Source organism: Ramlibacter sp. 2FC (assembly GCF_005503345.1).
GTDB lineage: Bacteria > Pseudomonadota > Gammaproteobacteria > Burkholderiales > Burkholderiaceae_C > SCMQ01.
The window spans coordinates 1-52,985 of the sequence record NZ_SCMM01000035.1; the positions used below are offsets into that span (position 1 = coordinate 1).

General features: G+C 69.3%; 49 protein-coding genes and 1 tRNA gene. 35 read left to right on the plus strand and 15 right to left on the minus strand.

The genetic code is table 11. From position 1 onward, the window contains the following. Positions 1–12 precede the first annotated feature (12 nt). A tRNA-Ser gene (locus FFS10_RS15185) sits at positions 13–100 on the minus strand. A 75-nt stretch (positions 101–175) separates the two neighbouring features. Here FFS10_RS15185 and FFS10_RS15190 point away from each other — a divergent pair. The 3 genes from FFS10_RS15190 (at position 176) to FFS10_RS15200 (ending at position 3,778) form a co-directional block, all read left to right on the plus strand. Continuing rightward, the gene (locus FFS10_RS15190; RefSeq protein WP_137895318.1) at positions 176–1,114 is read left to right on the plus strand and encodes a metallophosphoesterase family protein; all 939 of its coding nucleotides are present in this window, start codon (positions 176–178) and stop codon (positions 1,112–1,114) included. Between the two features lie 112 nt (positions 1,115–1,226). Then, positions 1,227–2,207 (plus strand): Bug family tripartite tricarboxylate transporter substrate binding protein, encoded by a 981-nt coding sequence (locus FFS10_RS15195; RefSeq protein WP_171016109.1) that lies wholly within the window; start codon positions 1,227–1,229, stop codon positions 2,205–2,207. Beyond that, on the plus strand, positions 2,207–3,778 hold the full coding sequence (locus FFS10_RS15200) for a sulfatase family protein (protein ID WP_137895320.1): 1,572 nt from the start codon (positions 2,207–2,209) through the stop codon (positions 3,776–3,778). The genes FFS10_RS15195 and FFS10_RS15200 overlap by 1 nt, the downstream gene beginning before the upstream one ends. Positions 3,779–3,808: 30 nt before the next feature. Here the strand turns inward: FFS10_RS15200 and FFS10_RS15205 are convergent, their stop codons facing one another. Then, a complete protein-coding gene (locus FFS10_RS15205; RefSeq protein WP_137895321.1) occupies positions 3,809–4,774 on the minus strand; it encodes an AraC family transcriptional regulator in 966 nt (321 codons plus the stop codon). Positions 4,775–4,900: 126 nt separating this feature from the next. Here FFS10_RS15205 and FFS10_RS15210 point away from each other — a divergent pair, with 126 nt between their 5' ends. Together FFS10_RS15210 and FFS10_RS15215 are read left to right on the plus strand one after the other, a co-directional pair. Continuing rightward, positions 4,901–6,046 carry an FAD-dependent monooxygenase gene (locus FFS10_RS15210; RefSeq protein ID WP_137895322.1) on the plus strand — a complete coding sequence of 382 codons (1,146 nt, stop codon included), beginning with the start codon at positions 4,901–4,903 and terminating at the stop codon, positions 6,044–6,046. A gap of 297 nt (positions 6,047–6,343) precedes the next feature. Further along, the gene (locus FFS10_RS15215; protein WP_137895323.1) at positions 6,344–7,135 is read left to right on the plus strand and encodes a hypothetical protein; all 792 of its coding nucleotides are present in this window, start codon (positions 6,344–6,346) and stop codon (positions 7,133–7,135) included. 21 nt (positions 7,136–7,156) lie between these two features. On the opposite strand, the gene FFS10_RS15220 is transcribed toward FFS10_RS15215, so the two are convergent. The 8 genes from FFS10_RS15220 to FFS10_RS15250 form a co-directional block, all read right to left on the minus strand. After that, the gene (locus FFS10_RS15220; RefSeq protein ID WP_249931313.1) at positions 7,157–10,090 is read right to left on the minus strand and encodes an EAL domain-containing protein; all 2,934 of its coding nucleotides are present in this window, start codon (positions 10,088–10,090) and stop codon (positions 7,157–7,159) included. Between the two features lie 167 nt (positions 10,091–10,257). Continuing rightward, positions 10,258–10,902: an urease accessory protein UreG gene (gene ureG / locus FFS10_RS15225; RefSeq protein WP_137895325.1), complete on the minus strand. Its 645-nt coding sequence runs from the start codon at positions 10,900–10,902 to the stop codon at positions 10,258–10,260. Further along, positions 10,899–11,606: an urease accessory protein UreF gene (locus FFS10_RS15230; protein WP_171016110.1), complete on the minus strand. Its 708-nt coding sequence runs from the start codon at positions 11,604–11,606 to the stop codon at positions 10,899–10,901. The genes ureG and FFS10_RS15230 overlap by 4 nt, the downstream gene beginning before the upstream one ends. Further along, entirely contained in the window at positions 11,606–12,136 is a 531-nt protein-coding gene (gene ureE, locus FFS10_RS15235; protein WP_137895327.1) for an urease accessory protein UreE, read from the minus strand. The genes FFS10_RS15230 and ureE overlap by 1 nt, the downstream gene beginning before the upstream one ends. Continuing rightward, a complete protein-coding gene (gene ureC / locus FFS10_RS15240; protein ID WP_137895328.1) occupies positions 12,136–13,878 on the minus strand; it encodes an urease subunit alpha in 1,743 nt (580 codons plus the stop codon). Before ureC ends, ureE begins: the two co-directional genes overlap by 1 nt. A 1-nt stretch (position 13,879) precedes the next feature. Further along, on the minus strand, positions 13,880–14,185 hold the full coding sequence (locus tag FFS10_RS15245) for an urease subunit beta (RefSeq protein WP_137895329.1): 306 nt from the start codon (positions 14,183–14,185) through the stop codon (positions 13,880–13,882). A gap of 17 nt (positions 14,186–14,202) precedes the next feature. Further along, positions 14,203–14,376 carry a hypothetical protein gene (locus tag FFS10_RS23005; protein WP_171016111.1) on the minus strand — a complete coding sequence of 58 codons (174 nt, stop codon included), beginning with the start codon at positions 14,374–14,376 and terminating at the stop codon, positions 14,203–14,205. Positions 14,377–14,389: 13 nt separating this feature from the next. Next, positions 14,390–14,692 carry an urease subunit gamma gene (locus tag FFS10_RS15250; protein ID WP_137895330.1) on the minus strand — a complete coding sequence of 101 codons (303 nt, stop codon included), beginning with the start codon at positions 14,690–14,692 and terminating at the stop codon, positions 14,390–14,392. A gap of 125 nt (positions 14,693–14,817) precedes the next feature. Here FFS10_RS15250 and FFS10_RS15255 point away from each other — a divergent pair, with 125 nt between their 5' ends. The 9 genes from FFS10_RS15255 (at position 14,818) to urtE (ending at position 26,312) form a co-directional block, all read left to right on the plus strand. Beyond that, positions 14,818–18,351, plus strand: coding sequence for a hybrid sensor histidine kinase/response regulator (locus tag FFS10_RS15255; protein ID WP_137895331.1), 3,534 nt, complete (start codon positions 14,818–14,820; stop codon positions 18,349–18,351). After that, positions 18,332–19,348 (plus strand): response regulator transcription factor, encoded by a 1,017-nt coding sequence (locus tag FFS10_RS15260; protein ID WP_137895332.1) that lies wholly within the window; start codon positions 18,332–18,334, stop codon positions 19,346–19,348. The genes FFS10_RS15255 and FFS10_RS15260 overlap by 20 nt, the downstream gene beginning before the upstream one ends. Before the next feature lie 241 nt (positions 19,349–19,589). Beyond that, entirely contained in the window at positions 19,590–19,994 is a 405-nt protein-coding gene (locus FFS10_RS15265; protein ID WP_137895333.1) for a nucleotidyltransferase substrate binding protein, read from the plus strand. Further along, on the plus strand, positions 19,991–20,329 hold the full coding sequence (locus FFS10_RS15270; RefSeq protein ID WP_137895334.1) for a nucleotidyltransferase family protein: 339 nt from the start codon (positions 19,991–19,993) through the stop codon (positions 20,327–20,329). Before FFS10_RS15265 ends, FFS10_RS15270 begins: the two co-directional genes overlap by 4 nt. 178 nt (positions 20,330–20,507) lie before the next feature. Beyond that, positions 20,508–21,788, plus strand: coding sequence for an urea ABC transporter substrate-binding protein (gene urtA / locus FFS10_RS15275; RefSeq protein ID WP_137895335.1), 1,281 nt, complete (start codon positions 20,508–20,510; stop codon positions 21,786–21,788). A gap of 110 nt (positions 21,789–21,898) precedes the next feature. Then, positions 21,899–23,470: an urea ABC transporter permease subunit UrtB gene (urtB, locus tag FFS10_RS15280; RefSeq protein WP_137895336.1), complete on the plus strand. Its 1,572-nt coding sequence runs from the start codon at positions 21,899–21,901 to the stop codon at positions 23,468–23,470. Between the two features lie 65 nt (positions 23,471–23,535). After that, positions 23,536–24,645 (plus strand): urea ABC transporter permease subunit UrtC, encoded by a 1,110-nt coding sequence (urtC, locus tag FFS10_RS15285; protein WP_137895359.1) that lies wholly within the window; start codon positions 23,536–23,538, stop codon positions 24,643–24,645. Continuing rightward, positions 24,642–25,517 carry an urea ABC transporter ATP-binding protein UrtD gene (gene urtD / locus FFS10_RS15290; RefSeq protein WP_137895337.1) on the plus strand — a complete coding sequence of 292 codons (876 nt, stop codon included), beginning with the start codon at positions 24,642–24,644 and terminating at the stop codon, positions 25,515–25,517. Before urtC ends, urtD begins: the two co-directional genes overlap by 4 nt. 102 nt (positions 25,518–25,619) lie before the next feature. After that, a complete protein-coding gene (gene urtE, locus FFS10_RS15295; RefSeq protein WP_137895338.1) occupies positions 25,620–26,312 on the plus strand; it encodes an urea ABC transporter ATP-binding subunit UrtE in 693 nt (230 codons plus the stop codon). Here urtE and FFS10_RS15300 read toward each other — a convergent pair whose 3' ends face one another. Continuing rightward, positions 26,313–28,271: a heavy metal translocating P-type ATPase gene (locus tag FFS10_RS15300; protein ID WP_249931314.1), complete on the minus strand. Its 1,959-nt coding sequence runs from the start codon at positions 28,269–28,271 to the stop codon at positions 26,313–26,315. 70 nt (positions 28,272–28,341) lie between these two features. On the opposite strand from FFS10_RS15300, the gene cadR reads away from it, so the two are divergent. The 19 genes from cadR to ftsH all read left to right on the plus strand — a co-directional run bounded on the left by cadR (position 28,342) and on the right by ftsH (position 48,830). Next, positions 28,342–28,821 (plus strand): Cd(II)/Pb(II)-responsive transcriptional regulator, encoded by a 480-nt coding sequence (gene cadR / locus FFS10_RS15305; protein WP_137895340.1) that lies wholly within the window; start codon positions 28,342–28,344, stop codon positions 28,819–28,821. Positions 28,822–28,926: 105 nt separating this feature from the next. Then, positions 28,927–29,325, plus strand: a complete 399-nt coding sequence (locus FFS10_RS15310; protein ID WP_137895341.1) for a hypothetical protein — start codon at positions 28,927–28,929, stop codon at positions 29,323–29,325. A 130-nt stretch (positions 29,326–29,455) separates the two neighbouring features. After that, positions 29,456–30,685, plus strand: coding sequence for a TolC family protein (locus FFS10_RS15315; RefSeq protein ID WP_249931315.1), 1,230 nt, complete (start codon positions 29,456–29,458; stop codon positions 30,683–30,685). Further along, positions 30,682–32,310 carry an efflux RND transporter periplasmic adaptor subunit gene (locus FFS10_RS15320; protein WP_137895342.1) on the plus strand — a complete coding sequence of 543 codons (1,629 nt, stop codon included), beginning with the start codon at positions 30,682–30,684 and terminating at the stop codon, positions 32,308–32,310. The genes FFS10_RS15315 and FFS10_RS15320 overlap by 4 nt, the downstream gene beginning before the upstream one ends. Further along, positions 32,307–35,465, plus strand: coding sequence for an efflux RND transporter permease subunit (locus FFS10_RS15325; RefSeq protein WP_137895343.1), 3,159 nt, complete (start codon positions 32,307–32,309; stop codon positions 35,463–35,465). Before FFS10_RS15320 ends, FFS10_RS15325 begins: the two co-directional genes overlap by 4 nt. A gap of 70 nt (positions 35,466–35,535) precedes the next feature. Beyond that, positions 35,536–36,432 (plus strand): F510_1955 family glycosylhydrolase, encoded by an 897-nt coding sequence (locus FFS10_RS15330; RefSeq protein ID WP_137895361.1) that lies wholly within the window; start codon positions 35,536–35,538, stop codon positions 36,430–36,432. Positions 36,433–36,503: 71 nt separating this feature from the next. Beyond that, on the plus strand, positions 36,504–36,947 hold the full coding sequence (locus tag FFS10_RS15335) for a hypothetical protein (RefSeq protein WP_137895344.1): 444 nt from the start codon (positions 36,504–36,506) through the stop codon (positions 36,945–36,947). A gap of 109 nt (positions 36,948–37,056) precedes the next feature. Then, positions 37,057–37,437, plus strand: a complete 381-nt coding sequence (locus FFS10_RS15340; protein ID WP_137895345.1) for a hypothetical protein — start codon at positions 37,057–37,059, stop codon at positions 37,435–37,437. Continuing rightward, positions 37,434–38,870, plus strand: coding sequence for a TolC family protein (locus tag FFS10_RS15345; RefSeq protein WP_137895346.1), 1,437 nt, complete (start codon positions 37,434–37,436; stop codon positions 38,868–38,870). Before FFS10_RS15340 ends, FFS10_RS15345 begins: the two co-directional genes overlap by 4 nt. A gap of 39 nt (positions 38,871–38,909) precedes the next feature. Beyond that, positions 38,910–40,313 (plus strand): multicopper oxidase family protein, encoded by a 1,404-nt coding sequence (locus FFS10_RS15350; RefSeq protein ID WP_137895347.1) that lies wholly within the window; start codon positions 38,910–38,912, stop codon positions 40,311–40,313. A 136-nt stretch (positions 40,314–40,449) separates the two neighbouring features. Next, positions 40,450–40,932, plus strand: a complete 483-nt coding sequence (locus tag FFS10_RS15355) for a cupredoxin domain-containing protein (RefSeq protein ID WP_137895348.1) — start codon at positions 40,450–40,452, stop codon at positions 40,930–40,932. Between the two features lie 36 nt (positions 40,933–40,968). Then, positions 40,969–41,316 (plus strand): copper-binding protein, encoded by a 348-nt coding sequence (locus tag FFS10_RS15360; protein WP_137895349.1) that lies wholly within the window; start codon positions 40,969–40,971, stop codon positions 41,314–41,316. A gap of 99 nt (positions 41,317–41,415) precedes the next feature. Beyond that, positions 41,416–41,865, plus strand: coding sequence for a hypothetical protein (locus FFS10_RS15365; protein ID WP_137895350.1), 450 nt, complete (start codon positions 41,416–41,418; stop codon positions 41,863–41,865). A gap of 136 nt (positions 41,866–42,001) precedes the next feature. After that, the gene (locus tag FFS10_RS15370) at positions 42,002–42,457 is read left to right on the plus strand and encodes a hypothetical protein (RefSeq protein ID WP_137895351.1); all 456 of its coding nucleotides are present in this window, start codon (positions 42,002–42,004) and stop codon (positions 42,455–42,457) included. A gap of 12 nt (positions 42,458–42,469) precedes the next feature. Next, positions 42,470–42,751, plus strand: coding sequence for a DUF2933 domain-containing protein (locus FFS10_RS15375; RefSeq protein WP_137895352.1), 282 nt, complete (start codon positions 42,470–42,472; stop codon positions 42,749–42,751). After that, positions 42,748–43,398 carry a methyltransferase family protein gene (locus FFS10_RS15380; protein ID WP_137895353.1) on the plus strand — a complete coding sequence of 217 codons (651 nt, stop codon included), beginning with the start codon at positions 42,748–42,750 and terminating at the stop codon, positions 43,396–43,398. Before FFS10_RS15375 ends, FFS10_RS15380 begins: the two co-directional genes overlap by 4 nt. Before the next feature lie 10 nt (positions 43,399–43,408). Continuing rightward, positions 43,409–44,770 (plus strand): MBL fold metallo-hydrolase, encoded by a 1,362-nt coding sequence (locus tag FFS10_RS15385; protein WP_137895354.1) that lies wholly within the window; start codon positions 43,409–43,411, stop codon positions 44,768–44,770. After that, complete coding sequence (locus FFS10_RS15390) at positions 44,767–46,908, plus strand: copper-transporting P-type ATPase (protein WP_137895355.1); 2,142 nt, start codon at positions 44,767–44,769, stop codon at positions 46,906–46,908. The genes FFS10_RS15385 and FFS10_RS15390 overlap by 4 nt, the downstream gene beginning before the upstream one ends. 29 nt (positions 46,909–46,937) lie before the next feature. Then, the gene (gene ftsH / locus FFS10_RS15395) at positions 46,938–48,830 is read left to right on the plus strand and encodes an ATP-dependent zinc metalloprotease FtsH (protein WP_137895356.1); all 1,893 of its coding nucleotides are present in this window, start codon (positions 46,938–46,940) and stop codon (positions 48,828–48,830) included. Between the two features lie 17 nt (positions 48,831–48,847). On the opposite strand, the gene FFS10_RS15400 is transcribed toward ftsH, so the two are convergent. Then, a complete protein-coding gene (locus tag FFS10_RS15400; RefSeq protein ID WP_137895357.1) occupies positions 48,848–49,678 on the minus strand; it encodes an urease accessory protein UreD in 831 nt (276 codons plus the stop codon). Between the two features lie 412 nt (positions 49,679–50,090). Here FFS10_RS15400 and FFS10_RS15405 point away from each other — a divergent pair, with 412 nt between their 5' ends. After that, complete coding sequence (locus tag FFS10_RS15405; protein WP_212744140.1) at positions 50,091–50,513, plus strand: hypothetical protein; 423 nt, start codon at positions 50,091–50,093, stop codon at positions 50,511–50,513. A gap of 124 nt (positions 50,514–50,637) precedes the next feature. On the opposite strand, the gene FFS10_RS23010 is transcribed toward FFS10_RS15405, so the two are convergent. Further along, the gene (locus tag FFS10_RS23010; RefSeq protein ID WP_171016112.1) at positions 50,638–50,775 is read right to left on the minus strand and encodes a hypothetical protein; all 138 of its coding nucleotides are present in this window, start codon (positions 50,773–50,775) and stop codon (positions 50,638–50,640) included. 235 nt (positions 50,776–51,010) lie between these two features. Between FFS10_RS23010 and FFS10_RS15410 the strand changes: the two genes are divergently transcribed. After that, positions 51,011–51,976: a threo-3-hydroxy-L-aspartate ammonia-lyase gene (locus FFS10_RS15410; RefSeq protein WP_137895358.1), complete on the plus strand. Its 966-nt coding sequence runs from the start codon at positions 51,011–51,013 to the stop codon at positions 51,974–51,976. A 10-nt stretch (positions 51,977–51,986) separates the two neighbouring features. Here FFS10_RS15410 and FFS10_RS23685 read toward each other — a convergent pair whose 3' ends face one another. Continuing rightward, a complete protein-coding gene (locus tag FFS10_RS23685) occupies positions 51,987–52,508 on the minus strand; it encodes a tripartite tricarboxylate transporter substrate-binding protein (RefSeq protein ID WP_349654590.1) in 522 nt (173 codons plus the stop codon). Positions 52,509–52,534: 26 nt separating this feature from the next. Then, the gene (locus FFS10_RS23690; RefSeq protein ID WP_283957665.1) at positions 52,535–52,828 is read right to left on the minus strand and encodes a tripartite tricarboxylate transporter substrate-binding protein; all 294 of its coding nucleotides are present in this window, start codon (positions 52,826–52,828) and stop codon (positions 52,535–52,537) included. Positions 52,829–52,985 lie beyond the last annotated feature (157 nt).

The following is a 52,985-nucleotide window of genomic DNA, read 5'->3' on the forward strand; positions in this document are numbered from 1 at the left end:
GGATGGGGATGCTGGCGGAAGAGGTGGGATTCGAACCCACGAACGGTTGCCCGTTGCCGGTTTTCAAGACCGGTGCAATCGACCACTCTGCCACTCTTCCGCGGGCAGGGCATTGTAGCCCTTGCCGCCCTGCCGGCGGCTCTGGCCAGGCGGCCTTCGGAGACGGGAGCGGACGATGATGCGGTGTTTGCGCTGGCTGTGCCTGGCTTTGCTGTGCGGCGCGGGGACGGCCATGGCCCAGGGCTTTTCCTTCGTGGCGCTGGGCGATCTGCCCTACGGCCCGTCCGGCCCCTACCTGAAGCTGATCGAGGCCATCAACCGCCTCGAGCCGGACTTCTCCATCCATGTGGGCGACATCAAGTCCAGTGCGACGCTTTGCTCCGACGAGGAGCTGCGGCGCCAGCGCCAGCACTTCGATCTCTACGCCGACCCGGTGGTCTACACCCCGGGCGACAACGAGTGGACCGACTGCCACCGCCCCGCCAGCGGCGGCTACGACCCGCTGGAACGGCTGGCCTTCTTGCGCCAGAACTTCTTCACGGCCGGGCAGTCCCTGGGCCGCCGGCCCATGGCGCTGCAGAGCCAGGCCGCGCTGATGCCCGAGCATGGAAAGTTCGTCGAGAACGCGCGCTTCGTGCACCGCGACCTGCTGTTCGTGACCCTGCACATCGTCGGCAGCAACAACAATTTCGAGACCCGCGACCCCCGGGCCGTGGCCGAGTTCTTCGAGCGCGACCGCGCCAACGTCGCCTGGATACAGTCGGCCTTCGCCCTGGCGCGCGAGCGCGACCTCAAGGCCCTGGTGTTCGCCTACCAGGCCGAGGTGTTCGAGTCCCGTGGCGCGCAGGACGACTTCCCCGCGCATTCGGGCTTTCGCAACAGCATAGGCCAGACCCTGCTGCCGCTGGCCGCGCAATGGGGCCGGCCGGTGCTGCTGATCCACGGCGACGGGCACGAGTTCAAGCTGGACCAGCCCTTCAAGCTCAACCGCAAGCCCCTGACCCAGCTGACCCGGCTTGAGGTGCCGGGCGCCGGCGACGTGCGCGCCGTGCGCGTCACGGTGGACACGCGCCGGCCCCAGCCCTTCGTGGTGGAGTTGCTGCCTTCGCCCTGACCTCGCCCGGCGCCCGGCGCTGGACGAATGGTGCCCAAATCCGGATTCCCGGAGGTTGAGGGCGGACGGCGTCTGGCGAAGAATGGATCCATCTCAACCTGGAGAGCAAGAGATGGTGTATCGCTTCCTCATGTCCGTCCTGGCCGGCGCCACGCTGGCCACGTCCCTGGTGGCGCCCGTCGCGGCCCAGTCCTACCCCGGCAAGACGGTCAGCATCGTGGTGCCGTTTCCCGCCGGCGGCGGGCCCGACCTGCTGGCGCGCGCGCTCGCAGAAAAACTGGCCCCGCGCCTAGGCCAACCGGTGCTCGTGGACAACAAGCCCGGCGCGGGCGGACTGCTGGGCGCCAGCGGCGTGGCGCGGGCGCCGGCAGATGGCCATGTGTTGCTGCTGGCGCCCAACACCCTGGTGATCTCTCCCCATGTGCTGCCCAAGGGCGCCGGCGGCGGCATAGACGTCAACAAGGACCTGGCGCCCATCGTCTCGCCGGCCAGCACGCCCATGGTGCTGCTGGCCCATCCGCAGCTGGGCGTGAGCAACCTCGAGCAGCTGGTGGCGCTGGCGCGCAGGTCGCCGGGCCTGGCCTATGCCAGCGCGGGCAACGGCTCGCCCATGCATTTCGCGGGCGAGATGTTCCAGAAGTCGGCCGGCGTGCAGCTGCTGCACGTGCCCTACCGCGGCGCGGCGCCGGCCCTGGCCGCGGCGCTGGGCGGCGAGGTCAAGCTGCTCTACACCGGCCTGGGCGCCGCGATTCCGCTGATCAAGTCGGGCAAGCTGGTGCCGCTGGCGCTGACCGAGAAGGCGCGCTCCAGGCTCGCGCCCAGCCTGCCCACGGCGGCCGAGCAGGGTTTTCGCAACGTCGAAGTCAACGCCTGGTACGGCCTGTTCGCCCCCAGCGGCACGCCGGTGGCCGTGGTCGAGCGGCTCAACCGCGAGGTCAACGAAGTCCTCAAGTCGCCCGAGCTGCGCGAGCGCCTGGAGGGCGCGGGCCTGGAGGTCGGCGGCGGCACGGCCCAGCAGCTGGCCGGCCTGATGAAGGAGGACTTTGCGCGCTACGGCCGCATCGCCCAGGAACTCAACATCAAGGCCGACTGATGTCCCGCCCCAACTTCCTGCTGTTCGTCACCGACCAGCAGCGCGCCGACCACCTGGGCTGCTACGGCAATCCGGTGGTGGCCACGCCGCACGTCGACGCGCTGGCGAAAGAGGGCTGCGTGTTCGACGAGTTCCACGTCGCCTCGCCGATCTGCCAGCCCAACCGGGCCTCGCTGATGACGGGGCGCATGCCCAGCGCTCACGGGGTCGCCATGAACGGACGCGAGCTGTCCTTCGGCGAGACCAGCTTCGTCGAGATGCTGCGGGCGGCCGGCTACCGCACGGGCCTGGTGGGCAAGGCGCACCTGCAGAACATCACCACGGCGCCGGCGCCCTGGCCGGGCGCCGGGCAGCGCCTGCCGGTGGACGCGCGCAGGCGCTTTCCCGGCGTGTACGGCCAGGAGGTCCGGAAGCGCTGGGAGGACGATCCCGGCTTCGACCTCGCGCTGCCCTACTACGGCTTCGAGCGCGTGGCGCTGACCATAGGCCATGCCGACCAGCAATACGGCCACTGGCGGCGCTGGCTGCGCGCGCAGACCCCGGACGCCGAGCGCCTGATCGGGCCCGAGAACGCCATCCCCACGCCTGGGCTCAAGCTGGCGCGGCTGCGCCAGGCCTGGCGCACGCGCGTGCCCGAGGAGCTTTATCCCACGGCCTACATCGCGGGCCGGACCTGCGAGCTGCTGTCCGAGTTCGCCGGTCAGGGCCAGCCCTTCTTCCTGCAGTGCTCGTTCCCCGACCCGCACCACCCGTTCACGCCGCCGGGGAGTTTCTGGGACCTGTACCGGCCGCAGGACATGGACCTGCCGCCCTCGTTTCACGCGCGCCTGGGCGACCCGCCGCCGCCCGTCGCCCATCTGCGCGCGGCGCGCGACCGGGGCCAGGCGGGGCGATCCGGCCACGCGGCCTTCGCCTGCGACGAGCAGGAGGCGCGTGAAGGCCTTGCGCTGAACTACGGCAACATCGCCTGCGTCGACGCGGCCGTGGGCCGGGTGCTGGCGCAGCTGCGCGCCCTGGGCCTGGACCAGGACACGGTGGTGCTGTTCACCAGCGATCACGGCGAGCTGCTGGGCGACCGCCAGCTCATGCTCAAGGGCGGGCTGCACTACCGCGCGCTGACGCGCGTGCCCCTGGTCTGGCGCGACACGGCCGAGCGCCGGCGCGCGGGCCGCAGCCAGGCCCTGGCCCAGACCACGGACATCGCCGCCACGGTGCTGGGCCGCGCCGGCCTGGCGCCGGCCAACGGCATGCACGGCCGCTCGCTGCTGGACCTGATCGAGGGCCGCGCCGAGCGCGGGCGCGAGCGGCTGGTGGTCGAGGAGGAGGGTCAGCGCGCCGACTTCGGCCTCGCGCGCCGCAACCGCCTGCGCAGCCTGCTCACGGGCCGCCACCGCCTGACGATCTACGACGGCCAGCCCTGGGGCGAGCTCTACGACCTGCAGGAGGACCCGCTGGAGCTCAGCAACCTCTGGCGGCGTGCACCGGCCCTGCGCGCCGAGCTGTCCGCGCAGCTGGCCTACGCCATGCTCGAGCTGGCCGACACCAGCCCCTATCCCGAAGCGTCGGCCTGAACGCGGTCAAGGCACGCGATCTGGGCGCGATCAGGGCGTCTGCTCTTCCAGGGTCTTCCTCTGCTGGCGGGCGCGCCTGAGGTAGGCGCTGGGCGTCAGGCCCGACCAGCGGCGGAAGGCGCGCGCGAACACCTTGTCCGAGCCGTAACCGGCCTCGTCGGCGATCTGGCTCAGGTGCAGGCGCCCGGCTTCCAGCTGCTCGGCCGCCAGCGCCATGCGGTGAGCCGTGAGGTAGCCGATCGGCGCGGCGCCCACCCGCTCGCGGAACTGCTCGCTGAAGCGCGAGCGCGACATGCCGGCCTCGCGTGCCAGCGAGGCCAGGCTCCAGTCCTGCTGCGGCTCGCGGTGCATGCACATGATGGCGCGCGCGATCGCGGGATCGCCCAGGCCGCGCAGCCAGCCCGCGCCCATGGCGGTCTCGCGCGCCAGGTGCTCGCGCAGGAGGTTGACCAGGATGAGCTCGCCCATGCGGCCGGCCGACAGCCGCCAGCCGGGGCGCCGCGACAGGGTCTCGATGACCAGCGACTGCATGGTGGTGGCCAGGCAGCCCGCGATCGCCAGGTCCTGCTCGCGCAGGTGGATCAGCGGCGGCAGGATGCGGAACACCGAATGCCGGCAGTAGGCCGAGAACCAGACCCGGGCCGTGAACATGTCGGTCAGCGCGCCGCCGCCGCCATGGCTGAACACCAGCGGGTTCTCGCCGGCCGGGCCCTCGGCGTGCCGGGCGATCAGGCGCGAGAAGGGCTCGGCCGCCAGCCCCGGCGCCGAGGCGATGGTGTGCGGCGCGCCCAGCGGCAGCATCACCAGGTCGCCGGCCTCGACCCGCAGGGGCGCCGCGCCCTGCACCTCGATCCAGTAGGGCGCGCCGCGCGACATGCGGATCAGCGCGCCCGACACGCCGGCCGAGTGCAGGCTCCAGGGCGCGGTCAGCGCGAAGCGCGCGGTGACCGCGCGCTCGGAGCGGCAGATGTCCAGCACCTCGCTCAGCGCGTCCATGTTCACAGGGGCAGGGAAGGGCGGGAGCGCGGTCTGGACGAATGGTGTGCAGATCCGGCGTTTCGGAGGTTGAGCATGGGCAGGGCTTGCCTAAGAATCGATCCATCTTAACGGAAGGGCAGATCCATGCAGGCATTGAACATCGGCGTCGTCGGCGCCGGCATCGGCGGACTCGCGGCGGCCAACGCGCTGAATCAGGCGGGCCATCGCGTGGTGGTCTTCGAGCAGAGCAGGCAGTTCCTGCGCGTGGGCGCCGACATCAACCTCACGCCCAACGCGGTGCGCGCGCTCGATGGGCTGGGCATAGGCGAGGCGGTGCGCGCCTCGGCCGCGCGGCCCACGCACCGCATCAGCCGCAGCTGGGACAGCGGCGAGGAGACCTCGCGCCTCCCGATGGGCGACGAGGCCGAGCGCAAGTACGGCGCGCCCCAGCTCACCATCCACCGCGCCGACCTGCTGGCCGCGCTGGCCGACGCCTTCCCGGCCGGCCAGGTGCGCTTGGGCCTGCGCGCCCAGGCCATCGCCGAGGACGAGGCGGGCGTGGCGATCCGCTTCGCCGGCCAGGACCAGGCCGAGCGCCTGGACCTGCTGATCGGCGCCGACGGCATCCACTCGGTGGTGCGCAACGCCATGTTCGGCGCCGAAAGCCCGCGCTTCACCGGCGTGGTGGCCTTCCGCGCCGTCGTGCCGACCGAGCGCGTGGCCCAGCTGCCCAACATCCAGGCTTTCACCAAGTGGTGGGGCCCCACGCCCGAGAGCCAGATCGTCACCTTCCCGCTCAACCGCGGGCGCGACACCTTCATCTTCGCCACCACGGCGCAGGACTCCTGGCACGAGGAGTCCTGGACCACCCAGGGCAGCGTCGAGGAACTGCGCGGCTTCTATGCCGGCTTCCACGCCGATGCACGCGCCCTGCTCGACGCCTGCGACAGCGTGCTCAAGACCGCGCTCTACGAGCGCGACCCGCTGCCGCGCTGGTCGAGCGCGCGCATGACCCTGCTGGGCGACGCCTGCCACCCGATGATGCCCTTCATGGCCCAGGGCGCGGGCATGGCGATCGAGGACGCCGTGGTGCTGGCGCGCAACCTGGCGGCGATCCAGGACGCCGCCCAGGTGCCGGCCGCGCTGGCGCGCTACGAGGCCATGCGGCTGGCGCGCGCCAGCCAGATCCAGCTCGGTTCGCGTGGCAACAACTGGTTACGCGCCGGTGGCAATGCCGACTGGGTCTATGGTTACGATGCCTGGTCCGTGCCGCTGGAGGCGGCCGCCTGAACGGCGCGATCACAGCGAAACACCAACGGTGACGGGGCCCCTTCGGGGGCCCTTTTTTTTGGACCGCGTGACAGGGCGTACACACCCGGTGCGCGCTCGGCGGACGTGTGAACACTTAGTCACATTAATGCGAAATATGTAGCATGTAACTTGCAGTAGGCCCAGCCTGCCGCAATTTCAGTCCAATGCTCGAGGGCCCGTACGGCGTCCGAGGGTGTTGTCTTCCCTTGTGAATCCGCCTGCCAACAGCGCATTCATCCTGATCGGCAGGTCTCTCAACCTTCTTGGAGTGTCGCCATGATCGAGCAAACCACCCCCGCTAACCTGTCTTCCGCTTCTGCACTGCGCCTGGCCGCCGTCCGGGCCGCACGCGCCAACCCCGCTGCCGGTGCCGCGCTGGGCGAGGAACGCCTGCCGTTCACGGTCCGTCTGGTGCGCAACGCGGCCGACCTCGACAAGGCGGTTGCCATCCGTCACGCTGCCTACGCGCGCCATGTGCCCGACCTGGCGGAAAAGCTGCGTGCGCCCGAGGCCATCGATTTCGAGGATGGGGTGGTGGTCCTGCTCGCGGAGTCCAAGCTGGACGGTTCGGCGCTCGGCACCATGCGCATCCAGACCAACACCTACAAGCCGCTGAGCCTCGAAGAGTCGGTGCAGCTGCCGCCCTGGCTGCAAGGCGGCTCGCTGGCCGAGGCAGCGCGTCTGGGCATCGCCGGCGAGCGCATCGGCAACATGGTCAAGACCGTGCTGTTCAAGGCTTTCTTCCTGTACTGCCAGCAGGCCGGCATCGACTGGATGGTGATCACGGCGCGAGCGCCGATCGATCGCCAGTACGAGCGCCTGCTGTTCAGCGACGTCTACCCGGGCATGGGCTATGTGCCGATTCGCTGCACCAACGACATTCCGCACCGCATCATGTCGTTCGAGGTCGCGACCGCCGAGGTACGTTGGGCCGCAGTGCAGCACCCCTTGTTCAATTTCATTTTCCGTACTAACCACCCTGACATCGATCTCGACCCGTCCACTGCGGGCCAAGCCGCTGCGATGCACCGGTCCTACGAGGCGCCGCGTGGGGTCATGTACTCCTGAGACCACAAGGCGCCCGCGCCGCTAGTGCAGATGCGGATGCTCCGAGGCCAGGAAGCCGGGCTCCTTGGGCAGGGGGTGCTCGGACTGGCTCAGCGCTCTGATCAACTGGATCAGCGCCTGGTCCTCGATGAAGCTGGCCGACGAGCTGGCCCGCAGCAGCCGCTCGGCTGCCAGCGGGCGGGCGATGGCGTAGCCCTGGACATAGTCGACGCCGATCTCGGCCAGGGTCTGCACCGCGGCGTGGTCCTCGGCCCATTCGGCCACGGTCTTCATGCCCAGGTTGCGCCCCAGGCTGACGATGGCTTCGACGATGGACACGTTGGCCGGATGGTGGTTGATGTTGACGATCAGGCTGCCGTCGATCTTCAGCAGGTCGCTGGGCAGGTCCTTGAGGTAGGAGAACGAGGTGTAGCCGGCGCCGAAGTCGTCCAGCGCCACCTTGGCGCCGTAGGCCCGCACCTGGTCGATGAACTGCCGCGTCTTCTCGATGTCGTGCAGGGCCACGCTCTCGGTGATCTCCAGGCACAGGCGCGGCGCGATGTCGCGGTGCTGCTCGAGCTGTGCGAACACGTCCTGGATGAACTTCTCGTCGTTCAGCGAGGAGCCGCTGAGGTTCATGCAGACGAAGCGGGTTTGCGCCAGCCGCGGCAGGTGGGCCTGGATCCAGTTCAGCGTGGTAGTCAGGACCCAGCGGTCTATCATGCCCATGCGGCCGCTGTTCTCGGCCGCCGCGATCACGCGTGCCGTGGGCACGAACTGGCCCTGGGGGTCGCGCATGCGCAGCAGCACCTCGAAGTTGAGCGACTGGTAGGGCGCCTTGAGCGACATGATGGGCTGCATCTCGAGGTAGAAGCCCGCCGTGGCGTCGGGCGTGGCCAGGTGGGCCACCAGGCGCAGCTCGTCCTCGTGCTCGCGGAACACCTTGGAGTTCTTCTCGTACACCACCAGGTTGTCGCTGTGGCCGGCCTTGGCCTCGCGGCAGGCACGGTCGGCGGTCGAGACCGCGTCCTTGCTCGAGGTGCCGGCGCCGACCTCGATCAGGCCCATCGAGCCCACCACATGAAATGCCTGCTCCCCCACCTGGTAGGGCGTGCTGCCGATCGCATCGACGATGCCGCGGCAGATCAACGCGGCCAGCGCGATCTTGGTGCCCGGCAGCACGATCACGAACTCGTCGCCGCCGACCCGGCCGAGCCGCATCTCGCCCGAGATCACGGTGTTGATGCGCGCGCAGACCTGCTGCAGCACCTCGTCGCCGACCAGGTGGCCGTACAGGTCGTTGATCAGCTTGAAGCGGTCCAGGTCCAGGTAGGCCAGGGTCAGGGGCGTCTCCTGTTGCTCGAGCTGCTGCAGGGCCTGCGCCAGCGCGGCTTCGGTGCCGCGGCGGTTCAGCGCCTTGGTCAGCGGATCGTGCTGGGCCAGGAACTCCAGGTGGGCGGTGGCGCGCGACTTCTCGGTGACGTCCTGCAGCGAGCCCTCGATGCGCTCGCGCGCCAGCGTGGCCCGGACCAGGAAGCGCCGGGGCGCGGCGCCGGCCTCTTCCGGCCGGCCTTCGATCTCGAGCTCGGCCTCCTTCTGGCTGTTGACCAGCCAGTGCAGGCGCAGCCAGTCGGCCTCGCTGAAATGCTGCTGCCAGGCATTGCGTCCGGGTGCGAGCACCTCGGTACCCAGCATGGCGGTCAGCGCCGGGTTGGCGTTGGTGAACTGGCCGTTCAGGTCCAGGGCGAACAGGCCGATGGGAATCGCCTCGTAGGTGTGCTGCAGCTCGGCCTGGGCCTCGAGCTTCTGGTCGTGCTCCTGCCGCATCTGCGCCGCAATGGCCAGCGAGGCCAGCAGGCTGGACGACAGCGCGGCCGTGACGCTGTTGATCGCGCCGATGAAGTTCTGCAGGCCCAGGGCGGCCGAGATCACCTCGTAGAGGCTGGCGAACAGGGTGGTGGCGATCGACAGGCCATACCATATCGCCACTGGCGACCGGCTCAGTTGCAGGATGCGGACCAGATAGAACACGAGGATGGAGATGCCGAAGGCGGCAGCAGTCCAGACCAGTGGCAGGAACAGCTTGTAGGGCAATACCATCGACAGCACCAGCAAGGGCGGGCAAGTCCACTGCAGGGCCTTCAGAAGGTACTTATAGCCCACCTTGACCAGGTCTTCCTGGAACATAGCCTTGAACAGCGTCACCGTCGCGATATAGAACAAGGCGATGGTGACCAGGCGACCTTGGATGAGCCACTCGTGCGGAGCCAGCCTTCCCAGCCATTGCGTGTCCCAGCCCGCCGACAGCGCACCCATGCGCAAGTTCAGCACCAGCCAAGCCGCGAACAGCACATAAGTGCCGTTGCGGTTGATCAGGGCCGTGATGAAGACGAACAGGGCCAGCACGATCAGGCCGCCGTCGAGCAGGCCTGAATTGCGGTGGAAGTCCTCGGCGGCCAGATGCAGCCGGGCCGTGGGCCACTGGAGCAGCGTCAGGCGCGCGGGGCCGACCGAGCGGACTTTGCATAGGATGCCTTGCTCAGCCGCTGCCGGGTTGAGGCTCAGTGCGAAGCCGGCCTTGACCTGCGACAGGGGGCCGGTCGTGGCTCGCCGATCCGCCTCTCCCAGCGGGCGCAGGCTGGCGGCATCCCAGCAGGCCAGGGCCACGGTATGGCGCGACGTGAACTCGATGGCCTGGGCCGGTTCGTCCGGCCGGCGTTCGGCGCTGAACAGCAGCCAGCGCGGCGCCTCGGACAGGCGTGTGTCGTGGCGCGCCACCAGCGGCTGGGCCGGCAGCTGCGCCAGCGCCTGGGCCGGCGTCAGGGCGGCATTGCCGTCCTCGAGCACGCGGAAGTCCAGCGCCCTGGCCTCGGGCTGGGGGTGCTGCGGTTGCCAGAACAGCAGCGCGATCAGGGACAGCAGCGCGATCGCCACGGGCAGCGCGTAAATGGACAGGGCCCGCAGGACCCTGTCCAAACCGTCATGCCACTGGCCGGCCCTTGTCTGAAGCCGCTTGAATTGCCGCAATTCGCGCACCATACCCCTTTTTCGGCAGAATGCGTCCCATTCTGAAGCAAGTGACGCCCGTCGACCGGATTATGCGGGTGTCCGGGGAGTTGTACATCGAAAGTCCTCGCCAGAGATCAAACGGTCGCCAGCATGCCCCGCTGTTCGATGAAGCGGACTACCTGGTCCAGGCCGTCCCGGGTCTTGAGGTTGGTCATCACATAGGGTTTGCCCTGGCGCATGCGCAGCGTATCGGCCTCCATCACGGCCAGGTCCGCGCCCACATGGGGTGCGAGGTCGGTCTTGTTGATCACGAACAGGTCGCTCTTGGTGATGCCGGGGCCGCCCTTGCGCGGGATCTTCTCGCCCGCGGCCACGTCGATCACGTAGATCGTGAGGTCGCTGAGCTCGGGGCTGAAGGTGGCGGCCAGATTGTCGCCGCCGGACTCGACGAACACCACATCGGCTTCGGGAAACTGGGCCAGCATGCGGTCTATGGCCTCGAGGTTGATCGAGGCGTCCTCGCGGATCGCGGTGTGCGGGCAGCCGCCGGTCTCCACGCCCAGGATGCGCTCGGCCGGCAGCGCGCCGCTCACGGTGAGCAGGCGCTGGTCTTCCTTGGTGTAGATGTCGTTGGTGATGGCGACCAGGTCGTAGCGCTCGCGCATGGCCTTGCAGAGCATCTCGAGCAGGGTGGTCTTGCCGGAGCCGACCGGCCCGCCTATGCCCACGCGCAGGGGCGGCAGCTTCTTGGTGCGGTTCGGGATGTGGTGCAGGTTCATGATCGGAAAAGCCTCGAGTACTGGGTTTCGTGCTGGGCCGAGAGGATGGCGAGGCGAGGCGAGAAGGCCTGGCGCTCGCTGTCCATCAGGGCCAGCGCCTGGTCGGCCGCCGCCGGGATCTGGTCGGCCAGCCGGGCCAGGATACGCTGGCCCGCGCTCTGGCCCAGCGGCACGGCCTTGAGCGCGGCCTGCACCATGTTCTCGGCCCAGCCGAAGGCATAGGCCAGCAGGACCTCGCGCACCGGCGCCAGGGTGCGCGAGGCCGCGAGCGCGAAGGCCAGGGGGTAGCTCGGGTCCATCGCGGCCAGGGCCTGGAGGTCAGCCTGGCGCTCGGGCCGGTTCGCGTCCTGGTTGCGCAGCCAGTCGAGCAGGGAGCGTCCCATCTGCTCGGTCTGCAGTCGCATCTCGCGGGTCTCGCGGGTCTGCAGCACCCAGTCGTTGAGCTCGCGCAGATGGGCCAGGTCGCCGCGCCGCCAGGCCGGAACGGCCTTGGCGAGCACGGCCAGGTCGCCGCGCGCCAGCGTGAGCTGCAGCTGGGCCAGCAGCCAGTCCGCGGCCGCGGCCTCGGAGGCGACGCCGGCGCGCTCGACGGCGCTTTCCAGGCCCTCGGAATAGGAGAAGCCGCCCACCGGCAGGGCCGGCGAGGCCAGCCAGATCAGCTGCAGCAGGCTGGGCGCCGGCAGGGGCGTGGCGCGTTCGCGCATCAGTGGTGGTGGTCGCCGTGGTCGTGGGAATGCCCGTGGTCGTGGCCATGGTCGTGACCGTGACCGTGACCACCGTGGCCGCCGTAGGCCCCGCCCTCGGGCTCGAAGGCGGCCCGGGTCTCCTGCACCGTCAGGTGCATGGCGCGCAGCATGTCGGCCAGCACATGGTCGGGCTCGATCTTCAGGTGGTCGGGCTGCAGCTCGATCGCCACATGGCGGTTGCCCAGGTGGTAGGCCGCGCGGGTCAGGTCGAAGGGCGAGCCGTGCTCGGCGCAGGGCGTGATGAGCAGCACCGGCTGGGCTGCCGCGAGCACGCGCACCAGCGAGCCGTCCTCCGCCACCAGCACGTCGCCGCCGCGCACCACGCTGCCGCGCGGCAGGAACACGCCGAGCTCGCGGCCCGTGGAGTCGGTGGCCGAGAAGCGGCTCTTCTGCCGTACGTCCCAGTCGAGTTCGACCGTGGCGGCGCGCCTGAGCAGGGGAGCGGCCAGGCCCTGGCCGCGCGCAATGAGCTTGGATACGGACAGCATCAGAACAGGAAGTAGCGTTGCGTCATGGGCAGGCTGCGGGCCGGCTCGCAGGTCAGCAGATGGCCGTCGGCGCGCACGGCATAGGTCTGGGCGTCGACCTCCATGCGCGGCGCGTAGTCGTTGTGGATCATGTGGCGCTTGCCCACGCCGCGTATGCCCTTCACGGCCGCCAGGGTCTTGGCCAGGCCGAAGCGCTCCTTGATGCCGGCGGCCAGGCCGGCCTGCGAGACGAAGCTCAGCGAGCCGCGGGCGAGGGCGCCGCCGAAGGCGCCGAACATCGGCCGGTAATGCACGGGCTGCGGCGTGGGGATGCTGGCGTTGGGGTCGCCCATGGCGGCCAGGGCGATGAAGCCGCCCTTGAGGATCAGCGCCGGCTTGACGCCGAAGAAAGCCGGCTTCCAGACCACCAGGTCGGCCCATTTGCCGACCTCGATGCTGCCGACCTCGTGGCTGATGCCGTGCGCGATCGCGGGGTTGATCGTCAGCTTGGCGAGATACCGCTTGACGCGGAAGTTGTCGTGGCGGTCGGTGTCCCCGACGCTTGCGTCGGTTCCTGATCCTCGCAGCTTGCCCCTTTGCTGCTTCATCTTGTGCGCGGTCTGCCAGCAGCGCAGGATCACCTCGCCGACGCGGCCCATGGCCTGGCTGTCGGAGCTGAACATGCTGATCGCGCCCAGGTCGTGCAGGATGTCCTCGGCCGCGATGGTCTCCTTGCGGATGCGGCTTTCGGCGAAGGCCAGGTCCTCGGCGATGGCCGGGTCCAGGTGGTGGCAGACCATCAGCATGTCCACATGCTCGTCCAGCGTGTTGATGGTGTAGGGCCGGGTCGGGTTGGTCGAGGAGGGCAGCACGTTGGCCTCGCCCACCACCTTGAGGATGTCGGGCGCGTGGCCGCCGCCCGCGCCCTCGGTGTGGAAGGTGTGGATGGTGCGGCCCTTGAAGGCGGCCACCGTGTCCTCGACGAAGCCCGACTCGTTGAGCGTGTCGGTGTGGATCGCGACCTGGGTGTCGGTGTCCTCGGCCACCGAGAGGCAGTTGTCGATCGCGGCCGGGGTGGTGCCCCAGTCCTCGTGCAGCTTGAGGCCGATCGCGCCGGCGGCGATCTGCTCGTGCAGCGCCGCGGGCAGGCTGGCATTGCCCTTGCCCAGGAAGCCCAGGTTCATCGGGAAGGCGTCGGCCGCCTGCAGCATGCGCTCGAGGTTCCAGGGTCCGGGCGTGCAGGTGGTGGCGAAGGTGCCGGTGGCCGGGCCGGTGCCGCCGCCTATCATGGTGGTGACGCCGCTGGCCAGCGCCTCCTCGATCTGCTGCGGCGCGATGAAGTGGATGTGGGTGTCTATGCCGCCGGCGGTGACGATGCTGCCCTCGCAGCTGATGATCTCGGTGCCGGGGCCGATCACGATGTCGACGCCGGGCTGGGTGTCGGGGTTGCCGGCCTTGCCTATGGCCGCGATGCGCCCGCCCTTGAGGCCTATGTCGGCCTTGACGATGCCCCAGTGGTCCAGGATCAGGGCGTTGGTCAGCACGCAGTCCATCGCGCCCTGGTCCCGGGTGCGCTGGCTCTGCGCCATGCCGTCGCGTATGGTCTTGCCGCCGCCGAACTTCACCTCTTCGCCGTAGCCGCCGGCGCGCAAGGTGTAGTCCTGCTCGACCTCGACGATCAGCTCGGTGTCGGCCAGGCGGACCCGGTCGCCGACGGTGGGGCCGAACATCTCGGCGTAGGCGCGTTTGCCAATCGTTGCCATGTCAGAGTTTTCCCTGGGTCAGTCCGCGGAAGCCGTAGACCACGCGCTCGCCGGCATAGTCCACCAGCTCCACGGTGCGCTGCTGGCCGGGCTCGAAGCGCACGGCCGTGCCCGAGGCGATGTTCAGCCGCATGCCGCGCGCGGCGCCGCGGTCGAAAGCCAGCGCCGCGTTGGTCTCGGCGAAGTGGTAGTGCGAGCCGACCTGGATGGGCCGGTCGCCGGTGTTCCTGACCACCAGGCTCAGGCTGCGCCGTCCGGGGTTCAGGGGGTGGTCGCCGTCGTCGATCAGCAGTTCGCCGGGGATCATGAGACCTCTTCTTTCCCTTATTTGCCGCCGCGCGACAGCCAGAGCGCGAGCACGGCCAGCGCGCCCACGAAAACGAAGCCCCAGACGTCAGTGGCATGGCCGTGCGGGCCGGACAGGCCGTGGCCGCCATGGGCCAGGGCGGCCGACGAGGCGGCCAGGGTGAAAAGCAGGGCGGAAATGGTTCTTTTCATGGGGTGCCTCGGGTCAGACGATGGGCTGGTGCACGGTGACGAGCTTGGTGCCGTCGGGAAAGGTGGCCTCGACCTGGATGTCGGGAATCATCTCGGCCACGCCGTCCATCACATCCTCGCGCGCGAGCACGCTGCGGCCCTCGCTCATCAGCTGGGCCACGGTCTTGCCGTCGCGTGCGCCCTCCATCACGGCGGCCGAGATCAGGGCCACGGCCTCGGGGTAGTTGAGCTTGAGGCCGCGCGCCTTGCGGCGCTCGGCCAGCAGGGCGGCGGTGAAGATCAGCAGCTTGTCTTTTTCGCGGGGCGTCAGTTCCATGGCAGGCGGGGTGGGCGGCAGTGCCCGCATCATAGTCAGCAAAGCCCGTACCCGGCCATACGCCGAACGGGGCATGGCGCGCCGCACCATGGCATGGAAACTGCACGCCGGGTCCTGTTCCTGCCATGACGCCCGCCGCCGACGCCTCCTCGCCCCCCGACCACGCGCCGGCGCGCGAGGCCCTGCCCGATCCGCCGCAGCAGGTGGTCAAGGTGCGGCGCGACTACAACGCCTGGGTGGCGCGCGAGACCCTGGAGGACTACGCCCTGCGCTACGCGCCCCAGCGCTTTCGGCGCTGGTCGACCTGGCGCGTGGCCAACACCGCCTTCGGCGCCGCCTCCTTCCTGATCCTGGAGGCCGTGGGCGCGACCCTGCTGGTGCAGTACGGCTTCGTCAACGCCTTCTGGGCCATCCTCGCCACCGGCCTGATCATCTTCGGTGCCGGCCTGCCGATCAGCGTCTACGCGGCGCGCTACGGCGTGGACATGGATTTGCTGACGCGGGGCGCCGGCTTCGGCTACATAGGCTCGACGCTCACCTCGCTGATCTACGCCTCGTTCACCTTCATCTTCTTCGCCCTCGAGGCCGCCGTCATGGCCTACGCGCTCGAGCTCGCGCTGGGCATCCCGCCGGCCTGGGGTTACGGGGTCTGCGCCCTGGTGGTGATCCCGCTGGTGACCCATGGCGTTTCGGCCATCAGTCGGCTGCAGCTGTGGACCCAGCCGCTGTGGCTGGTCATGCTGGTCGTGCCCTTCGTCTATGTGCTGCTGCGCGATCCTGGTGCATTTGCCGGGGTGACGCACTATGGCGGTGAGTCCGGCCGCGACGCCACCTTTGATTCGCACCTTTTCGGTGCCGCGCTCACGGTGGGCATCGCGCTGATCACGCAGATGGGCGAGCAGGCCGACTACCTGCGCTTCATGCCCGCCTGCACGCCTGCGACGCGCCGGCGCTGGTGGCTGGGCGTGCTGGCCGGCGGCCCGGGCTGGGTGCTGCTGGGCGTGGTCAAGATGCTGGGCGGGGCCCTGCTGGCCTACCTCGCCATCACCCACATGGTGCCGCTCGAGCGTGCGGTCGACCCCAACCAGATGTACCTGGCCGCTTACGAGTACGTGTTTCCGCACTACGGCTGGGCGGTGGCCGCGACCGCGCTGTTCGTCGTGATCTCGCAGCTCAAGATCAACGTGACCAATGCCTACGCGGGCTCGCTGGCCTGGTCGAATTTCTTCTCGCGCCTCACGCACAGCCATCCCGGGCGCGTGGTCTGGGTGGTGTTCAACACCTTGATCGCCTTCATGCTGATGGAGATGGACGTGTTCCAGGCCCTGGGCGGCGTGCTGGGCCTGTACGCCAACATCGCCATCGCCTGGATCATGGCCGTGGTGGCCGACCTGGTGGTCAACAAGCCGCTGGGCCTGTCGCCGCCCGGCATCGAGTTCAAGAGAGCCTATCTCTACGACATCAACCCGGTCGGCGTGGGCGCCATGGCCCTGGCCTCGGGGCTGTCGATCAGCGCCCACCTGGGCGCCTTCGGGCCGCTGGCCCAGGCCTTCTCGGCGCTGATCGCGTTGTGCACGGCCTTCGTGGTCTCGCCGCTGCTGGCCTGGGCCACGCGCGGGCGCTACTACCTGGCGCGTGGTCCCGAACCAAAGATGCCGTCGGAGGGGGAGGGAGCCTACCTGGGCGCGGCGCCGCAGCGCTGCGTGATCTGCGAGCGCGAATACGAGGCGCCCGACATGGCGCACTGCCCGGCCTACCGCGGCGCGATCTGCTCGCTGTGCTGCACGCTGGACGCGCGCTGCGGCGACCTCTGCAAGCCGCAGGCCAGCCTGTCGGCCCAATGGTCGGCCGCGCTGCGCTGGCTGCTGCCGCGCCGCGTCTGGCCCTATCTGGACACCGGGCTGGGCCATTTCCTGCTGCTGATGCTGCTGATCGCGCCGCTGCTGGCCACGGTGTTCGGCCTGCTGTACCGGCAGGAGCTGCAGACCCTGGTGCTGGCGGCCACCGACACCGAGCTGATGCAGGCGCCGCATACGGCGCTGCGCTCGGGCTTTCTCAAGGCCTACCTGGCCCTGCTGCTGGTCGCCGGCATCGTGGCCTGGTGGCTGGTGCTGGCGCACAAGAGCCGCCAGGTGGCGCAGGAGGAGTCCAACCGCCAGACCGGCCTGCTGGTGCGCGAGGTGGCGTTGCACCGCCAGACCGACGAGGCCCTGCAGAAGGCCAAGCTCCAGGCGGAGCGGGCCAAGCTCGCGGCCGACCAGGCCAACCAGGCCAAGAGCCGCTACATCAGCGCCATCAGCCACGAGCTGCGCACGCCGCTCAACAGCATCCTCGGCTACGCCCAGCTCATGGGCGAGGACGCCAGCGTGCCGCCGCATCGCCGGCAGGCGGTCAACGTGATCCGGCGCGGCGGCGAGCACCTGCTGTCGCTGATCGAGGGTACGCTGGACATTGCGCGCATCGAGTCGGGCAAGCTGGCGCTTCAAGTTGCGCCCATGCGCTTCGCCGACGGCCTGCACGAGCTGGCCGGCCTGTTCGAGCTGCAGGCCGCGGCCAAGGGGCTGGCCTTCCGCTTCGAGCTGCAGGGCGTGATCCCCGAGTGGGTGCGCGCCGACGAGAAGCGCCTGCGCCAGATCCTGATCAACCTGCTGGGCAACGCGATCAAGTTCACGGCCGAGGGCACCGTCACGCTGCGCGCGCGCTATGCGCGCGAGATGGCCTGGCTGGACATAGAGGACACCGGCCCGGGCCTCACGTCCGAGGAGATCGAGCAGGTCTTCGAGCCCTTCGCGCGCGGCGGCAGTGCCGCGGCCGCGGTGCCCGGCGCGGGCCTGGGCCTGACGATTGCCAAGATGCTGACCGCGCTGATGGGCGGCGAACTCTCGGTCACCAGCCGGCCCGGCGCCGGTTCGGTGTTCCACGTCAAGCTGTTCCTGCCCGAGCTGCACGCCGAGGCGCTGCCGCCGCCCGCCGCGAGTGCCGCGCGGCCGCGGCGCGGCTATGCGGGGCCGCGCCGCCGCATCCTGGTGGTGGACAACGAGGAGGCCGACCGCGAGCTGCTGGTCGAGTTGCTAGCGCCCTTGGGCTTCGGGCTGCGCCAGGCCGCCAACGGCCACGATGCGCTGGACCTGCTGGCGGCCGGCTACCGCCCGGACGTGGTTTTCCTGGACCTGGCCATGCCCGGCATAGACGGCTGGGAGACGCTGCGCCGCATCCGGCAGATGGAGCTGGCCGAGGTCCACTGCGCCATCGTCTCGGCCAACGCATTCGACAAGGGGCTGGACAACGCCCTGGGCATCAGGCCCGAGGACTTCCTGGTCAAGCCGGTGCGCCACAGCGAGCTGCTGGACTGGCTGGAGCGCCGCCTGGGATTGGTCTGGCTGGACGAGGCAGCCGGCGCCACGGCTGCGGCCTTGCCGGCCGCGCCGGCGCCGCCGCAGGAGCTCAGCTATCCCGCCGCCGCCGCCCTGGCCGCGCTGGAGCAAGGCGTGGCCCTGGGCTACTACCGCGGCATCCTCAACAGCCTGGACGAGATCGAGCGCAGCCAGCCCGCGCACGCCGCCTTCGTGCAGGCCATGCGCGAGCTGGCGCGCCAGTTCCAGTTCGAGGCCATGGGCCGGATTCTTCAGCAGGCACGCCATGCATCCCGTACCGCCTGACATCGCGCCCCGGGCCGTGCTGGACCGCGCCGGCGGCGACCTGGTGCTGATCGTCGACGACGTGCCCGACAACCTGGCCCTGCTGCACGACGCCCTGGACGAGTCGGGCTACACGGTGCTGGTCGCCACGCACGGCGAGGCGGCGCTGCAGCGCGCCGCCCAGGCCCTGCCCGACATCGTGCTGCTCGACGCCATGATGCCCGGCATGGACGGCTTCGAGGTCGCGCGCCGGCTCAAGGCCGCGCCGCAGACCGCGCACATCCCCATCATCTTCATGACCGGGCTGACCGAGACCGAGCACCTGGTGGCCGCGCTGGCGGCCGGCGGCGTGGACTACGTGACCAAGCCGATCAAGCCGCGCGAGGTGCTGGCGCGCATGGGCGTGCACCTGGGCGGCGCGCGCCAGGCGCGCCAGGCCGCGAGCCAGGCCCACCAGGCGCGCAACGCGCTCGACGCCTTCGGCTACGCCAGCCTCACGGTGCGCGCCGGCGACGGCCGCCTGCTGTGGCAGACGCCGCTGGCGCGCGAGCTGCTGGCGGCCTGGTTCGGGCCGGCCTCGCCCCTCGCGCCCGAGCCGGTGCGGGCCTGGCTGGCGCGCCTGCTCGCGGACGGCCACGCCCCCGATGCACGTGCCGAGCCGCCGCGCCTGACCCTGGAGCAGGGCGCGCGGCGCCTGTCCTTCAGGCTGCACCAGCAGGTTGGCGACAGCGCCGGCGGCGGCGACTGGCTGGTCGTGATGCGCGAGGTCTCGGACGACCAGGTCGTCGAGTCCATGCGCCTGGCCTTCCTGCTCACGGCGCGCGAGGCCGAGGTGCTGTACTGGCTGGTCAAGGGCAAGATCAACCGCGACATCGCCGACATCCTGGGCGCCAGCCCGGCCACGGTGAAGAAGCACCTGGAGCGCGTGTTCGCCAAGCTCGGCGTCGAGACCCGCACCGCTGCGGCCGCCATGGCGCTCAAGCGCATGAGGCAGCTGCATCCGCAGTTCGAGGGCTGATACGGTTTTGCATTCAATGAGATAGCCTCATCGCGCTGCGACGCGGTGCCGTGTTCCGTTCATGTTCCCCGGCGCCGGCACGCCCTCGTCGGGGGACATGAACGGAGCCGTTCGCCCGCCCTCCCCGCCATACTCGACGCAGCGAGGGACTTCTGACTTCTTCTTGTACTTCTGATCGCAAGTCGGTATGAGCCGTGCCCCGGGCGGGCCGGCTGAGGGACAATGCAGGGGGAGGCGCACCATGACCCTGGACATCAGCCCGCTGGACAAAGCCATTGTCCGACTCGACGAAGGGCTCGCGCGTTATCGCCTGGACGTTTCCGACACGCAGATCCGCGATGGCCTGATCCAGCGTTTCGCGTTCACCTACGAGCTCAGCCACAAGATGCTCAAGCGCTACCTGGAGGCGGTATCGCCCACGCCGGCGCAGTACGACGGCATGCCGTTCCAGGACCTCATTCGCACGGGCAACGAGCATGGCCTTCTGCGAAGCGATTGGCCAGTCTGGCGCCAGTACCGCGAAATGCGCGGCAAGACCAGCCACACCTACGACGAAGACGTGGCGCTCGACGTGGTGGCCGGCATCCCGGCCTTTCTCGCAGAAGCAGCGCACCTGCGGGACCAGTTGAAGGCCAGGCTGGCATGACATTGCCGGACGACGCCCCGCCGCGCACGATGCGCCCCGAGCACTGGCGCATCGTGCGCGACATCCTGCGCCGGCATGTGGCGCAGGCCGAGGTCTGGGCCTTCGGCTCGCGCGCGACCGGAACGGCGAAGCCCTATTCCGACCTCGACCTCGCCATCATCGCCGGCCAGCCTCTTCCGTTGGCGACGCTGGCGGCCCTGGCCGAGGCTTTTTCCGAGTCCGACCTGCCCTGGAAGGTCGACCTGGTCGATTGGGCCACCACCGGCGAGCCATTCCGCCGCATCATCGAACGCGACAAGGTGGTCGTTCAGCAGGGCGCCCGGCCGCTGCGCTGAACCCGCGCCGCCCGGGCGGCCCTCCGGGCCATCGCCCTGCCTTGTCCGCCGCGTACGCCATGTGCCGTATTTCCGGAACTTCGGGCCAACCCTAGCATGGACCTGTCCGCTGGAAGGCGCCTCGTCTCGAGCGCTTCCAAGCGAACTTCAACCGATCCACTTCGCAGGAGTAGCTCAGATGCAACGTCGATTCACCCTCAAGGCCCTCGCGGCCGCCACCGCGCTCGCGGGCTGGAGCGTGCTGCCGGCCCAGGCCGCAGACACCATCAAGGTCGGCGTGTTGCACAGCCTGTCCGGCACCATGGCGATTTCCGAGACCGTGCTCAAGGACACCGTGCTGATGGCGATCGACGAGATCAACGCCAAGGGCGGCGTGCTGGGCAAGAAGCTCGAGCCCGTGGTGGTCGACCCGGCTTCCAACTGGCCGCTGTTCGCCGAGAAGACCAAGCAGCTGCTGACCCAGGACAAGGTGGCCGTGATCTTCGGCTGCTGGACCAGCGTGTCGCGCAAGTCCGTGCTGCCAGTGGTGGAGGAACTCAACGGCCTGCTGTTCTACCCGGTGCAGTACGAGGGCGAGGAGCTGTCCAAGAACGTGTTCTACACCGGCGCCGCGCCCAACCAGCAGGCGATTCCCGCGGTCGACTACCTGATGAGCAAGGACGGCGGCGGTGCCAAGCGCTGGGTACTGCTGGGCACGGACTACGTCTATCCGCGCACCACCAACAAGATCCTGCGCGCCTACCTCAAGTCCAAGGGCGTGAAGGACGCCGACATCGACGAGAAGTACACGCCCTTCGGCCACAGCGATTACCAGACCATCGTCGCCGACATCAAGAAGTTCTCGGCTGGCGGCAAGACCGCCGTGGTCTCCACCATCAACGGCGACTCCAACGTGCCCTTCTACAAGGAGCTCGGCAACGCGGGCCTCAAGGCCAAGGACGTGCCGGTGGTGGCCTTCTCGGTCGGTGAGGAGGAGCTGCGCGGCGTGGACACCAAGCCCCTGGTCGGCCACCTGGCGGCCTGGAACTACTTCATGTCGATCAAGAACCCGGCCAACACCGAGTTCACCAAGAAATGGGCCGCCTACGCCAAGGCCAAGGGCATCGCCGGCCACAAGGACAAGCCGCTGACCAACGACCCGATGGAAGCCACCTACATCGGCATCAACATGTGGAAGCAGGCCGTCGAGAAGGCCAAGACCACCGAGGTGGACAAGGTCATCGCCGCCATGGCCGGCCAGACCTTCAAGGCGCCCAGCGGCATCGTCTCCAAGATGGACGAGAAGAACCACCACCTGCACAAGTCGGTGTTCATCGGCGAGATCAAGGCCGACGGCCAGTTCAACGTGGTCTGGAAGACCCCGGGCCCGGTCAAGGCCAAGCCCTGGAGCCCCTATATCGAGGGCAACGACAAGAAGAAGGACGAGCCCGAGAAGGGCACGAGCGTCGCCAAGAAGTAAGCCCACCCCCGAGGCGGCCTGCGGCCGCTTCCCCCTCAAGGGGGCGGCGCGGCCGCTTTGGGCGGCCATGCGCGGCGCGCCCTGGCGCACACTGTTACTCCACGACACCTATGTTTCGTCCACTGTTATTGCTAACGGCGCTTCTTTTTTCGGGATGGGTTCATGCCCTGACCGCCGACGAGGCCCGCGCGCTGGCCGTGGGCGAGACCGATGCCCGCGTCGAGGCCCTGAACCGGCTCGTCGCCAGCGCCGACGACAAGACCGCCGCCTTCATCCAGGCCCTGGCCGATGACGCGGTGAAGCTGGCCGGCGACCAGGTGCTGGTGGTGCGCGACGGCAAGGGGTCGGACCCGGTGAGCGGCGCCGAGCTGGCCGTGCCGGACAGCGCCGAGGACGTCATCAACAACAACCGCATGCGCGGCGAGCTCGACACCGCGCTGGCCGGCCTCAAGCTCTTCAGCAAGGACGACAGGCAGCGCCTGGCGGCGGTGATGGCCCTGCTCAAGGAGCCCGACGAATCCCGGCTGCCCCTGCTGGACAAGGCGCTGGCCGCCGAGAGCCGGGACGCCATCCGCATCCAGCTGCAGCTGGCCCGTGCCGCCGCGCTGCTGGGCAGCGAGGACAAGGCCAGGCGCCTCGAGGCGGCCCGCGCGCTGGCCGAGAGCAAGACGCCCGAGACCAAGCTGCTGCTCAACCAGCGCCTGGCGGCCGAGACCGAGGCCGATGTGAAGACCCAGCTACAGGCCTCGCTGCGCGCCATCGAGGAGGCCCTGGTCTGGGGCGACAAGCTAGGCGCGCTGTTCTCCGGCATCAGCCTGGGCTCCATCCTGCTGCTGGTGGCGCTGGGCCTGGCCATTACCTACGGACTGATGGGCGTGATCAACATGGCGCACGGCGAGCTCATGATGATCGGCGCCTACGCCACCTACGTGGTGCAGGGCCTGTTCCAGAAATACCTGCCCGGCGCCTTCGACTGGTACCTGGTCGCGGCGCTGCCCGTGGCCTTCCTGGCCTCGGCCGGGGTCGGCGCCGTGCTCGAGCGCGGCGTGCTGCGCTTCCTCTACGGCCGCCCGCTCGAGACCCTGCTGGCCACCTGGGGCATCAGCCTGGTGCTGATGCAGGGCGTGCGCAGCCTGTTCGGCGCGCAGAACGTGGGCGTGGAGAACCCGTCCTGGATGAGCGGCGGCCTGCAGCTGCTGTCCAACCTCACGCTGCCCTGGAACCGGCTGGTGATCGTCGCCTTCGCCGCGGCGGTGCTGCTGGGCATGGCCTTCCTGATCGGCCGCACGCGCCTGGGCCTGTTCGTGCGCGGCGTCACGCAGAACCGTCCGATCGCCTCCTGCATGGGCGTCAACACGGCGCGCATAGACACCTACGCCTTCGCCCTCGGCTCGGGCATCGCCGGCCTGGCCGGCTGCGCGCTGAGCCAGGTCGGCAACGTGGGGCCCGACCTGGGCCAGAGCTACATCGTCGACGCCTTCATGGTGGTGGTGCTGGGCGGCGTCGGGCAGCTGGCCGGAACGGTCTATGCGGCCCTGGGGCTGGGCATCATCAACAAGCTGCTGGAAGGCTGGACCGGCGCGGTGCTGGCCAAGATCGCGGTGCTGGTCTTCATCATCGTCTTCATCCAGAAGCGGCCGCAGGGCATCTTCGCGATGAAGGGCCGCAGCGCGGAGGCCTGATGATGAAACGAGACATCGAACAAAGTGCCGTGCAGGTCGAGCCTGTCGCAGTTCCAGCGAATCCCATGACCGGCACGGCGATTGCCCTGCCCGCCCGGCCGGCGTTGCTCAGCCGCATGGGCTGGAGCGCCTTCATCCTTGCCCTGATCGTGGTCTGCGCGCTCGCGCCCTTGCTGAACCTGGTGGTGCCGCAGGACAGCATGTTCCACCTCAGCGACTACGCCGTGGCCCTGGTCGGAAAGATCATGTGCTACGCCATCTGCGCCCTGGCCATGGACCTGATCTGGGGCTACACCGGCATCCTGAGCCTGGGCCATGGCCTGTTCTTCGCGCTCGGCGGCTACGCCATGGGCATGTACCTGATGCGCCAGATCGGCCGCGACGGCAACTACAAGAGCGATCTGCCGGACTTCATGGTGTTCCTGGACTGGAAGGAGCTGCCCTGGCACTGGACCTTCTCAGACAGCTTCCTCGCCACCCTGCTCCTCATCGTCGCGGTGCCGGGCCTGGTGGCCTTCGTGTTCGGCTACTTCGCCTTCCGCTCGCGCATCAAGGGCGTGTACTTCTCGATCATCACCCAGGCCATGACCTTCGCCGCCATGCTGCTGTTCTTCCGCAACGAGACCGGCTTCGGCGGCAACAACGGCTTCACCGACTTCAAGCGCATCCTGGGGCTGCCGATCGCCACGCCATCCATGCGCATGGTGCTGTTCGTGCTGACCGGCCTGAGCCTGCTGGGCTTCTTCCTGTTCGCGCGCTGGCTGGTGACGGCCAAGTTCGGCCGCGTGCTGCAGGCCATACGCGACGCGGAAAGCCGCGTCATGTTCTCGGGCTACTCGCCGCTGCCCTACAAGCTGACCATCTGGACGATCTCGGCCGTGATGTGCGGCGTGGCCGGCGCGCTCTACGTGCCGCAGGTGGGCATCATCAACCCCGGCGAAATGAGCGCCGCCAACTCCATCGAGATCGCCATCTGGGCGGCCGTGGGCGGGCGCGCCACGCTGATCGGCCCCATCGTCGGCGCCTTCATCGTCAACGGCGCTAAGAGCTGGCTCACGGTGACGGCGCCCGAGTTCTGGCTGTATTTCCTGGGCGCCCTGTTCATCGCGGTCACGCTGTTCCTGCCCAACGGGGTGGTCGGCCTGGTGAAGAAATTGAAGGGGACGCAGAAATGACGCCGGACCTGCTGGAGGAGGGCGCACGCCGCGCCGAGGCGCACGCAAGGCAGGAGGCTCAGGGCCGGACCGAGTCGGGCGGCCGCGCCGCCGGCTTCTCGCGCCTGGCCCGGCCGGGCGAGGTGGACGTCACGCATGGCCGCATCCTCTACCTGGAGGACGTCAGCGTGAGCTTCGACGGCTTCAAGGCCATCAACCAGCTGTCGCTGGACATCGCGCCGGGCGAGCTGCGCTGCGTCATCGGCCCCAACGGCGCCGGCAAGACCACGATGATGGACATCATCACCGGCAAGACCCGGCCCGACCAGGGCACGGTGTTCTTCGGCAGCACCATCGACCTGCTGCGCCACAACGAACCCGAGATCGCGCAGCTGGGCATAGGCCGCAAGTTCCAGAAGCCCACGGTGTTCGAGCAGCTCAGCGTGTTCGAGAACCTGGAGCTCGCGCTCAAGACGCACAAGGGCGTGGCCTCGTCGCTGTTCTTCCGGCTCGATTCGGCCCAGAGCGACCGCCTGGCCGAGATCCTGCACACCATTCACCTGGAGGCCAGTGTCGCGCGCATGGCGGGCAACCTCAGCCACGGCCAGAAGCAGTGGCTGGAGATCGGCATGCTGCTGATGCAGGACCCCAAGCTGCTGCTGCTCGACGAGCCCGTGGCCGGCATGACCGACGAGGAAACCGCGCGCACCGCCGAGCTGTTCCTCAAGCTCAAGGGCCAGCATTCGCTGATGGTGGTCGAGCACGACATGAGCTTCATCAAGACCATCTCGGACATCGTCACCGTGCTGTGCGACGGCTCGGTGCTGGCCCAGGGCACGCTGGACCAGGTGCAGGCCGACGAGCGTGTGATCGAGGTGTATCTTGGGCGCTGAGATATTCTTTCCTCTCCCTCCCCCGCTGGGGGAGGGCCGTGGTAGGGGCATGCCGGTGCCCCCACCTCAATCCTCCCCCAGCGGGGGAGGAGGAAGACCACCATGCTGACCGTCAAGAACATCAACCAGTACTACGGCGGCTCGCACATCCTGCGCGATGTGAGCCTCGAGGCCCAGGCGGGCAAGGTCACGGTGCTGCTGGGCCGTAACGGCGTGGGCAAGACCACGCTGCTCAAGAGCCTGATGGGCCTGGTGCCCATCAAGACCGGCAGCATCGACTTCGAAGGCCAGGCCATCCACCAGGCCACGCCCTACGAGCGCGCGCGCGCCGGCATAGGCTATGTGCCGCAGGGCCGCGAGATCTTCGCGCGCCTGACGGTCGAGGAAAACCTGCGCATGGGCCTGGCCTACAAGAGCGCCGGCACGCCCGTGCCGGCCGAACTCTACGAGCTGTTCCCGGTGCTCAAGCAGATGCTCGGTCGCCGCGGCGGCGACCTCTCGGGCGGCCAGCAGCAGCAGCTGGCGATCGCGCGCGCGCTGGCCGCCGGCCCCAGGCTGCTGATCCTCGACGAGCCCACCGAGGGCATACAGCCCAGCATCATCAAGGACATAGGCCGCGTGATCCGCATGCTGGCCGACCGCGGCGAGATGGCCATCCTGCTGTGCGAGCAGTATTACGACTTCGCGCGCGAGCTCGCCGACGACTACCTGGTCATGGAGCGCGGCGAGGTCATCGCGCGCGGCCCGGCCGGCGAGATGGAGGCCAAGGGCATACGCCAGCTGGTCGCGATCTGATCAGCTGCGCGCGGCCCGGCCGCCCGCGCGCAGCATGCGCAGCCCGTTGGCCACGACCAGCAGGCTGGCGCCCATGTCGGCGAACACGGCCATCCACATGGTGGCGCTGCCCTCCACCGCCAGTCCCAGGAACAGCAGCTTGATGCCCAGGGCGAGGGCGATGTTCTGCCATAGGATGGAGCGCGTGCGGCGCGACAGGCGGATGGTCTCGGGGATGCGCTGCAGCTCGTCGTTCATGATCACCACATCGGCCGCCTCCATGGCGACGTCGGTGCCGGCCGCGCCCATGGCGATGCCGATGTCGGCGCGCGCCAGCGCCGGCGCGTCGTTGATGCCGTCGCCTGCCATCGCCGTGGGGCCGTAGCGCTTGCGCAGGTCCGCGACGGCGGCCAGCTTGTCCTCGGGCAGCAGCTCGGCGCGCACCTCGGCGATGCCGGCTTGGCGGGCGATGGTCTGCGCGGTGACCGCGTTGTCGCCGCTCAGCATGACCGAGGCCACGCCCAGGGCCTGCAGCTCGGCCAGCGCCTCGCGCGCGCCGGGCTTGATCGTGTCGGCCACCGCGAACAGGGCCAGCACCTGCTGCCCGGACGCCAGCAGGGTGACCGTGCGCCCCTGGGCCTCGTGGGCCGCCAGGCGTGCCTCGACGTCGGCGCCGCACAGGCCCAGCTCCTCGATCAGGCGGTGGTTGCCCAGCACCAGGGTCTGGCCGTCGGCGCGCGCCTGCACGCCGCGGCCCGGCAGGGCCGTGAAGCCCTCGAGCGCCCCGTTGCCAGGGGCCAGTACCCGGGCGATCGCCTGGGCCACCGGATGGTCGGAATGGGCGGCCAGGTCGGCGGCCCAGCGCAGCGCCTGCGCTTCGGGAATGGGGGAGGGCAGGACCTCGGTCGCGACCAGGCGGGGCCGGCCGGCAGTGATCGTTCCCGTCTTGTCGAAGGCGATGGCCTTGAGCCGGTGTGCGCCCTCCAGATGAACGCCGCCCTTGATCAGGACGCCGCGCCTGGCGGCGGCCGCCAGGCCGCTGACCACGGTGACGGGGGTGGCGATCACGAGCGCGCAGGGGCAGGCGATGACGAGCAGCACCAGGGCCCGGTAAACGGCTTCGGTCCAGCCCCAGCCCAGGAGCCAGGGCCCGAGCAGGGCCAGGGCCAGTGCCAGCGCGAACACCGCGGGCGTGTAGACAGCCGCCAGGCGGTCGACCAGGCGCTGCGTGGGCGCACGGCGCGCCTGGGCCTGCTCGACCGCGTGCAGGATGCGCGCCAGCGTGGTGTCGCCGGCGACGGCTGTCACGCGCAACTCGAGCGTGCCGCTGCCGTTGACCGAGCCAGCGAACAGCGCGTCGCCTGCCGCCTTGTCCACCGGCAGGCTCTCGCCGGTCACCGGGGCTTGGTCGACCGTGCTGCGACCTTCGGTGACCAGGCCGTCGAGCGGGATGCGCGCGCCGGGCCGCACGCGCAGCCGGGCGCCCAGCGGCACCTCGGCCACGGGAACGGCTTGCCAGGTGCCGCCGGGCTGGCGCATCTCGGCGCTCGGCGGCGCCAGGTCGAGCAGGCGCGCGATCGCGTGGCGCGTGCGGTCCACGGCGCGCGCCTCCAGCCACTCGGCCCAGGCGTAGAGCGCCATCACCATGGCTGCCTCGGGCCACTCGCCGATGAGGAAGGCGCCGCTCACGGCCACCGCCATCAGCGCAGCGATGCTCAGCCGCCCCCGACGCAGCGCGGACAGCCCCTCGCGGTAGGTGGCCAGCCCGGCCAGGGCGATGGCCACGGCCGCAAGCCCCATGCCAAAGAGCCGGGCCGCCATCGTCTCGGGGGCGAGCAAGGCCAGCGACTCGGCCGCGACCGCCAGCAGCAGGGCCGCCCCCAGGCGCCACGGCGCCGCGGCCGGCATGCTGTCGCCGTGGCCGTGGCATGCGCAGGCGGCCGGGCGCGGCGGGATGGCGGCGTCGTTCGATGGGTTCATGGACTCGATTGGAAACCCTGTAGCGACTAGAGAGTCAAATGGCTGATACCGTTGCAGCAGGAGCTTGCACATGAAGATCGGCGAACTGGCACGCCTCACCCGCACCGCGGTCGAGACCATCCGCTACTACGAGCGCGAAGGCCTGCTGCCCGCCGCCGCCCGCTCGGAGGGCAATTACCGCATCTATGGCGAGGCCCATGCCGAGCGCCTGTCCTTCATCCGCCATTGCCGCAGCCTGGACATGACGCTCGACGAGATCCGCGTGCTGCTGCGCTTCAAGGACGCGCCGGGCGACAACTGCGCCGAGGTCAATGCCCTGCTGGACGCGCACATCGTCCATGTGGCCCGGCGCATGCGCGAGCTGCGCCAGCTCGAGCGGCAGCTCAGGAGCCTGCGCGAGCAGTGCCGCGAGGCGCAGGACGCGGCGCACTGCGGCATCCTGACCGAACTGTCCGAGGCGGCGCGCCAGCGCCCAGAGGGGAGTTCCGGCGCAGCCGGTCATGTGCACGGCGCGCACAAGGGCGGCGGCCAGCGCCGATCCGGTCTTTGACCTGCGTCAGGGAACGAGGCCTTTGGCCTCATGGGGCGAACTTTCAGACGTGGCCTGTGTCCTGTCGCCAATGCCGCAGCCGCGTCATTCATTACAATCGCGTTCATGTTCGTCCGGCGTCGCCATCGCTTGATCACGGTGCTCTTTGCGCTGTGCAGCCTGCTGTTCATGCAGCTGGCCGTGGCTGCCTATGCCTGCCCGGGCAGCGCGAGCAAGCTGAGCGAAGCCGCCACCATGGCCGAGGCTGGCATGCCCTGCGCCGGCGATGTGTCGCTCAGCATGGACGATGAGCAGCCCGGCCTGTGCCATGCGCACTGCCAGTCCGCGCAGCAAACTGTAGAAAAAGTGCAGGCGCCATCGCCAATCGACGCGGTAGCCGTTGGTTTTGCTTTCACGATCTCCCGGGCCTTGGCAGCCCCACCGGCCGGCCCGGTTCAAGCGCCATTGCTTTTGCGCTCAGCGGCTCCGCCGATCGCCTTACGCAATTGCTGCTTCCGAATTTGACTTCCCAGACCGTTTGACTGCTGCCTGAGGCACCTTGCCTTGCCTCGGCAGATGTTTTTCGTTGTCTGGAGTTGTCATGTCTGTTTCTTTCCTGGGGCGCCCATGGGCCGCGGCCGCGTGGGCCCTGCTCGTGAGCCTGCCCGCCTGGGCGGCCGAACCCCTCAGCTTGCGCGAAGCGCAGGCGCTTGCCGCGGGCCGCTCGCAGCAGTTGGTCGCAAACGGCGCATCCATTGCGGCTTCGCGCCAGATGGCCGTGGCTGCCGCCCAATTGCCCGATCCGGTGCTCAAGCTGGGTATAGAGAACCTGCCCATCAACGGGCCCGACCGCCTGAGCCTGTCGCGCGATTTCATGACCATGCGCCGCATAGGCCTCATGCAGGAATGGCCGCGCGAGGAGAAGCGCCGGCTGCGCGCCGAGCGTTTCGAGCGCGAAGCCATTCGTACCGAGGCCGAGCGCCGGCTGAACCTGGCCAACATCCACCGCGATACCGCGCTGGCCTGGCTGGAGCGCCACTACGTGCGACAGATGCGCGAGCTGGTGCTACGGCAGATGCAGGAAACCCGGCTCCAGGTGCAGGCTGCCGAGTCCGGCTTCGGCACCGGCCGCAGCAGCCAGGCCGATGTGTTCGCGGCGCGCGCCGCCGTGGCGCTTCTGGAGGATCGCCTGAGCCAGATCGAACGGCAGGAAAAGAATACCGCCCTGATGCTGGCCCGCTGGGTGGGGCCCGATGCCGAACGCCCCAGCGCCGGCGCGCCGGCCTGGCAGACCAGCTTTCTGGAGCACGGACGGCTGGAGGAACATATTCAATCCCACCCCGACCTCGTCATGCTGCGGGCCCAGGTCGAGCAGGCGCAGACCGAGGCGCGGCTCGCCCAGTCGAACAAGCAGTCAGACTGGAGCGTGGAGGCCGGCTACAGCCAGCGTGGCCCGGCTTATTCCAATATGGTCTCGCTCGGTGTCTCCATTCCCTTGCAATGGGACCAGAAGAGTCGCCAGGACCGCGAGCTGGCAGCCAGGCTCGCGCTGGTCGACGAGGCGCGCGCGCGATACGAAGAGATGCTGCGCAGCCACGATGCCGAACTGCGCAGCCTGCTCAACGAATGGAACAACGGCAAGGCCCGGGTCGCGCGCTACCGCGATGCGCTGATCCCCCTCGCCGGGCAGCGGTCGGAGGCTGCCCTGACGGCCTATCGGACCGGCAAGGCGGATCTGGCCGCTGCGCTGGCGGCCCGGCGCGACGAAGTCGATGTCCGGATGCAGGCCTTGACCATTGAAATGGAGACCGCCCGCGCCTGGGCCCAACTCAACTTCCTCATTCCCGAGCACAGCCTCGCCGCGCAACGCCAGGATCAACCATGAACAAGAAACTCATCGCCACCGTCGTGGCCGCCGTCGCTGCCATCGCCCTTGGCGGATATGCAGGCTTCGAGATGGGCATGCGACGCGGCAGCGGCATGGCCGCCGCATCCGGCTCTGCCGCGCCAGCAACCCAGGGTGCACCCGCCGCGCAGGGACCGGTGCCACAAGGGGCCGACGGCGAGGAAGCCACCCGCCGCCACATCACTGCCGGCCTCAAGGCAGGCGACACCGATCCGCTGAGCGGCCGCAGGATCCTCTACTACCACGACCCCATGGTGCCGGGCAACAAGTTCGACAAGCCCGGCAAGTCGCCCTTCATGGACATGCTGCTGGTGCCGGTCTACGCCGATGGCGACGCGGACTCTGGCCAGGTCACGGTGAGCCCGCGCATCCAGCAGAACCTGGGCTTGCGCACCGCGCCCGTTGTCGAGGGGCAGCTCGCGCCGCAGGTTTCGGCCGTGGGCAGCATCGCCTTCAACGAGCGCGACCAGGCCATCGTGCAGGCCCGCGCCACCGGCTATGTGGAGCGGCTGCATGTGCGCGCCACGCTGGACCGTATCGGCAAGGGCCAGCCGCTGGTCGACCTCTATGTGCCCGACTGGGTGGCGGCGCAGGAGGAGTTCCTCGCGCTCTGGCGCATGCCGGGCCCGGACCTGGCGCCGCTGGTCGATGGCGCACGCCAGCGCATGCGCCAAGTCGGCATGAGCGACGAGCAGATTCGCCAAGTCGAATCCACCGGCCAAACCCAGGCGCGGATCACCCTGACTGCGCCGATAACCGGCGTGGTAGTGGAGCTGATGGTGCGCGAAGGCATGACGGTGATGGCCGGGGCGACCCTGTTCCGCGTCAACGGCCTGGCCACCGTCTGGGCCCAGGCCGAGGTCCCGGAGAGCCAGGCCGCGCTGCTGCGCCCCGGCACGCAGGTTCAGGCCCAAAGCCCCGCGCTGCCCGACACGCGCTTCGATGGCAAGGTGCAAGCCCTGCTGCCCGAGGTGAATCCGGCCACGCGCACCTTGAAGGCGCGCATGGAGCTCGCGAACCCGGGCGGCCGACTCGTGCCCGGCATGTTCGTGTCCATGCAGTTCCTGGACCCGCAGGCCGCAAAGGTCTTGCTGGTGCCGAGCGAAGCCGTGATCCAGACCGGCAAACGCAGCGTGGTGATGCTGGCCGAGGACAATGGCCGCTTCCGCCCGGTCGAGGTCGAAGCCGGGACGGAGGCCGGTGGCCAGACCGAGATCAAACGTGGCCTGCAGGCTGGCCAGCGCGTGGTCGTGTCCTCGCAGTTCCTGATCGACTCGGAGGCCAGCCTCAAGGGGGTGGAAGCGCGGCTGAATGCGGCGCCCCAGCCGGCAGCCGCCAGCACCGCGCCCCGCCACGAAGGCGAGGCCAGGGTCGAAGCCGTCGGCAAGGATGCGCTCACCCTGTCCCATGGTGCCATCCCCTCGCTCAAGTGGGGGCCCATGACCATGGACTTCAAGCTGCCGCCCCCAGGAGAGTTGCCGCGCCAGCTGAAAGCCGGTGATCGGGTGAGCTTCGAGTTCTACATGGACGAGGATGGTCTCCCTCAGCTGACCCGCGTCTCTCCCAAGGCTGCCGGGCCTCAGGCGACTGGGAGCCAGAAGTGATTGCGAAACTCATACGCTGGTCCATCGCCAACCGCTTCCTGGTCCTGCTGGCGACGCTGATCGTCAGCGCCTGGGGCGTCTACGCGCTCGCGAGAACGCCGCTCGACGCCCTGCCCGACCTGTCCGACGTGCAGGTCATCATCCGCACCAGCTATCCGGGCCAGGCGCCGCGCATCGTCGAGAACCAGGTCACCTACCCGCTGACCACGACCATGCTCTCGGTGCCCGGCGCCAAGACGGTGCGCGGCTACTCCTTCTTCGGCGACTCCTTCGTCTACGTGCTGTTCGAGGACGGCACCGACCTGTACTGGGCGCGCTCGCGCGTGCTCGAGTACCTGAACCAGGTGCAGGACCGCCTGCCCGCCGGCGCCAGGAGCGCCATCGGGCCCGACGCCACCGGCGTGGGCTGGATCTACCAGTACGCCCTGGTCGACCGCGGCGGCACGCAGGACCTCGGCCAGCTGCGCGCCCTGCAGGACTGGTTCCTGAAGTACGAGCTCAAGACCGTGCCCAACGTGGCCGAGGTGGCCACGGTCGGCGGCATGGTGCGCCAGTACCAGGTGGTGCTCGACCCCGACAAGCTCGCCGCCTACGCCATCCCCCATACCCGGGTGGTCGAAGCGATCCAGGGGGCCAACCAGGAGGCCGGCGGTTCGGTGCTCGAACTCGGCGAGGCCGAGTACATGGTGCGCGCCTCGGGCTACCTGCAGTCGCTCGAGGATTTCCGCCAGGTGCCGCTGACAACCAGTGCAGCCGGTGTGCCGGTGCGTCTGGGCGATGTCGCGCGCATCCAGATCGGCCCCGAGATGCGGCGCGGCATTGGCGAGCTCGATGGAGAGGGCGAGGCCACCGGCGGCGTGATCGTGATGCGCTCGGGCAAGAACGCGCTGGAAACCATCTCCGCCGTCAAGGACAAGCTCAAGTCGCTGCAGGCCAGCCTGCCCCGAGGCGTCGAGATCGTGCCCGTCTACGACCGTTCCGGCCTGATCGAGCGCGCCGTGGACAACCTCACGCAAAAGCTGGTCGAGGAATTCATCGTCGTCGCGCTGGTGTGCTTCGTCTTCCTGTTCCACCTGCGTTCGGCCTTCGTGGCCATCATCTCGCTGCCGCTGGGCATCCTGGCGGCCTTCATCGTCATGCACTACCAGGGCGTGAACGCCAACATCATGTCGCTGGGTGGCATCGCGATCGCGATCGGCGCCATGGTCGATGCGGCGGTGGTGATGATAGAGAACGCGCACAAGCATCTGGAGCACTGGGCCCGGGACCATCCGGGCGAGCGCCTCGCCGGCGACGCGCGCTGGCGCGTGATAGCCGATTCGGCGGTCGAGGTCGGCCCGGCCCTGTTCTTCTCGCTGCTGATCATCACCCTGTCCTTTATCCCGGTGTTCACCCTGGAAGCCCAGGAAGGCCGGCTGTTCTCGCCGCTGGCCTTCACCAAGACCTATGCCATGGCGGCCGCGGCCGGCCTGTCGGTGACCCTGATTCCCGTGCTGATGGGTTACTGGATCCGCGGCCGCATTCCCGACGAACAGACCAACCCGCTGAACCGCTGGCTGATCGCGGCCTACCGGCCGCTGCTGGAGGGGGTGCTGCGCGCGCCGAAGTTCACGCTGGCCATGGCGGCCGTGGTGCTCGCCGTCAGCGCCTGGCCGCTGCAGCACATCGGCGGCGAGTTCATGCCGCGGCTGGATGAAGGCGACCTGCTCTACATGCCCTCGGCCCTGCCGGGCCTGTCGGCGGCCAAGGCCGCCGAGTTGCTGCAGCAGACCGACCGGCTGATCAAGACCGTGCCCGAGGTCGCCAGCGTCTACGGCAAGGCCGGGCGCGCCGAGACCGCCACCGACCCGGCGCCGCTGGAGATGTTCGAGACCACCATCCAGTTCAAGCCGCGCGATCAGTGGCGCCCCGGCATGACCACCGACAAGCTGGTGGACGAACTCGACCGCATCGTCAAGGTGCCGGGTCTGGCCAACATCTGGGTGCCACCGATCCGCAACCGCATCGACATGCTGGCCACCGGCATCAAGAGCCCGGTCGGCGTGAAGGTGGCTGGCACCGACCTGGCCACGATAGACCGCCTGAGCGGCGAAATCGAGCGGGCGCTCAAGGATGTGCCGGGTGTGAGCAGCGCGCTGGCCGAGCGCCTGACCGGCGGGCGCTATGTCGACGTGGACATCCGCCGTGAGGCCGCAGCACGCTACGGCCTCAACATCGCCGACCTGCAGTCGCTGATCAGCATCGCCGTGGGCGGCGAGAACATAGCCGAGACCGTCGAGGGGCTGCAGCGCTTTCCGATCAACGTCCGCTACCCGCGCGAGATCAGGGATTCGCTGGACCGGCTGCGCAGCCTGCCCATCGTGACCGAGCGCGGCCAGCGCCTGCTGCTGTCGGACGTGGCCCAGGTCCGCATCGCCGACGGCCCGCCCATGCTGCGCAGCGAGAACGCGCGCCTGTCGGGCTGGGTCTATGTGGACATCCGCGGCCGCGACCAGCGCTCGGCCGTGCAGGACATGCAGAAGGCCGTGGCCGAGCAGGTCAAGCTGCCGCCGGGCTATTCGGTCTCCTGGTCCGGCCAGTTCGAGTTCCTCGAGCGCGCCACGGCCAAGCTCAAGCTGGTGGTGCCGTTCACGCTGCTGATCATCTTCGTGCTGCTCTACCTGTGCTTCAAGCGCTTCAGCGAGGCCTTGCTGCTCATGACCACGCTGCCGTTCGCGCTGATCGGAGGCATCTGGCTGCTGTACCTGCTGGGCTACAACCTCTCGGTGGCCGGGGCGGTCGGCTTCATCGCGCTGGCCGGGGTCTCGGCCGAGTTCGGCGTGATCATGCTGCTCTACCTCAAGACCGCCTGGGAGGCGCGGCTGGACCAGGGCAAGGCCTCGGACGCCGACCTGCTCGATGCGATCCGCGAGGGCGCCGTGCTGCGCGTGCGGCCCAAGGCCATGACGGTGGCGGTGATCCTGGCCGGCCTGTTTCCTATCATGTGGGGCGCGGGGACCGGCTCCGAGGTCATGCAGCGCATCGCCGCGCCCATGGTCGGCGGCATGGTCACCGCGCCGCTGCTGTCGATGTTCGTGATCCCGGCGGCCTACCTGCTGATGCGGCGCGCACGCGCAGCGGGGGATAAGGCCCTGGCCGCGTCCCCTGCTGCGTGACGACATGTCACGGAACCCGCGCGCATTTGCCGCCTCCAACTACGCTTTGACACCCATGAACAAGACACCCATGCCGAACCGACGATTCCTCCATGCCTGCCTTCTGGCGCTGGTCATGGCCGCGCCCATGGCGAGTGCCGAAGCCCCGCTGACCCTGGTCCATGTCCACGGCCTGTCCTACAGCGCCGACGGGCGCCAGCTCATGATTCCCAGCCACCACGGCCTGGCCGTCTACAGCGAAGGCCGCTGGTCCAAGGCCGAGGGGCCGGCGCATGACTACATGGGCTTCGCAGCGACGCGCGACGCGATCTACAGCAGCGGCCACCCGGCGCCGAACTCGGGGCTGACCAACCCCTTCGGCCTGATCAAGAGCCGCGACGGCGGCCGAAGCTGGCAGAAGCTGGGACTGGAGGGCGAGTCGGACTTCCACCTGATGGCCGCCAGCCACGGCACCAACGCGGTCTACGTGTTCAATCCGCAGCCCAACTCGCGCATGCGCCAGGCCGGCATCCACTACACGCTCGACGACGGCAAGACCTGGCAGCGCGCCGAGGCCAAGGGCCTGCCAGCGCGCCTGCAGTCCCTGGCCGTGCACCCGAGCGACCCCAAGCTGGTCGTGGCCGCCACGGCCGAGGGCCCGTTCCTGTCGCGCAACGCCGGCCGGAGCTTCGAGCGCCTGGGCGGCGGCCGGCAGGCGCTGGCCGTGAGCTTCGACCTCGATGGCCAGCACCTGTGGTTCAGCAGCTATGCGAACCAGGCCCAGCTCTGGCGCGTCGCGCTGCAGGCGGGAGCGCCGGCCCAGCCGGTCAAGCTGCCGGTGCTCGGCGAGGACGCCGTGGCCTACCTGGCCCAGCACCCGCAGCGGCCGGCCGAGATCGCGATCGCGACCTTCAAGCGCAGCGTCTACCTGAGCCCGGACCGGGGCGGGCGCTGGACCCAGATCGCCAAGGAGGGGGCCACGCGCTGAGCGGCCCCATGGCCCCGTCGGCCATGGGTGCTTGCCTTCCCGCTGTGGCAAGCCGATAGAATCCGGTTCCTATGTCGCGCATCCGTTCGCTGCTTCTGTGGCTCGTCGTGCTGGTCCTGCCCCTGCAGGGCCTGGCCGCGACGTCCATGCTGTTCTGCGGCCTGGATGCGCACCACGATGCCGGGCCGCCGGCCGCTGTCGTTCTGCCGGTGCACGAGACGCTCCGGCATGACGCGACGGGGCACGGCGTGGCCGCGCACCAAGCGCACGCGGACCATGAGGCCCATGCCGATGCAGATGCCGGTGCCGGTGTCACGGCCGACACCAGCGCAGGCCAGCTCGGCGAGGTCGCGCACCAGTGCAACCTCTGCGCCAGCTGCTGCTTCCAGCTGGCGATCGCCGGCCCGTCGCTGCTGCCGCTGCTGGCCGCCGCGCCCCAGGCCGACCTGGCCGAGCCCCTGGTGCTGATCCGCGCCCTGCCGGCACGCCTGCCCGAAAAACCCCCTCGCGCCTGAGCTGCCTGCCGGCCACGAGGCCGCCGCGCTCTCCGTTCGCCTGCCTGTACGCCGCACCCCCGGGTGCAGCGAGGGCTGCGAGCCGCTTCATCCCACTCGCGAGGATTTCATGTCGTCATCACCCCATGGCTGCTGGCTGGGCGTCCTGCCCGCCCTGGCCGCGCTGAGCCTGTCGGCCCAGGCGGCCGCGCCCGCCGCCGCACCCAGCTCGGCCCCGCCAGGCCTGGCCTTCGAATCGGCCCTGCAGGGCTACCGCCGCTTCGCCGACGAACCGGTCCAGTCCTGGCAGGCCGCCAACGACACCGTGGGCCGCATCGGCGGCTGGCGCAGCTACGCCAAGGAGGCCGAGCAGCAGGCGCAGCCCGCGTTGCCCGAGGCACCCGCCGCTGCGCCCGCGATGCCGCATGGCGGCCATGGCGGCCATGGCGGCCACGGCACGCACCACCAGGGCCAGCCGGGCCATGGCGGCCACCACGGAGGCCGGCCATGAGCGCCGCCCTTGCGGTCTCGCGCAGCCGCTGCGCGCTCACGGCCCTGGCCCTGCTCGCGCTCTCGGGCTGCGCCGGCGTGAGCCTTGAGCAAAGCCTCTCGCGCACCAACGAGGAAGCCGCGAGCTTCACCGGCGGCCGGCTGGCTCTGGCCGCCACCTCCGAAGAACGCGCGGCGTACCGGAAGACCGCGGCCGAGCTGCTGAGCCGGCCGCTGGAGCAGAAGGACGCGGTGCAACTGGCCCTGGCCAACAGCCCGTCCCTGCAGGCGCTGTTGGCCCAGCACGGGGCCGACAGCGCGCGCGCCGCCCAGGCCGGCCGCCTGCCCAACCCCGTGTTCAGCTTCGAGCGGCTGCGCACCGGCGACGAGCTCGAGCTCGGCCGCATGCTGTCCTTCGGCCTGCTGGACCTGCTGACCCTGCCGCTGCGCCAGGGCCTGGCCGAGCACCAGGTCGAGCAGGCACGGCTGCGCCTGAGCGCCGACGTGGTCGACCAGCTGACCCAGGTGCGCCAGGCCTGGGTGCGGGCCGTGGCGGCCCGGCAGAGCCTGCAATACGCCCAGCAGGTCTACGAGAGCGCCGAGGCCGGCGCCGAGCTCGCGCGCCGCATGCAGGCCGTGGGCAATTTCACCAAGCTCGAGCGCGCGCGCCAGCAGGCCTTCTACGCCGACGCCGCGACCCAGCTCGCGGCCGCGCGCCACGCGGCCACGGCTGGCCGCGAGGAACTGGTGCGCCAGCTGGGCCTGAGCGAGGCCCAGGCGCAGGACCTGAAGCTGCCCGAGCGCCTGCCCGAGCTGCCCCGGCAGCCGGTGCAGCCGGCCGAGGTCGGCAAGGCGGCCAGCCGCGGGCGGCTGGACCTGCGCCTGGCCCAGGCCGAGCTCGACGCGGCGGCCCGGGCCCGCGGCCTGGGTCGCGTGACCAGCGTCACCGACATCGAGCTCGGGGTCATCCGCAATACCACCTTCGACAACGCCGACGGCCACAAGGCCACCGGCCGTGGCTACGAGATCGCCTTGCGCCTGCCCTTGTTCGACTGGGGCGAATTGCAGCGCGACGCGGCCGGCGGCCAAACGCTGGCGGCGGCGCACCGGCTCGAGGCCACGCTGCGCGCTGCCGGCTCGCACCTGCGCGAGAGCTACTCGGCCTACCGCACGGCCTACGACATCGCGCGCCACCAGCGCGACGAGGTGGTGCCACTGCGCAAGACCATCTCCGAGGAGAACCTGCTGCGCTACAACGGCATGCTGATCGGCGTATTCGAGCTGCTGGCGGACGCGCGCGACCAGGTCGGCACCGTGACGGCGGCGATCGCGGCCGAGCAGCAGTTCTGGCTGGCCGACGCGGCCCTGCAGGCGGCACTGATCGGCCGACCCACTGCCAGCGCGATCGCGGCCACCGGCAGCGCGAGGGCAGGGGGCGGCGATGCCGCGCACTGAAACCGCCCGCACCCGCACATTCCCCGCAAGGACCCCGACATGAATTCGAGAAGACAGTTTTTCGCGATGGCCGGCGGCGCCGTGGCCGCGGCCAGCGTCAGCCGCGTGGCCATGGCGGCCCTGCCCGAGCCCGTGATCCAGACCTCGGCCGAGACCATGGCGCCGCTGATGCCGGACACGGGCCGGCCCTACAAGCCCGTGGTCACGCTCAACGGCTGGACCTGCCCCTGGCGCATGAACAACGGCGTCAAGGAGTTCCACCTGGTGGCCGAGCCCGTGGTGCGCGAGATGGCGCCCGGCTTCAAGGCCCACCTCTGGGGCTACAACGGCCAGTCGCCGGGGCCGACCATCGAGGTCGTCGAAGGCGACCGCGTGCGCATCTTCGTGACCAACCGCCTGCCCGAGCACACCAGCATCCATTGGCATGGCCAGCGCCTGCCCAACGGCATGGACGGCGTCTCGGGCCTGACACAGAAGGCCATCCCGGCGGGCAAGACCTTCGTCTACGAGTTCGTCGCGCGCCGGCCCGGCACCTTCATGTACCACCCCCATGCCGACGAGATGACCCAGATGGCCATGGGCATGATGGGCTTCTGGGTCACGCACCCCAAGGCCAGGCACCCGCTGATCGACGAGGTGCAGCGCGACTTCTGCTTCCTGCTCAACGCATACGACATCGAGCCCGGCGCCTACACGCCCAAGGTCATGACCATGCTGGACTTCAACCTCTGGTCCTGGAACAGCCGCATCTTCCCCGGCATCGACTCGTTGAACGTGCGGCTGGGCGACAAGGTGCGCCTGCGCATAGGCAACCTGACCATGACCAACCACCCCATGCACCTGCACGGCCACGAGTTCGTGGTCACGGGCACGGACGGCGGGCCGACGCCGAAGGCCGCGCGCTGGCCCGAGGTCACGACCGACATCGCCGTGGGCCAGATGCGCCAGCTCGAGTTCGTCGCCGACGAGGAGGGCGACTGGGCCTTCCACTGCCACAAGAGCCACCACACCATGAACGCCATGGGCCACAACCTGCCGACCATGATAGGCGTGGACCACCGCGGCATGGCCGGCAAGATCGCCCGCCTGATCCCCGACTACATGGTGATGGGCGAGCGCGGCATGGCCGACATGACCGAGATGGAGATGCCTATCCCCGACAACACCGCGCCCATGATGACCGGCCAGGGACCGTTCGGCTCGGTCGAGATGGGCGGCATGTTCAGCGTGCTCAAGGTGCGTCGCAACCAGAAGCCCGGCGACTACAGGAACCCCGGCTGGTACAAGCACCCGCCGGGCACGGTGGCGTCCGAGTATCAGGGCGCGCTGGCCGAGCCGGCACGCTCGTCCTCGGGTGGCGGCGCGGCCATGCCGCGTGCGCAGCAACCGGCCCAGCAGGTCGAGGTGCAGGTGCGCAAGCCCGGCGGCCATGGGGGCCATTGACCCCTGGTCACATGTTTGCGCGCGAGATGACAGATTTGTCATTTTCAATCGGGTCGTTTGTCGAACGGCAGTTTCCAAACTTGCGTCCAAGTCAAGAGACCCGCATCAGGCTTTTCACCCAAACCCAAGGAACTCCATGAAACTCAAAGCCATTTCTTCCCTGCTGCTCGCCGCCGCGCTGGGCCTCTCGTCCGCGGCCTGGGCCGGCGGCAGCCATGCCGGCGGACACGGCCACGAGGGCGAGGACATCGGCCGCCCCGGTATCGCGGTCAAGGTCACGCGCACCGTGATGGTCGACATGGTCGACGCCATGCGCTTCACGCCGGAAAAGCTGACCGTGAAGCAGGGCGAGACCATACGCTTCGTGGTCAAAAACTCGGGCAAGCTCAAGCACGAGTTCGTGCTCGGCACCGAGGCCGAGCACAAGCGTCACTACGAGCAGATGATGAAGTTCCCCGAGATGGAGCATGCCGATCCCAACATGGTCACGGTGGCTCCGGGCCAGACAGGCGAGGTGATCTGGCAGTTCACCAAGGCTGGCAAGGTCGACTTCGCCTGCTTGCACCCCGGGCATTACGTGGCCGGCATGAAGGGCCGCATCCAGGTGGCGGCGCGCTGAGCCGGCACTTCCCAGACTCCCTGAAGGAAGCACGAGATGAACAAAGTATCCATTGCCCTGCTGCTGGCAGGCCTGCTCGGCGGCTGGTCCGGTATCGCCGTGGCGCAGGCCGCGAACGAGCATGCGAGCCACCACGCGCCCACCGACGCGACGGCGTCGGCCGATCTCACCGATGGCGAGGTCCGCAAGGTCGACAAGACCGCGGCCAAGCTCACGATCAAGCACGGCCCGATCAAGAACCTGGACATGCCGGGCATGACCATGGTGTTCCAGGTGCGCGACGCCGCCCTGCTAGACAAGGTGCAGGCCGGCGACAAGCTGCGCTTTCGCGCCGAGAACCAGGGCGGCAAGTTCTTCGTGACCGAGATCCAGCCGGCCCGCTAGTTGCTGGGGCTCCGTTTGACATAGATCAAGTCTTGTCGGGGGCGCATTCCTAGAATGCTCTGTAAGGCGGTCCTCTCCGGGCTGCCGACCGAGTCGACCATGAAGTCCTTCTTCAGCCCACGCAGCACCAGACGCACCGCGGCCGTGATGCTGCTGGTCTGGCTGCTGGCGCTGGCCACGGGCATGGCCAACGCCTGTCTGCTGCCCTCTCCGTCGACCTCGGATCGCCATGCGGCGGCTGGCCTCTCTGCTCCTGTCGCTCCCGGGCAGGCCGAAGGCGCTCCTGCAACCGAGCAGACCTGTGAGCACGATGCCGCCGCGGCGCACGCCAAGGCGGCATGCCAGAGCTTCTGCGCGGCCGAGTCCCTGGGCCTGGTCAACCCGCAGGGCGCCAAGACGGCCACGGCGGCCGACCTGCCGCTCCACCTGGTGCGCGGCGAAGGCCTGCCGGTGGCGCCGGCCACGCGTTTCACACCCCGCCCCAGTCCCGGTGTGCCGCCGGGGGGGCAGCCGCCGGTTGCCATCCGGTTCCTGAGGCTGACGATCTAGTCCCTTCTTGGCGGGCCCGCGGCGCTGCGGCGCAAGCCGCCCGGGCACGGCCCCTTGTTCCCTGCCGGACCGCTGCGAGGAAGGCCCGGCGTCGTTTCCCAGTGTTTCCCACTCGCTTTCACGATAGGAGTCCACCATGTTCCAGTCTTCCAAGACCCTGCTCGCCATCGCCCTGAGTGCCGCCGCTGTCGGCGCGCTGGCCCAGGGGGCCGCCGCCCAGGCGCCCGCCAAGCCCGCAGCCTCTGCGGCCAAGCCGGCCAGCCCCGCCGAGCAGCGCGCCGCGATGGAAAAGCAGATGCAGGCCATGCGCGAGATGCACGAGAAGATGGCCAAGGCCAAGACGCCGCAGGAGCGCCAGGCCCTGATGGCCGAGCACATGAAGACCATGCAGGAAGGCATGTCCATGATGAACATGATGGGCGGCCGCGGCGGCATGGGCATGGGTGGACCTGGCATGGGCGGCATGCCTGGCGGCAAGCCCATGCCGGGCAACATGGGCGAGCGCCAGCGCATGATGGAGATGCGCATGGACATGATGCAGTCCATGATGCAGATGATGATGGAACATCTGCCGCCCGCACCAGCCAAGTAAGGAAGAGCTGTGATGGCCCACGACCCTCGGGAACATGAGCCCGCGCCCGGCTTCTGGCGCTCGCGCCATGCGGCGGGCCTGGTCGTGATCGGGGCGGTCGCGGCCTATTTCCTGCTGACCGAGCACCTGGCGCATGTGCTCGGCATCCTGCCCTACCTGCTGCTGCTCGCCTGTCCGCTGATGCATGTCTTCATGCACGGCGGTCACGGGCATCACCATGGCGGGGGCAGGGGGTCCGAGGCTGAGCAAGAGCCGCCGCCGCCGGCGCCGCCGAAGTCAGGAGACGCTTCATGAGCCATGACACGCCCGCTTACGGCTTGTGGACCCTGGTCTTCTTCAACTCGGCCGTCTTCATCCTGTTCGCGTTCAGCTTCTTCAAGCCCGCGACCTCGCGCGACTGGCGCAGTTTCGGGGCCTACTCCGCCTTCATCGTGGCCCTGTTCGTCGAGATGTACGGCTTTCCGCTGACCCTCTACCTGCTCTCGGGCTGGCTGCAAAGCCGCTACCCCAAGCTCGACATCCTGTCGCACGACGCGGGCCACCTGTGGGCGACCCTGCTCGGCGAAAAGGGCGATCCGCATTTCGGCGTGCTGCACATCGCCAGCTATGTGCTGCTGGGCGGCGGCTTCTGGCTGCTGTCCAGTGCCTGGCATGTGCTCTACCACGCGCAGCGGCACGGCATCCTGGCCACCACCGGCCCCTACGCGCGCATCCGGCACCCGCAGTACCTCGCCTTCGTGCTGATCCTGCTCGGTTTCCTGCTGCAATGGCCGACGCTGCTGACCCTGCTGATGTTGCCGGTGCTGCTGTTCATGTACGCGCGCCTCGCGATGACCGAAGAGACCGAGATGCGAGCGCAGTTCGGCGAAGCCTACGAGCGTTACACGCGACGAACGCCGCGCTTCATCCCGTACTGGGGCCGGCCGGCCGCCACAGACTGAAAGCCCTGCCATGAAACTCTCCTTCCTCGGCGCCGCCGGCACCGTCACCGGCTCCAAGACCCTGGTCACGCACCAGGGCAAGCAGCTGCTGGTCGACTGCGGTCTGTTCCAGGGCTACAAGAACCTGCGCCTGATGAACTGGGAGCCCTTTCCCTTCGATCCGCGCAAGCTCGACGCGGTCGTGCTGACTCATGCCCACCTGGACCATTCGGGCGCCCTGCCGCTGCTGGTCAAGCAGGGCTTCAAGGGCCCGGTGTACGCGACTCCCGGCACGCTCGATGTCTGCGAGGTGCTGCTGCCCGACAGCGGCCGGTTGCAGGAGGAGGACGCCGAGTACGCGAACCGCCACCAGATCTCCAGGCACAAGCCGGCCTTGCCGCTGTACACCGAGGAAGACGCCTTGCGCGCGCTGCGCCGCATCGAGCCGCTGCCCTTCGAGCAGCGGGCCGAGGTGGCGGGGGCCTTTGGCCTGCGCCTGCGGCCTGCCGGCCACATCCTCGGCGCCAGCTCGGTCGAGCTGGGCCTGGACCGCACCACGCTGCTGTTCTCCGGCGACCTGGGTCGGCCCGACGACAGCATCATGCGGCCACCGACGCCGATAGAACGCGCCGATTACGTGGTGCTCGAGTCGACCTACGGCGACCGGCTGCACGAGCCGCAGGACGGCGAGGCCGTCCTGGCCGACGTGATCAAGCGCACGGCGGCGCGCGGCGGTATCGTCGTCATCCCGGCGTTCGCGGTGGGGCGCGCCCAGACGTTGCTGTTCGCCATCTACAGGCTGAAGGCGCGCGGCGCGATCCCGGACCTGCCGGTCTTCCTCAACAGCCCGATGGCGATCGACATGACCGAGATCTACCACCGGCACCGGGCCCAGCACCGGCTCTCGGTGGAGGAATGCAGCGGCCTGTGCCATGTCGCGAAAATGGTTCGCTCGGTGGACGAGTCGCGCGCCTTGAATGCGCTGCGCTACCCGGCCATCATCGTCTCGGCCAGCGGCATGGCCACGGGCGGCCGCGTGCTGCACCACCTCAAGGCCATGGCGCCCGACCGGCGCAACGCCATCGTCTTCGCCGGCTTCCAGGCCGGCGGCACGCGCGGCGCCCGCATGCTCGCGGGCGAGCGCAGCATACGCATCCACGGCGAGGACGTGGCCGTCAATGCCGAGATCGTCGCCTTGCCCGGCATGTCGGCCCATGCCGACGCGCGCCAGCTCGTGCAGTGGCTGGCCACGGCGCCGCAGCCGCCGCGCGGCATCTACCTCAACCACGGCGAGCCCGGCCCGGCGGACGCGCTGCGCCAGCGCATAGAGCGCGAGCTCGGCTGGAGCGCCTGCGTGCCGCGCCTGGGCCAGCAGCTGGAGCTGCGCCCATGAACATCGCCGCGACCTCGCCGCCCTCGCTGGCCGCCGCCGGCACGGTCTACACCTGCCCCATGCACCCGGAGGTGCGCCAGGAGCATCCGGGCAATTGCCCCAAGTGCGGCATGACGCTGGAGCCGCTGCTGCCCGCGCTGGACGAGGACGACAACCCCGAGTTGCGCGATTTCCGCCGCCGCTTCTGGTGGACGCTGCCGCTCACCGTGGCGGTGACGGCGCTCGCGATGGCGGGGCACAGGCTGAGCTGGTTCGACATGGCGACCCAGAGCTGGGTCGAGCTGGTCCTGTCGCTGCCCATCGTGCTGTGGGCCGGCTGGCCGTTCTTCGTGCGCGGCGCACAGTCGGTGCTCAAGCGCAGCCCGAACATGTGGACCCTGATCGGCCTGGGCACCGGCGCGGCCTTCGCCTACAGCGTGGTCGCCACCGTGGCGCCGCAGGCGTTTCCGTCCTCGTTCGTCTCCATGGGCCGGGTAGCGGTCTATTTCGAGGCCACCGCCGTGATCATCTCGCTGACCTTGCTGGGCCAGGTGCTGGAGCTCAAGGCCCGCTCGCAGACTTCGGCCGCGATCAAGTCACTGCTCGGCCTGGCACCCAAGACCGCGCGGCGCATACGGGCCGATGGCGCCGAGGAGGACGTGCCGCTGGCCCATGTCCATGTCGGCGACCTGCTGCGCGTCCGGCCGGGGGAGAAGGTGCCGGTGGACGGCATGGTGGTCGAGGGCGGCAGCGCCGTCGACGAGTCCATGCTGACCGGGGAGCCCGTGCCGGTGAGCAAGCGCGTGGGCGACAAGCTGATCGGCGCCACGCTCAACACCAGCGGCGCGCTGGTGATGCGCTCGGAGCGCGTCGGCTCGGCCACCGTGCTGGCGCAGATCGTGCAGATGGTCGCCCAGGCGCAGCGCTCCAGGGCGCCCATGCAGCGCATGGCCGACGTGGTGGCGGGCTACTTCGTGGTGGCGGTGGTCGGCATCGCCTTGCTGAGCTTTCTCGGCTGGGGCCTGTTCGGCCCCGAACCGCGCTGGGTCTACGGCCTGGTCAACGCGGTGGCGGTGCTGATCATTGCCTGCCCCTGCGCCCTGGGCCTGGCCACGCCCATGTCGATCATGGTCGCCACCGGGCGCGGCGCGACCCAGGGCGTGCTGTTCCGCGATGCGGCGGCGATCGAGCACCTGCGCAAGGTCGACACCCTCATCATCGACAAGACCGGTACCCTGACCGAAGGCCGCCCGGCCTTCGACCGCGCGGTCCCCGCCCCGGGCTTCGAGGCCGACGAGCTGCTGCGCCTGGCCGCCAGCCTGGACCAGGGCAGCGAGCACCCGCTGGCCGAGGCCATCGTGCGTGCCGCGCGCGAGCGTGGCCTGAGGCTGGACAAGGCGGAGGATTTCGAATCCGCCTCGGGCATAGGCGTGCGCGGGCGGATCGCGGCGCGCCAACTGGCCCTGGGCAACACCGCGCTGATGCAGCAACTTGGCATCCCGGTCGAGGCCCTGGTCACGCAGGCCGAGGCCCTGCGCACCGAAGGCGCCAGCGTGATGCACCTCGCGGTCGACGGGAAGCTGATCGGTCTGTTGGCCGTGTCCGATCCCATCAAGCCCAGCACGCCCGAGGCCCTGGCGGCCTTGAAGGCGGCCGGGCTGCGCATCGTCATGGCCACCGGCGATGGCCTGACCACGGCCCGGGCCGTCGCGGCGCGCTTGGGCATCGACGAAGTGCATGGCGAGGTCAAGCCCGCCGACAAGCTGCTCCTGGTCGAGCAGTTGCAGCAGCAGGGGCGCGTCGTCGCCATGGCCGGCGACGGCATCAACGACGCGCCGGCGCTGGCCAAGGCCGATGTCGGCGTGGCCATGGGCACCGGGACCGACGTGGCGATGAACAGCGCCCAGGTCACCCTGGTCAAGGGCGATCTGCGCGGCATCGCCATCGCGCGCTCGCTGTCGCAGGCCACGGTGGGCAACATGAAGCAGAACCTGCTGTTCGCCTTCCTGTACAACGCGCTGGGCATTCCCATCGCGGCCGGCGCGCTGTACCCTCTGACTGGCTGGCTGCTGTCGCCGATGATCGCGGCGCTGGCCATGAGCTTCAGCTCCGCGTCGGTGATCGCCAACGCCTTGCGCCTGCGGCATCGCCGGAGTTGAATCGGGGACACCAAGCGCCTGGGAACACGATGGACAAGAAGCAAGCCTTTTCGCTCTGGTACATGCTGCTGGCCCTGGTGCTGATCATGGTGCTGCAGGAGTTCATCGACAGCCGCCAGACCCAGACCCTGAGCTACAGCGAGTTCAAGCAGGCCCTGGCCGCGGGCAAGGTCGACGACATCACGCTGCAGCCCGGCCTGGTCACCGGGCGCCTCAACGCGGACGGCCTCGAGCAGGTGCTGCCCGCCGCGCGCGTGGAGGCGATACGCAAGACCGGCGGCGAGCACCGCTTCGTGACCGTGCGCGTCGACGACCCCGAGCTCGTGCCGCAGCTCGACGCGGCCAAGGTGCGCTACGCGGGCGCGCTGGAGAGCAAGTGGCTGGCCCTGCTGCTGTCCTGGGTCGTGCCCACGCTGATCTTCGTGGGCATATGGTTCTTCCTCATGAAGCGCATGGGCGGCGGCATGGGCGGCGGCATCCTCGAGATCGGCAAGAGCAAGGCGCGCGTCTACATGCAGCAGCAGACCGGCGTCACCTTCAAGGACGTGGCCGGCATAGACGAGGCCAAGGAAGAACTGATGGAGGTGGTCGAGTTCCTGCAGCACCCCGAGCGCTACCGGCGCCTGGGCGGCAAGATCCCCAAGGGCGTGCTCATCGTCGGCGCCCCCGGCACCGGTAAGACCCTGCTGGCCAAGGCCGTGGCCGGCGAGGCCGGCGTGCCCTTCCTCTCGCTCAGCGGCTCGGAGTTCGTCGAGATGTTCGTCGGCGTGGGCGCCGCCCGCGTGCGCGACCTGTTCGACCAGGCGGCGCAGAAGGCGCCCTGCATCGTCTTCATCGACGAGCTCGACGCGCTGGGCAAGGCGCGCGGCGTCAGCGGCCTGGGCGGCGGCAACGACGAGCGCGAGCAGACGCTGAACCAGCTGCTGGTGCAGATGGACGGCTTCGACACCAACCGCGGCGTCATCATCATGGCCGCCACGAATCGACCCGAGATCCTGGACCCGGCCCTGCTGCGCGCCGGCCGCTTCGACCGCCATGTCACCATCGACAAGCCCGACCTCAATGGCCGGCGCCAGATCCTCGAGGTGCATGTGAAGAACGTCACGCTTGCGCCCGAGGTCGACCTCGCCTCGGTCGCCGCGCGCACGCCCGGCTTCGCCGGCGCGGACCTGGCCAACCTGGTCAACGAGGCCACGCTGCGCGCCGCCAAGCGCGGCAAGGACGCGGTCGACATGCAGGACTTCGAGGACGCGCTGGACCGCATCGTCGCCGGCCTGGAGAAGAAGAACCGCGTGATGAACGCCATGGAGCGCCGCATCGTCGCCCACCATGAGGCCGGCCACGCGCTGCTGGCCGAGCTGCGCGAGCATGCCGACAAGGTGTCCAAGGTCTCCATCATCCCGCGCGGCGTGGCGGCGCTGGGCTACACCCAGCAGCTGCCCACCGAGGACCGCTACCTGCTGCGCCAGAGCGAGCTGCTGGACCGCCTGGACGTGCTGCTGGCCGGCCGCATCGCCGAGCAGATCATGTTCGGCGACGTCTCCACCGGCGCCGAGAACGACCTGCAGCGCGCCACCGACATGGCGCGCCACATGGTCACCCACTACGGCATGAGCGAGACCCTGGGCCTGGCCACCTACGACAGCCAGCCGACCCCGCTCTACCTCAACGGCGTGAACCTGCCCGAGCGGCGCAACTGCAGCGAGCGCACCGCCGAGGTCATAGACGCCGAGGTGCGGCGCCTGCTCGACGAGGCGCGCCAGCGCGTCACCGAAACCCTGAACGCGCACCGGGACGCGCTCGAGGCCCTGGCCGGCGTGCTGCTGGAAAAGGAAGTGGTGGACCGCACGGGCCTGGAGACCCTGCTCAAGGCGCATGGCCTACATTCGGCGCACGAGGCGCAGGCGGGCAAGCCCACCTGAGCGGAGGGGCCAGAACCCTACATCGCCCAGATGCGCGGCGCGAGGCCCGGCAGGGCCCAGAGCTGCTCGCGCCAGGCCGCGCGCAGCCGGCGCGCCAGGTCCATCACGGGCTCGACCACGGGGCCCAGGATGCGCACCACCAGCACGCGGTCCTCGGGGCTGGTCGCGCCCGCGCTGTCGCGCAGCGCGTGCGCCTCGATCACGGCGCGCGCCGCGTCCAGCGCCTGCTCGCGCCGCTCGCGCGCCAGCGCGCTGCCGGCCACGAAGAACACCGTGGCCAGGCAGCGCTGGCCCGCCAGGCCCAGCGGGCCGTCGAGCAGCAGCCGGTCGTCGGCGTCGATGCGGCCGCGCTCGAGCCACACGCCCGGCACCTCCAGGTGCTGCTGCAGCCGGCCGCGCTCGAAGGGCTGGTCCGCATGCGGCAGGCCCAGGGCCGTGACGTCCCAGCCCAGCAGCTCGGCGCCGGGCGCCAGCTCGCAGCGCAGCCGGTTCTCGGCCAGGCAGCCGCTGTAGCACAGGGCTTCGAGCGGCAGCCACTCCAGGCGCGCGCCGGCCTGCAGCGCAAGCCGCGCGGTCTGCAGCCCGGTCTCGCCTTGCGACTTGTAGAAGCGCGTCGCGCCCGGCGTGGTGATCAGCCCATGCGCGCCCGGGGCTACCGCGACATCGATGTCCAGCGTGTCGCCGCCCACGATGCCGCCCGGCGGGTGCACCAGCACGTTGTGGCAGATGGCGTCGCCTTCGGGGTAGAGGCTTTGCAGGATGCGCAGCGGTCCGTCGTGCAGGAAGCGCGCCACGGTACGCGGCGCCTGGTGGGAGTAGCTGAGTTGGAGTCGGGCGTGCCAGGGCATGGGCGGGGAGTGTACGGGGTCGTGGGGGAGCGAATTCAGTCTTAACGTTCGGTTCCGCCAAGGAGCGGGCACAGCTTGGTCCACCGTCAATGTGGCGCAAATGCCGCAATTGCCGGTGTCGGCCACGCCACGGTGTGAAAAAACGGCTTACGGGAACGCTGGCTGCCTTGGTTCGCAAGCTATAGTGTTTGTAACTAATCATTTCCATGGCACGGCGACCCCCAGTGGGCGCAGCGCCGAAAGAAATTCAGGGAGCGAGTAACGTGGCACTCAAACGGCTGTTGCGACAGGCGAGCTTTCTCGTTCCCCGAAACAGGACGACATCTGCCCTTCTCTGGCTGGCCACGCCCCATGGGGCTTCAGGCATATGTCGGACCGGAGCGTCTGCTTTTTTGTCAAAGGGGAAATCAACATGAAAAAACCGATCGCAGCAGTTCTCTCACTCGGCATCGTGCTTGCTGGTTGCGCCACTGCCTCGAAGGACATTGCGCCTAACTATGTGTCGCCTATGCAGTATCAGTCCTATGACTGTGAGCAAATTGCGGCTGAGACACAACGTATCCAAGTCCGTGTGAACCAGCTGGGTGGCCGACTGGACGAGGCAGCCTCGAACGACAAGGCAATCGCCGGCGTCGGCGCCATTCTTTTCTGGCCTGCGTTGTTTGCGCTGGGAGGCACAAAGCAACAGGAGGCTGAATATGCGCGACTCAAGGGGGAATATGACGCCCTGCAGCAAGCCGCCGTTCAGAAAAAATGCCCTGGCGCCGTCGCACCCGCCCAAACCGCATCCACCCCCAGTGCGGGGAAAGCGGTTGAGGTGGTACAAAAGCCCTGACGCGCTGCCTGCGGACTCGTCCACGACGACATGTGGATGAATACGCGATCGGCTGGCGGCGGCCAGCCGATCAGGGCGCGGTGGCGGCGCCCGACCCTCACCCCACCGGAGTTCCCAGTTGCGTTCAAGCTGTGGTGTGCTTCTCCACGTTGCTGAACAAGTCGTGCATGAGCTTGACCAGGGCGCCCTCGACCACGAGGTCGGCGAAGGTCTGCGTGATTGAGACTGTGACCGGCGCGCAGTCCAGTTGCTCAGATAACATGGATCTCGATCGCTCCAACGCCGATGCCAAATCGGGACAAAGCCGCCTCGCTCGCCCTTGACCCATGACAGCCGGACCATGGCGCCCAACGCTTCTGCTGGCACTGGATCGCCGCCAACAGCCTGGCTAGCCCTGGGCGTGGGCCTGTCGCTGCTCGTGGCGGGCGCCGTGGTCGGCGCGGTGCACGGCCTGGTGCTTATCTGGCTCTTGTCTTTGGCTTGACGAAAGGACGCTCATGATCACTTTGAACCTGCCCACTTTCGACGACGTGATTTCGGCCTCCGAACGCATCGAGGGCCACGCCCATCGCACCCCGGTCATGAGGTCGCGCACGGTCGACCAGGCGTTCGGCGCCGAGCTCTTCTTCAAATGCGAGAACCTGCAGCGCATGGGCGCTTTCAAGTTTCGCGGCGCCTTCAATGCGCTGTCGAAGTTCGACGCGCGGCAGCGCCGCGCGGGCGTGGTGGCTTTCTCCTCGGGCAACCACGCACAAGCCATCGCCCTGTCGGCCAGCCTGCTGGGTATGCCCGCCACCATCGTCATGCCGCACGACGCGCCGGCCATCAAGGTGGCGGCGACCCAGGGCTACGGCGGAACCGTGGTCCTCTACGATCGCTACAAGGAAGACCGAGAACAGATCGGCCGCGAGCTGGCCGACAAGCATGGCTTGACGCTGATCCCGCCGTACGACCACCCCGACGTGATCGCGGGCCAGGGCACGGCGGCCAAGGAGTTGTTCGAGGAGGAGGGGCCGCTCGATGCGCTCTTTGTGAGTCTGGGGGGCGGCGGGCTGCTCGCCGGCTCGGCCTTGTCCACGCGCGCGCTGGCGCCGGCCTGCAAGCTCTACGGCGTCGAGCCCGAGGCGGGCAACGACGGGCAGCAATCGTTTCGCAGCGGGTCCATCGTCCACATAGAAACACCCAAGACCATTGCCGACGGTGCGCAGACCCAGCACCTGGGCAGCTACACCTTCCCCATCATCCGGCGCGATGTGGACGACGTGCTCACCGTGACCGACGCGCAGCTTGTCGCCTGCATGGCTTTCTTCGCGGAGCGCATGAAGCTGGTGGTCGAACCCACCGGCTGCCTGGGCTTCGCCGCCGCCCGCGAGATGAAGTCGCAGCTGCGGGGGCAGCGGATCGGGGTGCTGCTCAGCGGCGGCAACGTCGACCTGCAGCGGTTCTGCGCCCTGTTGGCCTGAGAACCTGCGTTCACGCCGCCTTGATGCCGAAGCGCCTGATGATTTCGGCGTAGCGCGCAGACTCCTTGCGCATGCGCTCGGCGAAGGCGGCGCGCGGAGTTGCCTGCAGGTCGGTGCCGAGCGCGGCGAGCCGGGAGCGGGTTTCGGGGCGGCGCAGCACGGTGAAGGCGGCGCGCTCCAGCGCCTGCACGGCCGCCGCCGGCGCGCGGGCCGGGGCCAGCAGGCCGTACCAGGCGACGAAGTCGTCGTCGGCCATGATGCCCAGGGCCTCGCCCACCGTGGGCACCTCGGCCACCAGTGGCGAGCGCTGCGGCTGGGTGACGGCCAGCGCGACCAGCTTGCCCGTGGCTAGGTGGGGAAGCACGGGCGGCGCGCCCACCAGGGCCATGGTGACCTCGCCGGCCAGGGCCGCCGTGGTCGCGGGGGCCGCGCCTTTGTAGGGCACGTGGACGATGTCGATGCCGGTCTGCGCGCGCAGCAGCTCGACCGCGATGTGTTGCGGCGTGCCGTTGCCCGGCGTGCCTATGGACAGGCCGCCGCGCTGCCGCCGGCCGGCCTCTAGGCCGCGCGCAGGCTCTTGGCGCCCAGCGAAGGGTGGGCCACGAGGACGTTGGGCGACTGGGCCACGAGCACGATGGGCGTGAAGTCGTTCGCGGCCGAGTAGTTGGGCTTTTCCTGCAGCGAGGGGTTGATGGTCAGCTCGGGGTTGCCGGCCAGCAGCACGGTGTAGCCGTCGGGTGCGGCCTTGGCCACGGCGTCGGCGCCCAGTGTGCCGCCTGCACCTGGGCGGTTATCGACCACGAAGGATTGGCCCAGCTCCTCGCCCATGCCCTGGGCCAGCAGGCGCGCCACGGCGTCGATGCCGCCCCGAGGGCGGCGAGTGCGTTTCTGCGGTTCATGCTTGTCTTATATGGATGCCTCCCGGATAGCAAGAAGAATTTGTGTTGTGCTGCGAAGAAGTCGGCTGCGTCCTTATATCCGGCCTTGATTGCGTGGTTCACCTGGTTGC

Excerpts from the sequence above, each read along its gene's own strand:
- FFS10_RS15335 (WP_137895344.1), top strand. The coding sequence starts at position 36,504 with ATGTCGCGCATCCGTTCGCTGCTTCTGTGGCTCGTCGTGCTGGTCCTG.
- FFS10_RS15300 (WP_249931314.1), bottom strand. The coding sequence starts at position 28,271 with ATGAACCCATCGAACGACGCCGCCATCCCGCCGCGCCCGGCCGCCTGC.
- ureC (WP_137895328.1), bottom strand. The coding sequence starts at position 13,878 with ATGGCAACGATTGGCAAACGCGCCTACGCCGAGATGTTCGGCCCCACC.
- FFS10_RS15380 (WP_137895353.1), top strand. The coding sequence starts at position 42,748 with ATGAGCCATGACACGCCCGCTTACGGCTTGTGGACCCTGGTCTTCTTC.
- FFS10_RS15250 (WP_137895330.1), bottom strand. The coding sequence starts at position 14,692 with ATGGAACTGACGCCCCGCGAAAAAGACAAGCTGCTGATCTTCACCGCC.
- urtE (WP_137895338.1), top strand. The coding sequence starts at position 25,620 with ATGCTGACCGTCAAGAACATCAACCAGTACTACGGCGGCTCGCACATC.
- FFS10_RS15330 (WP_137895361.1), top strand. The coding sequence starts at position 35,536 with ATGCCGAACCGACGATTCCTCCATGCCTGCCTTCTGGCGCTGGTCATG.
- urtC (WP_137895359.1), top strand. The coding sequence starts at position 23,536 with ATGACCGGCACGGCGATTGCCCTGCCCGCCCGGCCGGCGTTGCTCAGC.
- FFS10_RS15265 (WP_137895333.1), top strand. The coding sequence starts at position 19,590 with ATGACCCTGGACATCAGCCCGCTGGACAAAGCCATTGTCCGACTCGAC.
- FFS10_RS15345 (WP_137895346.1), top strand. The coding sequence starts at position 37,434 with ATGAGCGCCGCCCTTGCGGTCTCGCGCAGCCGCTGCGCGCTCACGGCC.
- FFS10_RS15410 (WP_137895358.1), top strand. The coding sequence starts at position 51,011 with ATGATCACTTTGAACCTGCCCACTTTCGACGACGTGATTTCGGCCTCC.
- FFS10_RS15200 (WP_137895320.1), top strand. The coding sequence starts at position 2,207 with ATGTCCCGCCCCAACTTCCTGCTGTTCGTCACCGACCAGCAGCGCGCC.
- FFS10_RS15255 (WP_137895331.1), top strand. The coding sequence starts at position 14,818 with ATGACGCCCGCCGCCGACGCCTCCTCGCCCCCCGACCACGCGCCGGCG.
- FFS10_RS15385 (WP_137895354.1), top strand. The coding sequence starts at position 43,409 with ATGAAACTCTCCTTCCTCGGCGCCGCCGGCACCGTCACCGGCTCCAAG.
- cadR (WP_137895340.1), top strand. The coding sequence starts at position 28,342 with ATGAAGATCGGCGAACTGGCACGCCTCACCCGCACCGCGGTCGAGACC.
- FFS10_RS15260 (WP_137895332.1), top strand. The coding sequence starts at position 18,332 with ATGCATCCCGTACCGCCTGACATCGCGCCCCGGGCCGTGCTGGACCGC.
- ftsH (WP_137895356.1), top strand. The coding sequence starts at position 46,938 with ATGGACAAGAAGCAAGCCTTTTCGCTCTGGTACATGCTGCTGGCCCTG.
- FFS10_RS15350 (WP_137895347.1), top strand. The coding sequence starts at position 38,910 with ATGAATTCGAGAAGACAGTTTTTCGCGATGGCCGGCGGCGCCGTGGCC.
- FFS10_RS15340 (WP_137895345.1), top strand. The coding sequence starts at position 37,057 with ATGTCGTCATCACCCCATGGCTGCTGGCTGGGCGTCCTGCCCGCCCTG.
- FFS10_RS15195 (WP_171016109.1), top strand. The coding sequence starts at position 1,227 with ATGGTGTATCGCTTCCTCATGTCCGTCCTGGCCGGCGCCACGCTGGCC.
- urtD (WP_137895337.1), top strand. The coding sequence starts at position 24,642 with ATGACGCCGGACCTGCTGGAGGAGGGCGCACGCCGCGCCGAGGCGCAC.
- FFS10_RS23010 (WP_171016112.1), bottom strand. The coding sequence starts at position 50,775 with ATGTTATCTGAGCAACTGGACTGCGCGCCGGTCACAGTCTCAATCACG.
- FFS10_RS15320 (WP_137895342.1), top strand. The coding sequence starts at position 30,682 with ATGAACAAGAAACTCATCGCCACCGTCGTGGCCGCCGTCGCTGCCATC.
- urtB (WP_137895336.1), top strand. The coding sequence starts at position 21,899 with ATGTTTCGTCCACTGTTATTGCTAACGGCGCTTCTTTTTTCGGGATGG.
- FFS10_RS23005 (WP_171016111.1), bottom strand. The coding sequence starts at position 14,376 with ATGAAAAGAACCATTTCCGCCCTGCTTTTCACCCTGGCCGCCTCGTCG.
- FFS10_RS15405 (WP_212744140.1), top strand. The coding sequence starts at position 50,091 with ATGAAAAAACCGATCGCAGCAGTTCTCTCACTCGGCATCGTGCTTGCT.
- FFS10_RS15355 (WP_137895348.1), top strand. The coding sequence starts at position 40,450 with ATGAAACTCAAAGCCATTTCTTCCCTGCTGCTCGCCGCCGCGCTGGGC.
- ureE (WP_137895327.1), bottom strand. The coding sequence starts at position 12,136 with ATGCTGTCCGTATCCAAGCTCATTGCGCGCGGCCAGGGCCTGGCCGCT.
- FFS10_RS15360 (WP_137895349.1), top strand. The coding sequence starts at position 40,969 with ATGAACAAAGTATCCATTGCCCTGCTGCTGGCAGGCCTGCTCGGCGGC.
- FFS10_RS15190 (WP_137895318.1), top strand. The coding sequence starts at position 176 with ATGATGCGGTGTTTGCGCTGGCTGTGCCTGGCTTTGCTGTGCGGCGCG.
- FFS10_RS15230 (WP_171016110.1), bottom strand. The coding sequence starts at position 11,606 with ATGCGCGAACGCGCCACGCCCCTGCCGGCGCCCAGCCTGCTGCAGCTG.
- FFS10_RS15365 (WP_137895350.1), top strand. The coding sequence starts at position 41,416 with ATGAAGTCCTTCTTCAGCCCACGCAGCACCAGACGCACCGCGGCCGTG.
- FFS10_RS15245 (WP_137895329.1), bottom strand. The coding sequence starts at position 14,185 with ATGATCCCCGGCGAACTGCTGATCGACGACGGCGACCACCCCCTGAAC.
- FFS10_RS15390 (WP_137895355.1), top strand. The coding sequence starts at position 44,767 with ATGAACATCGCCGCGACCTCGCCGCCCTCGCTGGCCGCCGCCGGCACG.
- FFS10_RS15270 (WP_137895334.1), top strand. The coding sequence starts at position 19,991 with ATGACATTGCCGGACGACGCCCCGCCGCGCACGATGCGCCCCGAGCAC.
- FFS10_RS15375 (WP_137895352.1), top strand. The coding sequence starts at position 42,470 with ATGGCCCACGACCCTCGGGAACATGAGCCCGCGCCCGGCTTCTGGCGC.
- FFS10_RS15215 (WP_137895323.1), top strand. The coding sequence starts at position 6,344 with ATGATCGAGCAAACCACCCCCGCTAACCTGTCTTCCGCTTCTGCACTG.
- urtA (WP_137895335.1), top strand. The coding sequence starts at position 20,508 with ATGCAACGTCGATTCACCCTCAAGGCCCTCGCGGCCGCCACCGCGCTC.
- ureG (WP_137895325.1), bottom strand. The coding sequence starts at position 10,902 with ATGAACCTGCACCACATCCCGAACCGCACCAAGAAGCTGCCGCCCCTG.
- FFS10_RS15210 (WP_137895322.1), top strand. The coding sequence starts at position 4,901 with ATGCAGGCATTGAACATCGGCGTCGTCGGCGCCGGCATCGGCGGACTC.
- FFS10_RS15205 (WP_137895321.1), bottom strand. The coding sequence starts at position 4,774 with ATGGACGCGCTGAGCGAGGTGCTGGACATCTGCCGCTCCGAGCGCGCG.
- FFS10_RS15400 (WP_137895357.1), bottom strand. The coding sequence starts at position 49,678 with ATGCCCTGGCACGCCCGACTCCAACTCAGCTACTCCCACCAGGCGCCG.
- FFS10_RS15370 (WP_137895351.1), top strand. The coding sequence starts at position 42,002 with ATGTTCCAGTCTTCCAAGACCCTGCTCGCCATCGCCCTGAGTGCCGCC.
- FFS10_RS15310 (WP_137895341.1), top strand. The coding sequence starts at position 28,927 with ATGTTCGTCCGGCGTCGCCATCGCTTGATCACGGTGCTCTTTGCGCTG.